We start from the raw sequence: 57,278 nt of genomic DNA, 5'->3' as shown, positions 1-57,278 counted from the left end.
GCTGCTTCAATTGTTAAAGGCGCACTTAACCGGTACACCCGCACATTTTTAAACCACATAACAACTTAACTTCCGTTTCATTAAAGACGCTGCAGTATAACCTGCCTTAGCGAGGCAATCTTGGTTTTTTCGGGAAGTTGACATGATAATGCAAGCCCTTGCCCGGGCTGCTGTTGGCCTCAATACTGCCGCCCAGCGTCTGCCGTACCAGGTTGTAAGCGATATGAGTGCCAAGGCCACTGCCGCCCTGATCGCGTTTGGTGGTAAAGAAAGGATGGAACAGTTTCTCCAGTTGCGCCTCTGATAAACCGATACCGTTATCACTGTAATGGATATCAATATTATCGGCGTCGTCCGTAACGGTGATCCGGATCAATCCTTGCTCAATCCCCTCAAAACCGTGAATTAACGAGTTCATCAGGAAATTGGTAAAGATTTGTGAGATAGCGCCAGCCGGGCAATCCAGAATAATATTCTCGGCACAGTTAACTTCGAGCTGGTGTTTGGTTTTTTTGAAGTGTGGCTGCAGCGAGCGAATAATTTCGTGAATATAGTGGCACAGATTTATGGTGCGGATCGCTTCACTCGCCTGGTCGACCGCAATTTGCTTAAAGCTGGCAATCAGCTCTGACGCCCGGCTCAGATTGGATTGCAGCAAGTCGGTACTTTGACCGGCTTCAGATAAAAAATCTTCCAGCATTTTCGGGGTAAGGGTTTTTTCACGAAAGGCCTGCTCCAGTTGACGCAAGCGCTCTGCCAGAAAACTGGTGGCCGTTACGCCAATACCGACCGGAGTATTTACCTCGTGGGTTATGCCGGCAACCAAACCACCCAAGGCGGCCATTTTTTCTGATTGTACCAGCCGGTCCTGCGCCTGATTCAGGTTATCAATGGTGTCCTGCAGTTCCCGTTGTTTTTGCCGCAGGTCGAGTTCGGTCTGGCGACGCTGTTCGATTTCCTCGCGCAGCGCCTGCTTCTTCTGCAGCAGTTCTTGCTTCTGTTGCTGAAGATCCATCATCGCCTGACTTAAGCCGGAGGTTTTACGGGCGACTTCCTGCTCCAGCAGTAAATTTTGCTGATCCAGTTTGTTGTTGGATAACATCAGTTGCTGCTGCGTCTGCTTTAACTGCTGCTGATTGTCCTGCAAGCGGTCGATTAATTTATTGTAGGCATTCGCCATTACTGTCAGTTCGGCACCTTCATCTGGCGTAATACGTACTTTAGAGCCGTCCAACTGGTCCAAATCCAGACTTTCAATCTGCTGGCTCAGATCTGCCAGCGGCTCGGTCAGATAACGCCGGAAAGCCATTAAAAACAAAATAATCAAAAAAGTGGTTTTTAGCATCGCATTACCAATCAGGAAATAGATGCCCATTTCAATCCGTTCAATGACGACTTTGCGACTAGAGAACAGAGTAACATCACCAACCTGGCTGGTACGGCCGGAAAATTCGAAGATCAATGGGAAGGTATAACCAAAGATGCCGCTTTGCTGGTCGCTCAGACTGAGTTCCTGCTGTACCAGTTGGTTGCTAAAGCGTTGCTGAATGTCGATATAGCGGCCGGACTGGGTTATAACAGTACCGTTATCATCCCGGACAATGACCCCTTCAATGGCAGGTACCGCCAGCAGACCGTCGGCGATATTCAGCGTTTGTGGGGTATTAAGCTCCCAGATAGCCCGGGTAAGACTACCGGCGAAGGTTTGTTGTAAGGTCGTCAGTTCGTTACGGATAAAGCTTTTCGCATTGTAGTACTCGGCCACGATCTGACCCAGGGTGACAATCAGCGTCAAAATAAAATAAACCGATAAAACCTTGGTCAGCAGCTTTTTAGACAGGCTGGTTTGCGGCATGGCGTCACCCTGATTGGCATTCGGAGCAAAAAGCGATTCACTCCTGCTACCATAGCGAATATAGTTGTTATTTAAAATAATTATTTCACAAAATAGAAGAGTTTTGGCAATAGACTTTCGCCTCAGGAGTGATAACGGCATGAATCTTAATCTGCAACGACTGGTTAATCAGTTACCTGGTGCTGTATTGGTGCTGAATAGCCGTTATCAGCTGAGCTATGTTAACTCCTTTTTATGCCAGCAGTTAGAGTTACCCGAAGCCCAGATTCTGGGGCAGGATTTTTTCAGCCTGTTCCCGGAAGTACCTAAGAGCTGGTTCTGCCGTAAAATGGCTGAGGTGTTGCAGCAGCAACAAACTCAGCAGCTGAGCTGGCAACAACGTTTGTATTTGCTGAAGCTGCCGCGCCAGGCAAAGGCTGAGCAAAATGAGTTCCAGATGGCGCAGAATGTCAGCTTTATCCCGCTGAGTAATCCACAGGAGGAGGCACAATTGGCACTGTGGCTGGAGGATGCCAGCGAGGCCGCCCGTTACCACGCTGAGGTGTTATTTAAAACGCAACAACTGAAACAGCTGGATCGTTTCGATACGCTAACGGCCTTACCAAATTGGCAATACCTGCAACAGCAATTGCAACTGGAACTGACCCGGGCTGAGCGCTACCAGCGGCCTTTAGCGTTACTGCGTTTCGAACTGGACCGTTTCAAACTGCTCAACGATCAATACGGCCATCAACATGGCGACCAGATGTTACAGGGGCTGGCTCGCCAGTTTAGCGCCTTGTTGCGCGATAATGATTTGTTGGCGCGCTTGGCCGGAGCAGAGTTTGCCGTGATCTTGCCCGATACTGAGCTGGCTGGAGCTATTGAGGTTGCCCAGCGGTTGCGTCAGCAAATGGAGCAATTCTGTGCTGTGCAAAGCGCGGCAGTAAAGTTGACGATTAGCTGCGGTATCAGCACCGGCGCAGCAGGCTGCAGTGTGGAAACTATGCTGCAACAAGCGGATCAGGCCTTGTATCAGGCCAAGCGGGCCGGGCGTAACCAGATCAGTATCTGGAGCGAGGCTGCGCTGGCCTAGCGTCGTGGCTGTCCACAATAACAACTTAGAAAAGGTTTGACAGACGTCTAAAAGTCTGTGCATAGTGTAGTCTATGAATATAAAAGCAGCAGTACTCACCACCATTATTACCACCACCAACCCCGCGGGGTAGGAGGTCGGCGGTGTGCTGTCTGTAAAAAGGCCCGTGACCTCAAAGGTTCCGGGCCTTTTTTTTGGCCACTTGGCCCAGGTGAACCAGCATTGATCACGCAACATAGCGTGACAGCAGGTTGACTAACAAAGGTCTGCGATAACAAAACGACTTAAGACTTGGATGCGCGAGGAGAAATTATGAGGGTGCTAAAATTTGGCGGGTCATCGCTGGCGTCGGTGGCCAGATTTTCTGAAGTGGCGCAAATTGTGTTGCAGCAGGCAACAACAGAACAAGTCTGTCTGGTGTTATCGGCCCCGCAGGGCGTAACCAATACGCTGGTCGAATTAACTGATCTGGCCTATCTGGGAGCCGACTTTCAGTCGCCGCTAAGCCAGCTTGAACAGCGCTACCAGCAACTGTTAGCCGAGGTACCAGGCGTCAGTGAAGCACGCCGGCAGCAGGTGCAGGCGCTGATCAACAGCCAGATCCAGCAGTTGGGCTGGCAGTTACAGGGCATGAGTTTATTAAAGTTTTGCCCGGATCATATTAAAGCGCAGATCCTGGGCCTGGGCGAGCAGTTCAGCGTGGCACTGATGACGGCCTTGTTAGAGGGGAAAGGTGCGGATGTGCAGGCGCTGGACTCGGTAAAGCTGGTGAAAAGTCAGGGTGATTTTTTAAATGCCACTGCCGATGTGGCGGCGACAGCAACCGTGATTGATGCCGCTATGGCGGCGACACCAGCCAGCATCTATGTGATGGCAGGCTTTGTTTCCAGTAACGCCCAGGGCGAGACGGCCTTATTGGGACGCAATGGTTCGGATTATTCCGCCGCCGTCATTGCTGCGGCGATCAAAGCCAGTGCCTGTGAGATCTGGACCGATGTCGATGGCGTCTACAGTGCCGATCCACGGCAGGTGAAACAAACCCGCTTAATCGATCGTCTGTCTTACGATGAGGCGATGGAGTTATCTTATTTCGGTGCTAAGGTGCTGCATCCGAAAACAATCGGCCCGCTGGCGCGGGTGCAAATTCCCTGTTATATCAAAAATACCCTTAACCCCAGTGCGCCGGGCACCTGTATCGATGTGGAAGGCGATGGTGAAGCGCTGGTGAAGGGCATTTCCAGCCTTGAGCATCTGGCGCTGATTACGGTATCTGGCCCGGGTTTAAAGGGCGTGGTGGGCATGGCCAGCCGGGTATTTGCCGCCATGGCGCGCGCACAGATTTCGGTAAGCTTAATTACCCAGTCCTCGTCGGAATTTAGCATCAGCTTCTGTGTGCCGCAGCTGCATCTGGTGGCGGCGAAAAAGGCGCTGGAAGCCGAGTTCGAATTAGAATTGCAAAACAAACTGCTACGGCCATTAGCCATCCAATCTGATATGGCGATTGTCAGCCTGGTCGGCGATGGCATGCGGCAGCACAGAGGTGTGGCTGCGAAGTTCTTCGCTTCGCTGGCGCAGGCGCGGGTGAACGTAGTAGCCATTGCGCAGGATAGCAGTGAGCGCTCGATCTCTGCGGTAGTCGAGCAGCGCAGCTGTCAGAATGCAGTTAAGGTCTGCCATGAGAACTTCTTCAGCCATATCCCCAGCATTGATGTGTTTCTGGTCGGTTGCGGGGTGGTCGGCAGTGAATTACTGGCCCAGATCGAACGGCAACAAGCCTTTTTACAGCAGCGCCAGGTTAAGCTTACCGTTTACGGTATCGCCAATAGTAAGCAGCTGTTATTGGCGAAAGACGGTGTGGATCTGAAAAACTGGCAGCCGGCATTGGCAGAGGCCAATGCACAGTTTTCGCTGGCGGAGTTAAACCGCTTTGTCCAGGAACAGCATTTAACCAATCCGGTACTGGTCGATTGCACCAGTGCTCAGGCAGTGGCGGACCAGTACGCAGATTTCCTGGCAGCCGGCTTCCATGTCGTTACGCCAAACAAAAAAGCCAATACCAGCAGCCTGGAGTATTACCATCGCTTGCGTGCTGTTGCCCAGCAGCAACGGCGACGCTTTTTATATGAAACCACGGTCGGTGCCGGTTTACCGGTAATCGATACCCTGCAAGGGCTGCTAAATGCCGGCGATCAGTTGCTGGCCTTTGAAGGCATTCTATCCGGCTCCTTATCCTATATCTTTGGCGAGCTGGAAGCCGGGGTGCCGCTGTCGGTGGTGACCGCCAAAGCCCGCGCTATGGGCTTTACTGAGCCTGATCCGCGCGATGACTTATCCGGTATGGATGTGGCACGCAAGCTACTGATTATGGCGCGCGAAGCCGGTTTAATGCTGGATCTGAGTGAGGTCGAAGTGGACTCGGTGTTGCCGGCCGGTTTTGCTGCCGGTGCTAACGTCGAAGATTTTATGGCGCAGCTGCCGCAATTAGACCAGGCCTTTGCTGAGCGGCTGGCTGCTGCCAAAGCGGAGGGTAAGGTGCTGCGCTATATCGGCGAGATCCGCGATGGCAAATGTAAGGTCGCGATTAAAGCGCTGGCCGCTGATCATCCGCTGGCCAAAGTAAAAGACGGTGAGAATGCGCTATCGATCTTAAGCCGCTATTATCAGCCTATCCCCTTTGTGCTGCGCGGTTATGGTGCCGGTGCTGCTGTGACCTCTGCCGGGGTCTTTAGCGATATTCTGCGCACCCTGAGCTGGCAGCAGCAGGTATAGTCTATGCAATCACATTCAACTAAGCGTTATTATGCGCCGGCCTCGACCGGCAATCTCAGCGTCGGTTTTGACTTGTTGGGCGCCGCCTTTGAACCGGTAGACGGCAGCCTGCTTGGTGATGAGCTGCTGATCCTGGGCGAGGCGGCAGAGCTCAGTTTGCAGCTAAGCGGCCGCTATCTGCATCAGCTACCGGCGGCAACCGAAGATAATCTGGTGTTTAAAGCCTTTTATGCCTTTGAACAGGCACTGGGTAAGCCCTTGCCCCGGCTGCGCTTGCAGCTTAATAAACAGCTGCCGGTCGGCAGTGGTTTAGGCTCCAGCGCCTGTTCAATCGTCGTTGCTTTTTATGCCTTTAATGACTATTTCGGCCAGCCGTTTAGCCAGAGTGAGCTGCTACAGTTAATGGCGGTGGCGGAGGGCGGGGTCAGTGGCAGTGTGCATTATGACAATGTGGCGCCATCTTATTATGGTGGCTTACAGCTGATGTTACCGGATAGTGCGCAGATTTGCCGCAGCTTGCCCTGGTTCGAGCATTGGCGGGTGGTGCTCTGTTATCCGGGTACTGTACTCTCGACCAAGGCCGCGCGTGCTGTTTTGCCACAGCAGTTAAGTTTAACCGACAGTATCGCCTTTGCCGGTATGCTCAGCCGCTTTGTCAGTGCGCTCTACGCCGGTGATGAACAGGATGCCGCGGCGGCGTTGCAGGATCGGGTGGCAGAACCAGCCCGGGAGAGTCTGATGCCGGAATTATTGCCCTTGCGTAACGCCCTAAGTGAGCAAGGGGTGCTGCACCTGGGGATTTCCGGTGCCGGCCCGACTGTATTTGCGCTTTGCCGGGATGATGCGCAGGCTGCCGCGACGGCGGCTTACCTTAATGCCCATTATGCCAAGAATCAGGACGCGCTGACCGCCATCTGCCGGTTAGCGCCACAGGGCGCCAGAGCGCTCGCGGAGTAATAAAGATGATTTTAACCAATTTAAAAGTCCCAACCGAACAAGTCAGTTTTTTACAGGCGGTCCGACAGGGCCTGGGCCAGCAACAAGGCTTATTTTTCCCAACCAGCTGGCCAAAGCTGAATATTGACGCTTTACTCGCTTTACCGCTGGTAGCACGCAGTACCAAGATTTTATCTGCCTTGATTGGCGATGAGCTAACCGAGGCTGAAGTCGCTCAGATGGTGAGCGCCGCCTTTACCTTTGCCGCGCCACTGGTGCCAGTTACGGCGCAGACGTTTTGTCTGGAGCTGTTTCATGGCCCGACGCTGGCGTTTAAAGACTTTGGTGGCCGCTTTATGGCGCAGGCGCTGGCCAAAGCCCAGGGCGGGCGCAAAACCACTATTGTTACGGCCACCTCCGGCGATACCGGTGCGGCCGTGGCGCATGCGTTTTATCAGCAGCCTGGGGTAGAGGTGGTGATCCTGTATCCGAAAGGCAAGATCAGTCTGCTGCAGGAAAAGCTGTTTACCACTCTAGGGCAGAATATTACCACGCTGGCGGTGGATGGTGACTTTGACCAGTGTCAGGCGCTGGTTAAGCAAGTTTTTGATCAGCAGGAGCTGGTAAAAACCTACAATATTAACTCGGCCAACTCGATTAATATCAGTCGTTTATTTGCGCAAATCTGTTATTACTTTGAAGCTATTGCCCAACTGCCGGCCGAGCAACGCTCAGAAGCGGTGATAGCGGTACCCAGCGGTAACTTTGGTAACCTGACTGCCGGTCTGATTGCCAAGGCGCTGGGGCTGCCGATTAAGCGGATGGTTGCTGCGACGAACCTGAATGATACCGTGCCGCGTTACTGGCAGAGCGGCCAGTGGCAACCCAACAAAACCATCGCCACCTTATCGAATGCGATGGACGTCAGTGCACCGAATAACTGGCCCAGGGTAGAAGCGCTGTTGGCGCAGGGGGTAGTGAGCCGGACTGATATCGAGGCGGTTAAGGTCGATGAAGATGACACCCAGCTTGGTATGCGCTTACTGGCGCAAGAGGGTTATCTGAGTGAGCCGCACGCGGCTGTTGCCTATAAGGCGTTAAAACGTAGCCTGCAGCCGGGTGAGGTGGGGATCTTCCTCGGTACAGCGCATCCGGCTAAGTTTAAAGAACAGGTAGAGAATATTTTAGGAACACCTATCGCTTTACCGGCGGCTTTGGCAAAATGTGCCGCTGAGCAAAGTTATAGCCGGGATATTCCGGCCGATTTTGCCACCCTCGAGCAGGTATTACGACAACTGGATAATCGCTGATGCAATGGCAGGACCTTCTTGGCAGTGAAAAGCAACAACCCTACTTTCAGCAAACGCTGACGGCGATCCAGCAGGCACGTGCCGGTGGCCAGGTGATCTATCCGCCGGACAGTGAAATCTTTAATGCGTTTAAGCTGACGCCGTTATCTGAGCTGAAGGTGGTGGTGCTGGGGCAGGATCCGTATCATGGCCCAAACCAGGCGCATGGGCTGGCGTTTTCGGTCAGGCCGGGCGTACGGGTGCCGCCTTCGTTGCTGAATATCTACAAGGAGCTGGCGCTGGAATATGCAGACTTTCAAGTGCCGTCACATGGCTACCTGCAAAGCTGGGCCGAGCAGGGCGTGTTATTGCTGAATACCGTGTTGACGGTGGTGGCAAATGAGCCGAACTCGCATCGCGCCCTGGGCTGGGAGCAATTTACTGATCAGGTGATCCGACAGATCAGCCAGCACTGTGAGCAATTGGTGTTTTTACTCTGGGGCTCTCATGCGCAGAAGAAAGCGCGGCTAATTGACGCCAGCCGGCATCATATTCTGCAGGCTCCCCACCCGTCGCCGTTATCAGCGCATCGCGGCTTTCTGGGCTGTGGCCATTTTTTACAGACCAATAGCCTACTGCGTGCCGCCGGCAAAACGCCGATAAACTGGCACTCAGTGTTGTAACTGACGCTTGTGCCGTATTGACGGTATCGAATAACGAAAAGGGCCTGCAGTTAGCTGCAGGCCCTTTTGTTTATAATTCGATATCAATCAGTTCCGGTTCAATGGTCCAATCAATGTCACAAAGCTCTTTTTTGAGCCTTTGGCGTTCTTTCAATTCCTCAATTTCCCGCCATTTGCGCTTAACGGTGCGGGTTTTCGCCGCCGGACGTTCCAACATGTTCAGTAAGTCTTCGAAGCTTTCCATAATTACGGCCTCATCTGATTGTTGTTTCTTGTTGTTATTTTCAACAAGTTTCTACCACACTTTGTGTAAAAATAAAACTAAAAAGTGACAGTACGATGACGGCGCAAAAAATAAAGGCTGCCCGCGGGCAGCCTTGCTGATGCTAAACAGGGTTTAGCGGTTTTGTTGGCGGAACAGGGCAATCAACTGCGCTGTTGAACTGTCGAACTGAGCGTCACCCTGCGCCTTAAGTGCTTGATAAATAGGTGTAGAAAGCTGCTTGCCCAGCTCAACGCCCCATTGGTCAAAGCTATTCAGTTGCCAGATCGCACCCTGACAGAACACCTTATGTTCATAGAGTGCGATCAAGGCGCCCAGATGATAGGGTGATAACTCATCCAGTAATAAAGTATTACTGGGTTTATTACCAGGTGACGCCTTATGCGGGGCTAATTCTGCTGCCGCCTGCGCCGTCATGCCCTGTGCCAGACATTCCTGATAAGCTTCCTGCTCGGTCTTACCCTGCATCAGCGCCTGGGTTTGCGCAAAGCAATGCGCGGCCAGCCGCTGGTGATGGTCCTGTAGCGGATGCGCGACCTTTAGCGGTAGCAGGAAGTCGGCTGGGATTTTCAGCTGGCTTTGATGCAATAACTGATGATAAGCATGCTGGCCATTGGTGCCGGCATCACCCCAGATCACCGGGGCGGTGACATCGCTCAATGGCTGGCCGCGGCGATCGACCGCCTTGCCATTACTTTCCATATCCAGTTGTTGCACATAAGACGGCAGTAAACGCAGATAATGACTATAAGGCAGCAGCGCCTGCGCCTGACAGCCGAAACCGTTGATATACCAGATGCCCAGTAATGCCAGGATCACTGGCAGGTTTTCGCTAAAGGGCGCGTTAAAGAAATGTTGGTCCATGGCGGCGGCACCGGCTAACAGCTGATTAAAACCGTCATTACCAATCATCAGCGCAACCGGTAAGCCAATCGCTGACCAGAGGGAATAACGGCCACCCACCCAGTCCCACATCGGCAGGATATGCTGTGGCACAATGCCAAATTCGGCGGCCGCCTGTACATTGGCAGAGGTGGCCCAGAAGTGTCGCGCGATAGCGGCTTTGTCTGCGCCCTGAGCACTAAACCAGGCGCGCAGCGCTAACGCATTTTGTTTGGTTTCTTCGGTGCCAAAGGATTTTGAAGCAACCACCACCAGTGTCGTCTCAGGCTGCAGTTGTTTGGTCAGATCGCTGACAATAGCGCCATCGATATTGCCGGCAAAGTGCAGTCGCACCGGACTACAATGATAGGGCGTCAGGGCTTCCACCGCCATTTGCGGGCCCAGCAGCGAGCCACCAATGCCGACCCAAATCAGATCGGTAATTGGCTTGCCGCTATAACCAAGGTAAGTCCCTTGGTGGAGCTGGTCGATTAGTGTCGCCATTTGTGCGCGACAGGCGCTAATCGCCGCACCGATATCCTCGCCATTTAGCCGCAGGTCTTGCAAATCTTGCTGCCGCAGCCGCGTATGCCAGACCGCACGCTGCTCGGTATTATTGATAGCGGCACCGGCTTGCATTTGCTGACACAGCTGGCGGATGCTGCTTTGGGCGGCCAGTTGCTGCAGGGTTTGCCAGCTGCTGTCGTCCAACAGATTTTTGGAGAAATCCAGCGTGATACCACAAGCTTTGGCACTAAAACGCGCAGCGCGATTTGGCTCAGCAGCAAATAACTGACGCAGCGGCTGTTGCCGCTCGGCCAATGGCTTTAATAAGGCAGTTAAACTGGCAGTCATGCGGTGCTCCCGTTACAGCTGGCTTTGGATCAGGCTTTCCAGCTTACGCTGGTCAATGGCAAATTTACGGATCCCGTCTGCCAGTTTTTCGGTCGCCATCGCATCTTCATTCAGTGCCCAGCGGAACTGTTGTTCGGTTAACGCCGCCGGTTTGGCCGACGTGACGCCTTGATCTTGCAGTTTCACTGCCAGCTCGCCCTGTTGCTGGCTCAGTTCATCCAGCAGTGCCGGGCTGATCGTCAGGCGATCGCAACCGGCCAGTGCTAATACTTCGCCAATATTGCGGAAACTAGCGCCCATCACAATAGTACTGTAGCCATGCTGTTTAAAGAACTGATAGATTTCGCGTACCGACAACACACCCGGATCGGTCTCGGCGGTATAGTCTTGCTTGGTATTGGCTTTGTACCAGTCCAGGATCCGGCCAACAAAGGGCGAAATCAGATAGACGCCGGCCTCGGCGCAAGCCCGCGCCTGTGCCAGATGGAACAGTAAGGTCAGGTTACACTGAATACCTTCCTGCTCCAGTACTTTGGCGGCCTGAATGCCTTCCCAGGTCGAGGCGATTTTGATCAGGATCCGGTCGGTGCCAATACCATTTTGTTGATACAGGGCCACCAACTGGCGCGCCTTGGCGATAGTGGCGGCAGTATCAAAGGATAAACGGGCGTCGACTTCAGTAGACACCCGGCCCGGCACCAGCTTACTGATGGCGGTGCCGACATCGACGGCGAATTTATCACTGGCTAAGGCCAGTTGCTGCGCCGGGTCCTGACTTTGTGTTTTGGCGTAAGCGATAGCCGCAGTCAGCATCGGTTTAGCAAAATCTAACTGGCTGGCATTTAACAACAAAGACGGGTTAGTGGTGGCATCCACTGGCCGGAATTGCTCGATGGCATTCAGGTCGCCACTGTCAACCACCACGGTGGTGACCGCTTTTAACTGAGTTAATAAATCTTTCATGTTATTCACTTACCATTTTGTTGGTTAATTGAGACTGATTATACGGCTAAACGGCTAAAAGTGTAGTAATAAAACAACAAATATCGTACTAAGTTCAGCCGATAAGCGGAGTGTTAGCCGGTCAACCTGCAGTATAGGTCGAGCGGCTGAACAAAAGATGACAAGCGGCCGCGCTCAGGCGGCAGTTCGCGGCAGGATCCTTTGCATTCGCGCCTGGAACAAGCATAATGGCGCCCTGCGTGATCTGCAAGGGCTGCCGCGCCAGTATAAAGGTTAGCCCTAATTATTGATGTTTTATTTTGGCATATCTGATTTTCTGACCGCTGATTTTTTGAAGAAAAGGAGCCCCGCTTATGTTGTTGCTGGTATCACCGGCTAAAGATCTCGACCTGACTCCGTCTGCCACACCCTTAGCGGTGACTCAGCCAGCGCTGTTAGCCGAGGCCACAGCGCTGGCCGCGATTTGTAAAACCCTGACGCCGGCTGATTTAAGCTCGCTGATGCATATCAGTGACAAGCTGGCCGGCTTAAATGCCGCTCGTTTTGCCCAGTGGCAACCGCCTTTTACCCCTGACAATGCTAAAGCCGCGCTCTTTATGTTTAACGGCGATGTGTATCAGGGACTGGACGCAGCGAGCTTAACTGCGGCAGACCTTAGCTTTGCGCAGCAGCAACTGCGGATTTTAAGCGGCCTCTATGGCGTGCTCAGGCCTCTGGATCTGATGCAGGCCTACCGGCTGGAAATGGGTACCAGCCTGGCGAATCCGGCCGGTAAAGATTTATATGCGTTCTGGAAAAGCCGCTTAACCGCCCATCTGAATAGCGAGCTGGCAGCGCTGAATACCGACACGGTGTTAAATCTGGCGTCGCAGGAATATTTTAAGGCGGTCGATACCAAAGCCCTGCAGGCGCGGGTGATTAGCCCGGAGTTTAAAGATCTGAAAAATGGTCAGTACAAGATCATCAGCTTTTACGCCAAGAAAGCCCGCGGTTTAATGGCCCGTTATGTGATTCAGCAACGGCTAACGGCTCTGGAGGGTATCCTGGGCTTTAATCTGGCCGGCTATTACTACAGTGCTGAACATTCCCGCCCTGATAAGCCGGTGTTTTTGCGTGATCTGCCGCAATAACCGCTGATTGCGCTACTTTTCGTCGCTATTAGTAACCATTCGCAACTGTTTGCGACTATTCGCGACTAAGTCGCCATTATGTTGCCACTAAGCGAAAATTCGCCGCGCGTTGCGGCGTTTTTTTCGCTAAAATAACGCTTTGTTTGTCACCGAGCGTCAGCTAATGAAATTTCCCGGTCTGCGTAAAATCAAGCATTACTTTCCGGTCTCTCAGCCCAAACCGCAATTACCCAGTCTGGATGTGCGTCCGGCGTTGGATACCTATATTGTCGGTTTAGATCAAACCATTGTTGATGTGGTTGCCAGTGTTACCGACGAATTTTTGGCAAAGTATGAGATCCCGAAGGGGTTATCGAACCTGGTTGAGCATGACAAAGCGAACCGGATTTATCATGAGCTGGTGGTCAATAACGCTATCTCCGATCATTTTGCCGGCGGCACCATCGGCAATACGATCCATAATTACTCGGTGCTGGCGGATGATAAATCGGTATTGCTGGGTGTGATGTCGGCCAATATTGCACTGGGTTCGCCTGCTTATCATTATGTTTGTCATACCAGCTCGAAAGTCGATATGAATCATCTGCAAGGGGTGGCGGGCGATATCGGGCGTGGTATAACCATGATCACGCCGGATGGCGAGCGCACCTTTGTGATTGACCCCAGTGATATGGATCAGCTGGCGCCGGACTATATTCCAACCCCCATTATTGCCGGTGCGGCTGCCTTTGTGGTCAGCGCTTATCCGCTTCGGGCAACAGGGCAACCGATCCAGCAGGCGATGTTAAAGGCGCTGGCCGATGCCAAAGCCCATCAGGTGCCGGTGGTAATGAGCCTGGGTACCCGCCATCTGGTAGAAGAAAACCGCGCCCAGATCCTGCAAACCATTCATGATTACGTAAATGTGCTGGCGATGAACGAGCAGGAAGCCGAAGCCCTGACCGGGTTCCGCGATCCGCTGCTGGCAGCCGAGGCCGCACTGGAAATTACCGATATGGTGTTGATCACCGCCGGGGCAGAGGGCTTGTATCTGTGTGGCTATACTGACGAGCGTACTAAACGCGAGAGTTCAAATCCGATTAAGTCTGCCAGTCTGGCCGATTTTAACCGCTTTGAATTTAGCCGGCCAATGCTGCGCCGGCATTGCCAGCAGCCGCTGAAAGTCTATTCGCATATTGACCCTTACCTGGGCGGGCCGGAGCGGATTAAGAATACCAATGGTGCCGGAGATGGCGCCTTGTCGGCCATCCTGCACGATATGGCGGCGAACAGCTATCATAAGCAGGTACAGCCGCTGTCGAGCAAGCATGAGTTGCCTTATCTGGCCTATTCGTCGTTTGCCCAGCTGTGTAAATATGCCAACCGGGTCAGTTATGAGATCCTGGTGCAAAATGCCCCCAGGCTGTCTAAAGGCCTGCCAGAGCGCGAAGACAGCCTGGAAGAAGCCTACTGGGAGCGTTAAGCAGCGGTGCTACCGATCACGGCTGATATTTATCTTGACGAAGAACTGCTGAATTGGCAGTTTGTCCGCGCTTCTGGCCCGGGTGGTCAGCATGTCAATAAGGTGTCGACGGCGGTGCTGTTGCAGCTGGATATTCGCCAGTCGGGTTTGCCAGATTGGCTGCAGCAGCGCTTGTTAAAACTTGCCGATCATCGCATCAGCCAAAGCGGTAAGATTACCATTAAATGTCAGCAGAGCCGCAGTCAGGAGCAAAACCGTGAACTGGCGCTGGCACAGCTGCTGGCGCTGTTGCAAAGTGCCACTAAAACGCCGAAAAAACGGCTGGCGACTAAGCCCAGCTACAGCAGCCAGCAAAAGCGGCTGCAAAGCAAAAAGCAGCAAGGGCAAACCAAGGCGTTACGCCAGCAAAAGCGTTTTGATTAAGGCGGGCTTGAGTTTCCAACCTCTGTCACCTGTGCTGAAGATTTTTTCAGGTAACGTAAAATGTTATCCAGACTCATGCTGAAATACATAAACGAGAATAAAAAGGCAAACAGCTGATCGGTTAGATGACAGATAACTAACCCACAAATAAAAATCGTAATTTGCCGGAACAGTCCCAGCTTATTATCCTGATAAACTTCGTCAATAATATTTTTCATCGCACGCTCTCCTAAAAGTCTAAACTATAGGCAGTTTTTCTGGAAAAACTACCTTAAGTTCAGATTTTTAAGGCGCTTTTACTGGTTGGTTAGTAACCAGGCGCGAAAGCTGCGGCCTTTCATCTTACTGTGATTAAGCTGTTGTAACGCGGCTTTATAGGCATTGCGGCTGACCGCGACATAGGCCCGGAAATCCTGCAGCTGAATTTTACCAATTTCGGCAAACGCCAGTTTATTATCGCGGGTCAGGGCGCCGACAATATCCGCCGGGCGTAATTTTTGTTTTTTACCGCCACCAATTTCCAGCGTCACCATGGCCGGCTGCCGCGGCTGATTGCTATTGGCGGCAGGCAACGGCAGCGGTTCAATTTCAATGGCAAAGGCTTGCTCCAGCGCGGCCAATTTGTGGCTGTCGTCGACGGTATACAGCGAGCAGGCCAAACCTTCGCTACCGGCACGACCGGTACGGCCGATACGGTGAGTATGGGTTTCGACATCACGCGCCAGCTGATAATTGATCACCAGATCCAGCTTTTCGATATCCAGACCGCGGGCGGCGACATCGGTCGCCACTAACAGCTGCAAACTGCCATTGGCAAATTGCAGCAGTTGCTGTTCGCGCTCGCGTTGCTCCAGATCGCCATGCAGGGCGGCGACACTAAAGCCCTGTTGCTGTAATTCGCTATACAGCTGCTGTACTTCTTTGCGGGTATTGGCAAAGATCACGCAGCTATCGGGCTGCAGCGTAAGTAATAGGCGCTTAACCGCTTCACTGCGGCTATGTTGCTCCAGCAGATAAAATTGTTGCGCAATGCGTGCTGCCTGCGCCGGGCTATCGATAATGATCACCTCGGGCTGATGTAGCTGCGCCTGCGCCAGTTTTTTTACCTCCGGCGCAAAGGTCGCACTGAACAGTAGCTGTTGTTTAGTTGGCGGCAGTGCCGCCAGAATTTGCTCCAGTTCAGTGGCAAAGCCCATTTCCAGCATGCGATCTGCTTCATCCAGTACCAGTTGGGAAACTTCAGCAAGGTCCAGCCGCTGTTGCTGCAAATGATCAAGCACCCGTCCCGGTGTACCGACGATAATATGGGCACCATGTTCCAATGACAGGATCTGGCCTTTGGCTGGCACGCCGCCACACAATGTCAGCACCTTAATATTGTGAATACCGCGCGCCAGCAGACGGATTTCGCTGGCCACCTGTTCGGCCAGCTCGCGGGTTGGACACAGCACCAGACTTTGAATGCGAAACCGGCCGACATTCAGTTTACTGAGTAAACCCAGCGCAAAGGCTGCCGTTTTACCTGAGCCGGTCGCCGCCTGAGCAAAGACATCTTTACCCGCCAGGATGGCCGGTAAGCTGGCGCTTTGTACCGCTGTGGCCTGGGCAAAGTTAAGCTCTTGCAGGGTTTTTAATAAGGCTGGGGATAGGGCGAAATCGGAAAAGGGGCGGCACTCAGTCACAGGTTTTACTCAGCTAAGGTTACGCTGACCCGGTGTCTGCGTACAGCGGCGCATTATAACACAAATTACAGAGCACAAATGGCGTTGGAAATTTTGCCGCTTCAGCGCCGGGAATGACAGCGCCAGCGGCGGCTTATTCTGCCACCTGAGTAACAGGCTGCTCTTTGAAGGTCGCCAGTTGTAACTGGGTGCTGGCTTTGGTTTGCAGCATCGAGACCAGCGAGTCCCAGCGCACATTGCGCTCTTTTTCGAAGATCAGATCAAAGTTACCGGAATCCCAGTCGACAAAGTGCTGTGGGTTTAGTGAGCGATCCAAAAAATGGATCTCATAGTGCAGATGTGGTGCGGTAGAACTGCCGGTATTGCCCGAGGTGGCAATTAATTGCCCCTTGTGTACGAAGGTACCAGCAGTGACTTTAAAATCCTGTAGATGGGCGTAAAGCGTGGAGAAACCAAAGGCATGGCGGATTTTTAGCAGATTACCGTAACCACTATTACTTTTACGTACCAGTTCTACTACACCATCAGCCGGGGCATAAATCGGGGTACCACGCGGCGCAGTCAGGTCGATGCCATTATGATGCTGGCGCTTGCCCAGAATCGGGTGGGTGCGGACACCAAAGCGCGACGTTCTTTTATCAAAATCCAGCGGTGAACCATTAGGTACCAGTTGCAGCATCGCCATCCGGGCGCTGGAAGTCACGGTTGCCAGATCCAGCCGGCTCTCCAGCCCCTGATCATGGTTATGCTCTAACCCCAGGCTTAGTTCAATTTCTTCCAGACGCTGACTGACTAAGGCCATCTCGTCCTGCTTTAACGTCAGCTCCTGCTCCAGTGTATCGCGGGTTTCCGTTAATTGCGCCAGTTGCTGCTGCAATGCCGAGGTTTGCTCAGCCAGCAGTTGTTGCTCAGCTTTAGCCGAGTCGACGGTATACATCAGATAATGAATCACCGCTGCGGTAATTAACACCGAAAACAGCAGTACCCACAAGCCAATAACGGCATTGCGTTTCACGATATTACTGATATTGAAGTGTCGGGTACCATGTACGCTTGAGACGGAAATTATTATACGATCTTTCATCAGCGCGAATTGTTTACTCTGTAACCAGTTGTTGACCAGCAGCAAAAATAGGGGGCTTTACCGGTACTGTCAAGCACTTTGTCAGTTGCGAACAGCAGGCGCCAACGCAGATTGTTGCTGGCGCCTTGATTTATTTCACATATCAGAAACTATTAATGTCCGGCGTGACCGTCGATGCCATGGGCATGACCATGTGCCAGTTCTTCCTCAGTGGCATCGCGTACCGCGATCACTTCCACATCAAACTGCAGTTCAAAGCCGGCCAGCGGGTGGTTGCCATCGACAACGACTTCTTCCTCTGACACATCAATAATGATGACCGGCTGTTCGCGACCATCCGGGCCTGAGGCACGAAAGCGCATACCCACAGCAACGTCCATCCCTTCAAACATGGAACGCGGCACGGCTTGTACCAGCTGGTCGTGGCGCTCGCCATAAGCGTCTGCTGCTGCAATGGTGCTGCTAAATTTGTCGCCGGCGGCTTTACCGGCCAGGGCTTGTTCCAGACCCGGGATCAGCGCGCCCTGACCGAACATAAATACCAGAGGCTCGCCACCGGCAGAAGAATCGAGTTGGTTACCCTTGCTATCGGTAACGGTGTAATGAATGGCGACAACTTTGTCTTGCGAAATGGTCATGCGAACCTCTTAATTGAGTGAATAAGGTAGAGCGTGCTGGCTGAGTAGCAATGGCTGCTCGCCGGCCAGCCGTAACGAATCTGCCGGTGTTATGTCATTCGGCAATAAGGCCAGCAGCCACAGCTGCTGATTAATATTGACCGCATTAATTACCTGGCCAATCCGGCGCCAGTTAGTATCCAGTTGTAGTTCAATGTCGGCACCGGCTACCGGTGTTTCATCGGTGTTAGCACTAAGAATATAGGCCGCTCTTTTATTGCCACCACGGTATTTCAAGCGCGCGACGGTCTCCTGACCAATATAACAGCCTTTGGTAAAGCTAATGCCCTCTACCGCTTGTAAGTTAAGCATTTGTGGCACCAGTTCGCCAATCAGGGGCTGCTCTAAATAGGCCAGGCCATGGCGGATATGCTGCTTAAGCCAGAGCGTTGGCGCGGCCAGCGGCAGCTGCGCCTGTTGCAGGCTGGCCAGTTCAGTTTGCGGCAATACCAGCAAATAATGATCCATAGCCAGGCAAAGCAGGCTGAGTGCACCGTTACGCACCAGCTGGCCGGCGGCTTGCGGCACCACAAAACCCAGTTGTTGGATTAAACTCTGGCTCTCAGGGCCAGCTAAACCGAACACGGCATAGGGTTGCTCGCTTTGGTCAAAGCTGACTTTAGAAAACACACCAAACTTTTTCCACTGCACTAATGAGGCCTGCAATTCATCCCGAAAAGCCACGACCAGCAGATCCTCACCTTGTGCAAACAAGTGAAAAACCGACCACATCTTGCCCTTGGCGTCGCAATGGGCGCCGCGCAGGAAATTGTCTGCTGTCAGTTGATTGAGATCGCAGGTGGTTTGTCCTTGCAAATATTTACGGTTATCAGGGCCGCTGATCTTCAGCACCTGAAAGCCAGGAAGTGGACTTAGGAAAGCCGGTTGAACTTCTGTTGATAAAGCTGCGTATTGTTCTGCGCTGAGCCAGGATGTCTGCATAATATGTAACGCTTAAGCTGATAATAAAAGGTAGATTGGGGCGAGGCACAAAAGCTCAACCCTGGATCCGGAATTTTGTTAAGATACCGCCAAAACGCCTAAATTGCGAGGAATCCCGATGTCTCAATTAATGAGTAAACCGAAATTACGCTGGGCCTGCCGCCGCGGCATGCTGGAACTGGATGTGTTACTGGCTCCCTTTGTCGAAGAGGGCTATGACGCCCTGACTGAGCAGCAGAAAGCGGATTTCGAGCGTTTACTGGCCTGTGATGATCCAGACCTGTTCGCCTGGTTTATGGGGCACGCCCGTTCGACCGATAGCGCCATCCAGGCATTAATTGAGTTGATTGTGAATCGTGTCCGGGTATAGCCTGGCGCTTAACACTTCGTTATTACGGCGCAGGCTGTTGCTGGCCGCCGGCGCTGCGCTGGCGCTGCTGTATTTGCTGCTGCCGTTGCAGGGCAGCAGTTATCTGCTGGCGTGGTTAAGCCTGACTGCCTGGTTTTATCTGTTATGGTCCAGCAAGGCTGCGTCCGCCTCTGCCTTATTGCTGGATGCTGAGGGTGGGCTGCGTTGGTTAGATTCAACGCTCTCTGCCGGCAGTTGGCGGCCAGGCAGTGTTATCAGTCGCTATGCTACGCTGCTGTGCTGGACAGATACCCAAGGCCGGCGGCAGCAGCAATGGCTGTTCGCCGACCAGTTTTCTGCCGCCGATTACCGTAGTCTGGCGCGCTGGCTACATACCCAGCGCTGGCGACATAACCCGGATCCGGTTAAAAATTAGCGGGTTGTAAAATGCTGGGTTGGCTGTTAGCCAGTTGCTGTGGGTAATCCAGGTTGTAATGTAAGCCACGGCTTTCTTTACGCTGCATTGCGCAGCGGATAATCAGCTCCGCCACCTGTACCAGATTTCGCAGCTCCAGTAGATTGTGGCTCACGCGGAAGTGGCTATAGTAATCCTGAATTTCCTGTTGTAACAACTCCACCCGATGCAGGGCGCGTTCCAGCCGTTTGTTGGTACGAACAATACCAACGTAATCCCACATAAAGAGCCTGAGTTCATGCCAGTTATGGGTGATCACCACCTCTTCATCTGAGTTGCTGACCCGACTTTCATCCCAGGCCGGAATACTCAGGTTTTGCAGGTTGTTGACCGGCTGCTGCAGGATATGCCGGGCCGCAGCCTGTGCAAACACAATACATTCAAGCAAGGAGTTCGAGGCCATCCGGTTGGCGCCATGCAGGCCGGTATAGGCCACCTCACCGATAGCATACAGATTATCCAGATCGGTTTGACCATGCAGATTGGTCATCACACCGCCACAGGTATAGTGCGCCGCCGGCACTACCGGGATCGGCTCTTTGGTAATATCAATACCGACGCTTAAACATTTGGCATAAATGGTAGGGAAGTGCTCGATAATAAAATCTTTTGGTTGATGGCTGATATCCAGCAATACTGATTTGGCACCCAAACGTTTCATCTCAAAGTCGATGGCGCGGGCGACGATATCCCGCGGTGCCAGTTCGGCTCTTTCGTCAAAATCCGGCATAAAACGGCTGCCATCCGGCCGTTTCAGATAAGCGCCTTCGCCGCGCATCGCCTCGGTGATCAGAAAATTGGGCGCTGCCGGATGATACAGACTGGTGGGGTGGAATTGGTTAAACTCCATATTGGCTACCCGGCAGCCGGCGCGCCAGGCCATTGCAATACCGTCGCCACTGGCCACATCCGGATTGCTGGTGTAAAGATAAACCTTGCTGGCGCCGCCGGTCGCTAACGCCACCGCCTGGGCCCGGATGGTTTCTACCCGGCTGGCCGCTTTATTCCAGACATAGGCACCATAGCAACGTTTTGGATCCAGCCCGAGCTTTTTACCGGTGATCAGGTCAACTGCGTTATAGTTTTCCAGTAACACGATATTCGGATGCTGTCGCACCTGATCGACCAGGGTGATCTGCACCGCACGGCCGGTCGCATCGGCCGCATGCAGAATGCGTCTATGGCTATGGCCGCCTTCACGGGTCAGATGATACTTCATGCTGCCATCGCTATCCTGATACTGATCGAAGGGCACGCCCTGAGCAATCAGCCATTGCATCGCGGCCTTGGCGTGCTCGGCAGTAAATTGTACGGCGGCGGGATCACAGAGTCCGGCGCCTGCTACCAGTGTATCGTTAACATGGGACGCAATACTGTCATTTTCGTCAAACACAGCGGCAATGCCGCCCTGGGCATACAGGGTGGAGCCCTCACGCAGTGGGCCCTTGCTCAGCACCAGCACCCGCCGCTGATCGGCTAATTGCAGCGCCAGCGACAAGCCGGCGGCGCCACTGCCGATAATTAAAACGTCACAAAGATGTTCATTTGCCTGTGTCATACGATACACTTAACTCTATTAATGGCTCTGAAAAATGCGCAGAAACAGCCGGTTTTACCGGCAGTGCTGGATTTAAGATCAGGTTATTCTAGCCTTTTTGTGACAGTTAGCAGAACTATTTATTCAGCTTGCAGTCATAATCAGTACGCTTGACTGGCGCCACTCAGAAACAACACCTATTGCATTACAGGGGCAGGCTCAAAGAATGAGCGAGCAAGAATTAGATTGGCAAATCGTCCAGCGGGTACAACAAGGGGATAAAGCAGCGTTTAACGTGCTGGTAAAAAAATATCAGCACCGGATCGCGAACTTAATTTCCCGCTATGTCTCTAATCACGGAGATGTTGCAGATGTGGTACAGGAAGCCTTTATTAAAGCCTATCGGGCGATACCGGGCTTCCGTGGTGAAAGTGCGTTTTATACCTGGCTATATCGGATAGCGGTTAACAGCGCGAAGAACTATCTGGTCGCGAATAACCGTAAGCCACCGGCCAGCGATGTGGACGCGGAAGATGCGGAGTATTTTGAAGGTAGCGATGCCCTGAAAGAGCAGGACTCCCCGGAACGCTTGTTGTTGTCCGAGGAAATCCGGCAAGTGGTATTCGGTACCATTGATAAATTGCCTGATGAACTGCGCACGGCTATCACCCTGCGTGAGTTAGAAGGGCTAAGTTATGAAGAAATCGCTGAAGTAATGGAATGCCCGATCGGGACAGTACGCAGTCGGATCTTCCGGGCCCGTGAAGCGATAGATGCTCAGCTGAAACCTTTGATAGGTTAGGCTAAACCCAGCAAGTACCTTGACAGGAAACTTTATGTTGTCAGAGAAGCAGGAATGGCTGTCAGAAGCCGCAGATAATCAGCCGCTAACGGCCGCGCAACTGGATGCCTTGTTGCAGCAGCGCGAGCAGCAACAGACGCTGGAGCGCTATCAGTTGATGGGTGCTGTATTGCGTAATGAAGACGCCAGTGTGCTGCCGGCGGATTTCAGTGAACGCTTTGCTGCCCGTCTGGAGCAGGAAGCAACCTATCAGTTGCAACCGCAGCACAGCCTGCTAAGCCGGTTGCGCGGTACCCTGCAACAGGCTGCAAATGCGCAGTGGTTTAAGCCGGCAGCGCAGGGTGCTATCGCGGCAGGTGTGGCGCTGGTGGCGGTCTTTGGCGTCCAGCAATATCAGCAGCCACTGGAGCAGGAGCTGATGTTACCGACTCCGGTGCTGCAAACCCGGCCGGTAGCTGGTTTTGCGACGCCGGTCAGTTTAAGCCAGACTTCGGTTGAAAGCCGCTTCGCTGAGCAGGAGCAGCAGGCGATGCTGGAACAGCAACGACGGTTACAAGCGTTGTTGCAGGCCCACCGCCAGCAGGTGCGTTTAATGGAGCAACCACAAGCGCAGCAGGAACCGGAACAGCAAGAGCCGCGTTAACATGAACAAAGTGCTGTTATGGCTAGGCGCAGTGCTGATTCTCAGCAGCACTGTCGCCAAGGCCGATGAAGAAGGGTGGGCCTTGCTGGAGCGGGTGCAGCAAAGCGTCAGGCAGCACAATTTTGATACCTCCTTTGTGATCCTCAAAGGCAATCAGGTTGAGTCCTACCGTTGGTTACATGGTCGGCAGCAGCAAGCTGAGATTGAGCATCTGGTGCCGATGTTTGCCGAAGGTGTCGACATTCTGCGACGTGACAGCCAGGTGTATTATCTGCTCAGTGAACGCCCGGCGTTAATTACGCACAGCCGCTTTATTAAAGAGCTGCCAGCTTTATTTTATCAGGAACCGTCCCGTTTAAAGTCGCTGTACAATGCGGTGTTGGGTAGTGCGTCCATGGTGGATGGCCGCAGTGCACAGTTACTGCGCTTATCTGCCCATTCGGCCGCCCGCTACCACTATTGGTTGTGGGTTGACGTTGAAACTGCTTTCCCGCTGCGACTGGATACCTTAATTACCTCTGCCGATATGCAACAGGCGGCACTTGAGATCTGGCAGGTTACGCATTTGAGTATCAGCAGCGAAATGTCAGATAACCTGAAGCAGCTGCTGGAAATTGAATTACCGGATGCGACGGCCTTGACCCTGAGCCAACCGCCACAACGACACCTGCTACACTGGTTACCTGATGGCTATCAGGTGGTCGCCGAGCCACTGGCTATCCCGCAGCTGCAACCGGAAATTCAGAGTTACTGGTTGCTGTCGGACGGACTGCACCAGATCTCGGTGTTTGTACAGCCTGGTCAGCGTTTACCGGCGCAAGCCTATCGCGATGGTGCCCTGACGATTTTTGTTAAATCCGATCCGCAGCAGGACGTTACGGTAATAGGTCCAGTCAGTCTGGAAATTGCCCAGCGTCTGGCGGCAGCCGTGACGCAAAAATAATGCAGGTCGATGAAATTGCGACCGTGGTCGCCACCGAACAGCACGGGGTCTGGCTTACCACCACACCCGCCGGCAGTTGTAACAGCTGTCAGGTAAGTGGCGATTGCGGCACCGGCATTGTTGCCAAAACCTTTACCCCGCGTCAGCAACGGTTTTTTGTCAGCACTGAGCTTAGGCTGTTACCTGGCGAGCAGGTGCGGATTGGCATTGCGCAGCAGGGGTTGTTGCTGGCGGCGTTACTGGTCTATCTGTTGCCGTTGGCACTGATGTTACTGAGCGTCACGGTGTTAAATGTCTTTTGGCAAGTGGCCGAAATCTGGTCGCTGCTGCTGGCCGTAATAGCTATGGCGGTTGGGTTTTATCTAGCCCGGCGTTATGATCAGCGGCCGGGGCAGTCAGAGCAGGTGCAGATCCTGGAAGTGTTACCGCAGCTGGCCTTACATCGCGTGCAACCAGACTAAGCCGCGAAACACTCAGCCAACAAACATAGCAAGCTTAAGCCGGATAGAGTACAATTCGCGCTAATTTCAATACTAACCCGCATTGTCCACCCACTATGCCGCCGCTGTGGCTGCATTCAGGTGACAGTGCACTCAGTTTTTTGCGGATAAGATGCCAAAACTCGACCATATCAGAAACTTTTCAATTATCGCCCACATTGACCACGGTAAGTCGACCTTATCAGATCGTTTGATCCAGTTTTGTGGCGGTTTAAGTGACCGGGAAATGCAACAGCAGGTACTGGATTCGATGGATCTGGAACGTGAGCGTGGTATTACCATCAAAGCTCAAAGCGTGACCTTGCATTATCAGGCTGATGATAGCAACACCTATCAGCTGAACTTTATCGACACCCCAGGCCATGTTGACTTTACCTATGAGGTAAGCCGCTCACTGGCCGCCTGTGAAGGGGCACTGCTGGTAGTGGATGCCGGTCAGGGTGTCGAGGCACAAACTGTGGCTAACTGTTACACCGCACTGGAGATGAATCTCGAAGTGCTGCCGGTACTGAATAAGATCGATTTGCCGCAGGCAGATCCGGATCGGGTATCGGAAGAAATCGAAGATATTATCGGTATCGAAGCGGTCGGCGCTGTGCAGTGCTCAGCGAAAACCGGCTTGGGTATCAAAGATGTGCTGGAAACTATCGTTAAGAAAATCCCGGCACCGGAAGGCGAGCCTGAGGGCCCAACCCAGGCATTAATTATTGATTCCTGGTTCGACTCTTATCAGGGCGTAGTGTCACTGGTGCGGGTTAAGCACGGTAGTATCAAAGCCAAAGATAAAATTAAAGTTATGTCGACCGGCCAGGTTTATGAAGTGGATAAAGTCGGGGTCTTTAGCCCGAAAGCCACTAACACCGGCGAATTAAAAACCGGCGAAGTTGGCTTTGTGATTGCCGGTATTAAAGAAATTAAAGGCGCGCCGGTCGGTGATACGCTGACGCTGGCTAAAAATAGTGCTGATAAGCCACTGCCTGGTTTTAAGCGGATCAAGCCACAGGTTTATGCCGGGGTGTTCCCGGTGTCCAGTGACGATTACGAAGATTTCCGCGACGCCCTGGCCAAACTGAGTCTGAACGACTCCTCGTTATTCTATGAACCGGAGAACTCCGGAGCCTTGGGCTTTGGCTTCCGCATTGGTTTCCTCGGTATGCTGCATATGGAAATCATTCAGGAACGCTTAGAGCGCGAATATGATCTGGACCTGATCACCACGGCACCGACGGTAGTCTATGAGGTGCTGAAAAAGAACGGCGAAACGATTATGGTCGACAACCCCAGTGATCTGCCGGCGACCAATGATATTGATGAAATCCGCGAGCCGATCGTGGAAGCGCATATTCTGGTACCGCAGGAATATCTGGGTAACGTTATTACGCTCTGTATTGAGAAACGTGGTACTCAGATCAATATGAGCTATCACGGCCGTCAGGTGGCAGTGGTGTATGAACTGCCTATGGCAGAAGTGGTGATGGATTTCTTTGATCGCCTGAAGTCGACCAGTCGTGGTTATGCCTCACTGGACTATAGCTTTAAACGCTTCCAGACCTCGAACATGCAGCGGGTGGATATACTGATTAACGGTGAGCGGGTCGATGCGCTGGCCATTATCAGCCACATTGATTTTGCGCAAAGCCGTGGCCGTGAACTGGCAGAAAAGTTAAAAGAGCTGATCCCACGCCAGATGTTTGATATCGCGATCCAGGCGGCGATCGGTAACCATGTGATTGCCCGGACCACGGTAAAACAATTACGGAAAAACGTTCTAGCCAAGTGTTATGGCGGTGACGTTAGCCGGAAGAAAAAGCTGCTGCAAAAGCAGAAAGAAGGTAAAAAGCGGATGAAGCAGGTCGGTAATGTGGAAGTACCACAGGAAGCCTTCCTGGCCATTCTGAAAGTCGGAAAATAATAAGGACAGCTAATGGCAGGCTATTTTTCAATTCTACTGGTGCTGTTAACGCTAAGTTTTGGTGTTATCTGGTTGCTGGATAAGTTTTATCTGGCACCACAGCGGCAACTGCGTCTGGCCGGTGCCCGGGCGCAGGCAAAAACTGCGCTGCCGCTGCAGGCCGAAGAGGAAATTCTGAAAGAGTCTGCTGTAGTGGAAACGGCCAAGTCGCTGTTTCCGCTGGTGGCTGCGATCACAATTTTACGCTCCTTTTTATTTGAACCGTTTCAAATCCCTTCCGGTTCGATGATGCCCACCCTATTGGTCGGTGATTTTATTCTGGTGCAAAAATTTGCCTATGATGTCAAAGATCCGGTCTGGCGCACGACGCTGTGGAGCAACAAGACGCCACAACGCGGCGATGTTGCAGTCTTTAAATACCCGCTTAATACCAAAATTGATTACATCAAAAGGGTGGTCGGGGTGCCGGGAGATCGCATCGTCTATCAGAATAAACAGCTGTTTATCGCGAAAAACTGCGCGACTCCTGTGGTCAGTGGTTGCGGTGAGCTGCAAGCGGTACCGATGACTTTTCAGGATGAGGGCGAGTTTTATCTGGGGCCTATGCCACAAAGCCGCTTCCTGGAGCAGTTGGGCGAGGTGGAGCATCAGGTGCTGACCACGCCAATGAAACCGGAAGATTTCCGTAACTATTTCCGGCAGCGCGGTACCGATATCGAAGAGTTTATTGTGCCGGAAGGCCATTATTTTGTGCTGGGCGATAATCGCGATAATAGCGTCGACAGTCGGTTCTGGGGCTTTGTGCCGGCCGATAATCTGGTTGGTAAAGCCGTCTTTATCTGGATGAGTTTCGAATTTAGTGAAGATCCGAATAGCTGGTTACCACGCTGGGTGCCGGTTGGTGTTCGTTTTGAGCGCTTAGGCCGGATCCAATAGCGATGCCGATGCAAAAATCTTTAAGCCCCCTGATGCGTAAGCTGGGCTATCAATTTAATCAGCTGAGTTTATTGGAACAGGCGCTGACGCACCGCAGCTGCAAAGGTCAACATAACGAGCGGCTGGAATTTCTCGGTGATGCCCTGCTGGGGCTGATTATCGCAGAAGCCTTGTTTGCCCGCTTCCCGCAAACCCGCGAGGGTGATCTGACGCGGATGCGCTCTGCTCTGGTCAAAGGCGTGACCCTGGCTTCTATTGCTCAGGAGTTGGGGCTGTCGGATTTTTTACGACTGGGGCCGGGCGAATTGAAGAGCGGTGGCTTTCGTCGGGAATCCATTCTGGCTGATGCGCTGGAAGCGATCTTAGGGGCTATCTATTTAGATAGCGGTATGGAAGCCTGTAAAGGCCGGATCCTTGAGTGGTTTGGTCCAAGATTAGAAGAAATTGCGCCGGGCCAGCAGAAAGACTCGAAAACCCAGTTGCAGGAATATCTGCAGGGGCTACGCTTACCGCTACCGACCTATGAAGTGATTGCCACTATCGGGGAAGCGCACCAACAAACCTTTACCGTGCGCTGTACTGTGCTGGGAAGGACTCCTATTACCGCGACCGGTTCATCCCGGCGCAAGGCGGAGCAGGATGCTGCTGCGCTGGCTTTGGAACAATTAAAGCATGACCGTTAGTCCCTCTACTTTTGCCGGCCTGGTGGCCATCGTTGGCCGCCCGAATGTAGGTAAATCTACGCTACTGAACAAACTGGTTGGTCAGAAAGTGAGTATTACCTCGAAAAAACCGCAAACCACCCGGCACCGTATTGTTGGTATTGATACTGAAGGTGACTACCAGGCGGTGTTTGTCGATACCCCCGGCCTGCATATCGATGAGAAGCGGGCGATTAACCGTTTGATGAATAAGGCGGCAGCCACCTCCATTCTGGACGTCGAATTTGTGCTCTTTGTAGTAGAAGGCACCCGTTGGCATGATGACGATCAGATGGTACTGAACAAACTGATTGCTGCGAAAAAGCCGGTGATCCTGGTCGTCAACAAGGTCGACTTGTATAAAGACAAAGCGGAATTACTGCCACATTTACAGTGGCTGGGTAGCCAGTTAGATTTTCTGGATGTGGTGCCGTTATCGGCCGAGAGCGGTGACAATGTCGCCACTTTGCGCAAGGTGGTGCAACAGCATTTACCCCCTTGTGAATTCCTGTTTCCGGAAGATTATGTTACCGATCGCTCGCAGCGGTTTATGGCGGCGGAGATTGTGCGCGAGAAGCTGATGCGCTTCCTCGGTGATGAGTTGCCCTATGCAGTGACCGTCGAGATTGAGCGCTTTAAGTGGGAAGAAAAACATTTTCATATCGCTGCGCTGGTGCTGGTGGAGCGCGATAGCCAAAAGAGAATGGTGATCGGCAACAAAGGCGAGCGGATTAAGCAAATTGCTACCGAAGCCCGGCTGGATATGGCCGCCATGCTGGAAGCGCCGGTGTTTCTGCAAGTATGGGTTAAAGTAAAATCGGGCTGGGCCGACGATGAGCGCGCCCTGCGCAGTCTGGGCTACGGCGAAGATTAACCAGGCGATGGACGGAAGATTGTGGCCAGCTTACATCCTGCACAGCCGTCCCTATCAGGAAAACAAACTCTTGCTGCAACTGCTGTTGCCGGAGCAAGGCCGGATCAGCGCTGTCGTAAGACGGCGTAGCGGTAAACAACACCGGGCACTGCAACCCTTCCAACCCTATTTATTGAGTCTCGGCGGCCGTAGCGCGCTAAAAACCGTATTGCAGCTGGAAGAGCAGGCGGCGGCCTATCCTTATCGCGGCCGGGTGTTATACAGTGCCCTGTATTTAAATGAGCTGCTGTGCCGGCTCTGGCCTGCTGATCTTGGTTCGGATACTCTGTTTGCCGATTACCAGCAAAGTTTAGTGGCGCTGGCACAAAGCAGCAGCGATGGCATGCTGGAGCAAGCGTTGCGGCAGTTTGAATTTGCCTTGCTCGCTGAGCTCGGGCAATTACCGGCGTTGGAGCTGGATGCAGCAGCACAGCCAGTTCAGGCTGAGCAATACTATCAATTCGCTGCCGAGCAAGGGCTTGTGCTCAGTCCTCAGGGCTGGCGCGGTGCCGCTTTATTGGCGATCGCTGCTGGCGACTGGCAACAGCCGGACGCCCTGCGGGTTGCTAAACAATTAAGCCGGCAGCTGCTCGCGCCGTTGCTCGGCGATAAACCTTTAACCAGCCGTGCTCTGTTTCAGCAACGGAGCAGCGGGCCGGCCTAATTACGGAGTTTGTTATGTCTGCAATTTATTTAGGCGTGAATATCGATCATATTGCAACGGTGCGTAATGCCCGTGGCACAGCCTATCCGGAGCCGGTGCATGCCGCTTTGCTGGCCGAGCAATATGGTGCGGATGGGATCACTGTGCATCTGCGGGAAGACCGCCGCCATATTATTGATCGCGATGTCTTTATTTTGCGCGAAACCATTGGCACCCGGCTTAATTTTGAGATGGCGGTGACCGAAGAGATGTTGGCCATTGCCGGTAAACTGAAGCCGCATTTTAGCTGTCTGGTTCCTGAAAAGCGCGAAGAGTTAACCACTGAGGGGGGCTTAGAGGTTGCCGGCCAGCTTAGTAAAATTCGTGCAGCAGTACAGCAGCTGCAGGCTGATAATATTCTGGTGTCGTTGTTTATTGATGCCGATAAAAAGCAAATTGACGCCGCAGCCGAAGTGGGCGCTCCCTTTATCGAGATCCATACCGGCCATTATGCAGAAACCAGTGGTGCTGTGCAGCAAGCTGAGTTAGCACGGATTGCCGACGCGGCTGCTTATGCTGCGTCACTGGGCATTACGGTAAATGCCGGTCATGGTCTGCATTATCATAATGTACAGCCGATTGCCGCTATTCCGCAAATGTACGAGCTGAATATTGGCCATGCCATTATCGCCCGCGCCTTGTTCAGTGGCCTGGGGCCGGCCGTGGCAGAAATGAAACGCTTAATGGTTGAGGCCAGAGGCTAATGGCGATCCGCGGCCTGGGTACCGATATTGTGGCGATCGACCGTATCGCCGCCAGCTTACAAAAAAGTCCGCGTTTGGTCAGCCGGGTGTTGACCCCGTATGAGCAAGAGTGCTTCGCTGCGCATAGCCAGCGCGAGCGCTATTTTGCCAAGCGTTTTGCGGCCAAGGAAGCCGCTGCCAAGGCGCTTGGCACCGGTATTGGCCGTGGCATTTCCTTTCAGCATTTTGAAATTCGTAATGATGCTTTGGGTAAGCCGGAGTTACAGTTAAGCGGTCATGCCGCTGAGAGGGCGAACCAGCTTGGAGTAACAGCGGTATGGCTCAGTATCAGTGATGAACAGGCTTATGCCTGTGCTACTGTAGTGCTGGAAGGCTGACTCAGTTCGGGTGGCAGCCGGGTGTCAGCCTGCAGTAACAGCGCTAACACATCCTCCAGCTCCGACAGCTCCGGCTCCAGCGATTTGATACTGGCGCCTTTTTTCAGCTGGGTTTCCAGTCCTTCCAACAGATTCTTCAGGCGTGGCACACCGCTGTAGCAACAGGCTCCATGCAGCTTGTGTAACGCATGCAGTAGCAGTTGCTGTTCGTTATCAGTGATGGCTTGCTGAATTTGCCGGCTGGCCTGCGGTAAAGATTGGATCAGCAGCTGCAGCATCTCCTGCGCCAATTCCGCTTTACCAGCGGCCCGTTGTAAGGCCTGAGTCCAGTCAATCAGCGGTACAGCCTGTAAGGTCACGGGTGAGGCACTGGGTTGCGTTTTTTGCAGCGCACAGAACTCCTGTAGGGTGCAATGCAGCATCTGTTCGTCCAGCGGCTTAGTCAGAAACTCATTAAACCCCAGTGCTAATAATCTTTCGCGTTCGCCTTCCAACGCGTGAGCGGTGACGGCAATAATCGGTGTATGTTCGTTCAGCGAGCTTTGCCGGATTCGTTGGCAGGCGGTGATGCCATCCATCACCGGCATGTTAATATCCATAAAAATAATATCGTACACATGCTGGGTGGTTTTCTGCCAGGCAGCCGCGCCGTCATGGGCTGACTCCAGCTCCTGTACCCGGTCGCTGAGCAGGGTGTTGATCAGTTTCAGATTGGCTTCATTGTCATCTACGGTCAGCACCCGCAATGCTGCCCGCTGTTGTTTCTCTTCGTCCGGTGCCGGTAATGCGGGTTGCGAGTAGGGTTGTGCCAGGGCTAACGCCAGTTTACGTGAGTGAGCCGGCTTGGGTAAGCAGGCGGTAGCGCCAGAGCCCAGTAGCACTTCACGTAAATTCGGCGACAGTGTATTGACCAGCAGATAAACAAAGTGACAACTGAGGCGCAGTTGCTGCACCAGCGCAATAATATCATTCACCTGATTGATGGCAACGGCACGGCCTACCAGGCCAATATCATAATGTTGCCGCGAGCTGAGTGCTTGCTGTAATTGCCCTTTGGTGGCGCAGGTCGTGACCTGCATTCCCCAGCTATTTAACAGCTGCAGGGTGGCCTCGCGCGAATATTGTTGTGGCTCGAAATACAGTACCCGCTTGTTTTCCAGCTGCGTCAGCGGCAGCGGCTCGGCAACGGTTAACTGATGCTTCTGACACTTGATGGTAAACCAGAAGGTTGAACCTTCACCGAGTTTACTATCAAAGCCGATATTGCCCTGCATCGCCAGCACCAGCCGCTTACAAATTAATAATCCCAAGCCGGAGCCCGTTTGCTGATCCTGTTGCTCTGAGATGCTGGTACCATCAAATAACCGGCTTTGCTTTTCATCGCTGATACCACGACCGGTATCCTTAACCGAGATATGTAAATTCAATTGTTCTTCAGACAGCGCGGTGGCACTGACCCGGATCACCACACTGCCATGTTCGGTAAATTTAATCGCATTACCGGCAATATTCATCAGGATCTGGGTTAAGCGAGCCGGATCGGCGACCACATCATCCGGACAGCCAGTTTCAAATAGCAGCACCAGCTCCAGCTGCTTGTCAAAAGCATTGGCAGCCAGCAATTCAACCGCATCGTTCAGCAGATCGCGCAGCGATACCGGCTCTGGGTTAATCGCCATCCGCCCTTCCTCCAGCCGGGAAAAGTCCAGCACATCATTAACCAGATGCAGCAGGCTGTTGGCCGATTTTTGAATGGTATGCAGATAATCACTTTGATGAGGATTCAGTGGTGTTTTCAGCAATTGCCGGGTAAAACCAATTACCGCATTCAGGGGCGTGCGTAACTCATGGCTCATTTTCGCCAGAAAGTCAGATTTCTGCCGGTTTTCTTCCACCGCTTTGCGACGCGAGAACTCCAGCTGAATGTTCTGGATTTCCAGCTGTTCCATACTTTGCTGCAGATCGCCGGTCACCTGTTCAATATTTTGCTGCATTTCCTGCTCAAGGGTGTTGAGCTGACCGGCCAGCTGCAGTAAACCCTGTTGCAGTTGCTCCAGTTCGTTGATGCCAAGCGCGTAGGGCTTTAAGCGATACTGGCCATCTAATAGCTGTTGTAACTGCCGCTTTAGGCGGCGTTGTGCAGTTAGCTGCTTTTGTACCAATAATAGTCCGAACAGTAATGCCAGCAGCACAACGGCACTGACCAGTAACGCAGTATTGAGCAGATGGACTTGCTGCTGCAGCGCCAGAGGTTGCTGTTGCATCGCCAGTAATAAATAGCCAGGGCGTTCATCGATCAGTGGATTGGTCTTGAGCAGAGGTTGGTAAACCAACAGCATATCATCCTGCGGTTGATAGCTAAGCCGGGCGGGCTTTTGCTGGTGGATTGTCTGGTTGCTCAGATCGCGCTGACTGTTGCTGGTAAACAGCAGCTGACCATCAGCATCAAACAACGAGATACTGATGACTAAGGGTGAGTTAAGCCGGTGCGCATGCTCCAGTAATGCCTGCACACCTTTGCTTTGTTGTAATAGCAATTGCTGACTACTAATAGCCAGGGGCAGGGCAATATTGGCTGCCTGCTCGTGTAAATTGCGCTGCAGATCCTGTTGCTGCTGATAGTTAAAATAGCCCCCCAGCAGAATACCCACCAGCAGGGTGGGTAACACAGCAGATAAGATTAACCAGAGGCGTAAACCTATTTTCGGCATCGGGGGTCCGCATTTATCACAATTTGGCTCAGCCGTGTCATAATGACATATCGAACGCGAAAAACCTATAAGACCCCACAAGATGGTAAGCCTGTATAAAGCCAAAGCCAAACCAAGCCGCCTTGGCCAGCAACTGAAATTACAGATTGATAGTCTGGACTACGAAGTGAACGGCATCAGCCGTTATCAGCAAAAAATCGCCTTTGTCAGTGGTGCCTTGCCGGGTGAACAGGTACTGGCGGCGGTGACAGAAGATAAAGCCGATTATTTAAAAGCCCGGACTCTGCAGGTGCTAAGCCCCAGTGCCGAGCGGGTCATGCCCTTTTGCCCCAGTTTCGGCCACTGTGGCGGCTGTCAGTTGCAGTATTTGGACGCGCAGCAGCAAGGTCAGTATAAACAACAGGGCGTCGATGCGTTGTTGCGACATCAGTTGGGGTTGGCATCTTTGCCCTGGCAGCCACTACTCAGTGCCGCTGACCGGCAGTATCGCCGTAAAGCGCGGATTGGGGTCTGGTTTGATAAAAAGCAGCGCCAACTGACAGTCGGCTTTCGCCAGGCCGGCAGCAAGCAGCTGGCTGCGGTAAGTCAGTGTGATGTGCTGGCCGCACCCTTGCAGCCGGTGTTTGCGGTATTACAACAGCAGGTGCCCCGCTTAAACCGGCCGGAAAGCGTAACCCATGCTGAAGTGATTCTGGCCGGGGAGCAGCCGGTGGTGGTGCTGCGTCATATTGCAGCGCTGTCAGCGGCCGAGCAACAGAGTTTTGTTGCGGCCTGGCCACAAGCCCGCTGGTTCGGCGAGCCAGAGGCCGGTGTCTTTATCAGTTGGGATGGCAATAGCGCGCCGCTAAGCTATCAGCTGGAACCGCAGCAGATAACATTACAGTTTGCCGCCGATGATTTTATTCAGGTTAATGCCAGGGTGAATCAACTGATGGTCAGTCAGGCAGTAAGTTGGTTGGCACCGACTGCGGCAGATACGATTTTGGATCTGTATGCCGGGATGGGGAATTTCAGTCTGGCGCTGGCCCGGCAGGCTAAACTGGTGCATGGGGTAGAAGGTCTGTCCAAAATGGTGCAGCAGGCAGCAGACAATGCTGCGCTGAATCAACTGGATAACGTGAAGTTCTGGCAGGCGGATTTACATTTACCCTGGGGCAAAACCGCCTGGAATCAGCCGATCTATCAAAAAGTGCTGTTAGATCCGGCCCGCGCCGGTGCTGAGGGGGCGGTAAAACAACTGTTAGCACTCAAGCCGGCACAGATATTGTACGTCTCCTGTAACCCGGCCACCTTCGCCCGCGATGCGAAAGCGATGCTGGCAGCAGGCTATCAGTTGCAAAAACTGGCCGGGGTCGATATGTTTCCGCATACCGCGCATTTGGAACTTATGGCGTTGTTCAGTCGTCAATAGCCTGAGACTCGCCGGGGCACTAGCAGAGGAAAAAACATGGTCAGGGTACGTCAGTCACACAGTCATGGTTATCACGGTGGCGAAACCTTTGAATGGTTGTGTTCACTGGGGTTGACTGAGAAAAAGATTGAATCCTTGTTAGAAACCGCAACCTGGCTAAAACAGTTGCAGCTGGATGACGATAATCCACAAGTCCGTACCGGCTGGGATATGGTGGAAATTCTGGCTGAACTGCGAATGGATCAGGACTCGCTGGTCGCGGCGCTGCTCTTTCCGGTATTTGAAGCCAACCTGCTGGCCCTGCCAACCATTGAAGATCATGTCAGTCCGGCCGTGTCCGGTTTACTGACCTCAGTACAGCAAATGGCGGCGATCCGCACTATTCCGGTTAGCGTGCGTCAGAATAACGATGGTCAGCAAGCGGATACGCTGCGCCGGATGTTATTGGCGATGGTGGAGGATGTGCGGGCCGTAGTGATTAAACTGGCAGCCCAGATCTGTACTCTGCGTGAGGTCAAAAACGCCGATGAAGAAACCCGGGTACTGGCGGCAAAAGAAACCAATGCCATCTTTGCCCCTCTGGCGAACCGGCTGGGGATTGGCCAGTTAAAGTGGGAGCTGGAAGATCTGGCGTTCCGTTATCTGCATCCGCAAACCTATAAACAAATCGCCAGCCTGCTGGAAGAGCGCCGCCTGGACCGTGAACAGTATATGCAGGACTTTGTGAGCAGCGTTCGGCAAAAAATGCTGGAGGCAAACCTGCAGGCCGAGGTCTATGGCCGGCCAAAACATATTTTCAGTATCTGGAAAAAGATGCAGAAGAAGCAGCTGTCCTTTGATCAGCTGTACGATATCCGGGCAGTGCGGATTGTTACCGAGCGGGTACAGGATTGTTATGCTGCACTGGGTTTAGTACATACCAGCTGGCGTCATCTGCCAAAGGAGTTTGACGACTATATTGCCACGCCAAAACAAAATGGCTATCAGTCGATCCATACGGTGGTATTAGGACCACAGGGCCGGCCGATTGAAATTCAGATCCGCACCCGGCAGATGCACGAAGATGCTGAGCTGGGCGTCGCGGCACACTGGCGTTATAAAGAGGGCGGCCCGGCCAGTAAAACCGCCGCTAATGATGAGAAAATTGGCTGGTTACGTAAGCTGTTGCAATGGCAGGAAGATTTGGCTGAAGGCACCGATCTGATTGAAGAGTTGCGTAATCAGGTGATTGAAGATCGGGTCTATGTGTTTACCCCCAAGGGTGACATTGTTGATTTGCCGATGGGGTCAACGCCGTTGGATTTTGCTTACTATATCCATTCCAATGTCGGGCATCGCTGTATTGGCGCCAAAATCTCCGGCCGTATCGTGCCCTTTACCTATCAGCTGAAAACCGGCGATCAGGTCGAAATTCTCACTGGCCGCGAACCGAATCCAAGCCGTGACTGGTTAAATCCGAATTTGGGCTATCTGAAATCCAGTCGTGCCCGCTCTAAGGTGCAATACTGGTTCCGGTTGCAGGATCGCGATAAAAATCTGGCGGCCGGCCGCGAACTGCTGGACGCCGAGTTATCACGGCTAAATCTGGTACTTGATCACCCAACCAAAGTAATTAATCGCTTTAATGTCAATAGCATGGACGAGTTACTGGTGGGCATTGGTGGCGGTGAGATCAAGGTTACTCAGGTGGTGCACTTTATTCAAAGCCAGCAACCCAAGCATGAGTTGCCGGAGATTGATCCGCGCTTAAAAACCAAGCCGCTGTCACAAAACAAAGCCAAGAGTGATGTGATAGTGCAGGGCGTCGGTAACTTGCTGAGCCATATGGCCGGTTGCTGTCATCCGCTACCGGGCGATGCCATTATCGGCTATATCACTCAGGGCCGCGGTATCGCCATTCACCGCGATGACTGTGAACAGTTTAAACTGCTGCAGGACGCCCAGCCTGAGCGGGTGGTTGAAGCCACCTGGGGCGATAAATATGCCTCCGGCTATGAGGTGGATATCCGGATCGTCGCGCATGACCGTAACGGCTTGTTGCGAGACATCACCAGCATCCTGGCGAATGAAAAAGCCAACGTCACCAAGATGAGCAGCAGCTCGGATATCAAAGAGCAAACGGCCGTCATCAATATGACGATGGAGCTGTATAATCTGGACTCGCTGAATAAACTGCTGAGTAAAATCAGTCAGATTGACGATGTTATTGAAGCCAAACGCTTTCATCATTAGGAATTTTTGTGGCAGCACCGATACAACGCTTACTGGATATTATGAGCACCCTGCGCGACCCTGAACGGGGCTGTCCGTGGGATCTAAAGCAAAACTACGCCAGCATTGTGCCCTACACTCTGGAAGAGGCCTACGAAGTCGCCGATGCCATTAACCGGCAAAGCTTTGCTGAGCTAAAAGATGAACTCGGTGATTTGCTGTTTCAGGTGGTGTTTTATGCCCAGCTGGCCAAAGAAGATGGCCATTTTCAGTTTAATGATGTAGTAGACAGTATCAGCACTAAGCTGGAGCGGCGGCATCCGCATGTATTTGCTGATGCTGCAGGCGCTGTGAATGCCAATAGCGCTGAGCAGGTATTGCAGAATTGGGAAGCACTGAAAAGTGCCGAGCGCCAGCAGCAGGGCCAACACAGTGTACTGGATAATATTCCGCAGAATTTGCCGGCATTAAGCCGGGCCAATAAGCTACAAAAACGCTGCGCCAATGTTGGTTTTGACTGGCCGGACGTGCAGGGCTGCTGGGATAAAGTTAAAGAAGAGATCCTCGAAGTGGAGCAAGCTGCCAGCGATAGCCCCGAACTGGCAGAAGAGTTGGGTGATCTCATGTTTGCGCTGGTCAATGTGGTGCGCAAACACAAGCTGGATCCGGAAGCCGTATTGCGTGCGGCCAATAGCAAATTTGAACGGCGCTTTCGCGCGGTAGAACAGGCGCTGGCAGCCGCGGGGAAAACGCCGGCCGACAGTGATCTGGCAGAGATGGACGCGCTATGGCAACAGGTCAAACAAGGTCCCCGCTAATACGGTTCTTGGCGGCCGGCTTAGAATAAACCGCAAACTACAGCGCTTTTGATTGAGCGCTGCCTTGCCCTTTGCTATACTTTCCTCCCGTCCTGATACCAAACTCTCTTTACCCTAGCTGTACTGTTGCCAGTATTGGCATTACCGCTTTTGGCATGGTGATTTGGTCTAATTTTTCTTACTGTGTGTCTGGGGTCTTATGGCGACAAGATATATCTTCGTGACGGGTGGGGTAGTCTCATCTTTGGGTAAAGGCATAGCAGCAGCGTCGCTGGCGGCAATCTTAGAGGCCCGCGGCCTGAAGGTGACCATCCTGAAGCTGGACCCTTATATCAACGTTGACCCGGGCACCATGAGTCCTATTCAACACGGCGAAGTGTTCGTGACTGAAGATGGCGCCGAAACCGATCTGGATTTAGGCCACTACGAGCGCTTTATCCGTACCAAGATGAGTAAACTGAACAACTTTACTCAAGGCCGCATCTACGCCGATGTGCTGCGCCGTGAGCGTCGCGGTGACTATCTGGGTGCCACCATTCAGGTCATTCCACATATCACCAACGAAATTAAACACCGTGTGGTACAGGGAGCGGAAGGCTTTGATATTGCCATTGTCGAAATTGGTGGCACTGTCGGCGATATTGAATCCTTACCTTTCCTGGAAGCCATCCGGCAACTTGGCACCGAAGTCGGACGTGAGCGCACACTCTATATGCATCTGACGCTGGTGCCTTATCTGGGCACGGCCGGTGAGATCAAAACCAAGCCAACCCAACACTCGGTAAAAGAGCTGCGTTCAATTGGGATCCAGCCCGATATTCTGGTCTGCCGCTCTGACCGTGCTATTCCCAACAATGAAAAGGCCAAAATTGCGCTCTTTACCAATGTTGAAGAAAAAGCCGTTATTTCATTAAAAGACGTCTCCAGTATTTACCAGATCCCGGCGTTATTAAAGTCACAGAGCCTGGACGATCTGGTCTGCCGTCGCTTCCATATCGACGCCCCACAGGCTGATTTAGCCGAGTGGGAGCAGGTGCTGTATCAGGAGTCGAATCCAACCGGCGAAGTGACCATTGGTATGGTCGGTAAATACGTCGAGTTGCCGGATGCTTATAAGTCAGTAAATGAAGCCCTGGGCCACGCTGGTCTGAAAAACCGTTTAACGGTGAATATCAAATATATCGACTCGCAGGATGTCGAAAGCAAAGGCACCGCAGTGCTGGCGGGCCTGGACGGGATTCTGGTGCCGGGCGGTTTTGGTGAGCGCGGTGTGGAAGGTAAGATTTTAGCGGCGAAATACGCCCGCGAACAAAAGGTACCTTACCTGGGGATTTGTCTGGGCATGCAGGTCGCGCTGATTGAATATGCGCGCAATGTTGCCGGTATGCCGGGTGCACACTCGACCGAATTTAACAAAGCTACGCCTTATCCGGTGGTCGGTTTGATCACGGAATGGCGTGATGCCGATGGTTCAGTGGAAGTGCGCACAGATGAATCTGATCTGGGTGGGACTATGCGCCTGGGCAGTCAGAACTGTAATCTGAAAGACAAGACCAAGGCGCGTGAGATCTACGGTAAAGCTGTGATCCAGGAGCGGCACCGCCACCGCTACGAAGTGAATAACCATTTACGACCAAAATTAGAAGAAGCCGGGCTGGTGGTTTCGGGCTTATCAGCGGATAACCAGCTGGTTGAGATGATCGAAATTCCTACTCACCCCTGGTTTGTCGCCGGGCAATTCCACCCGGAATTTAACTCGACACCACGGGATGGCCACCCGCTGTTTCAGAGCTTTGTCGCTGCGGCGCATCAGTATCAGAAACAGCAACGCGTATAACGGATCTGAAGCCGTGCGGTAAGGCACGGCTTTTTAGTTTTTAACAGGGGACTTAAGACTATGTCAGCAATTGTCAAAATTATCGCCCGCGAGATTATGGATTCACGCGGCAATCCAACCGTTGAGGCCGATGTGTATCTGGCCAGTGGTGCTATGGGCCGCGGCTGCGCGCCTTCAGGTGCCTCGACCGGCTCACGTGAAGCGCTGGAGCTACGTGATGGCGATAAAAGCCGTTATTTGGGTAAAGGTGTGACCAAAGCCGTTGCCAATATCAATGGTCCTATCCAGGCGGCGTTAATCGGCAAAGATGCTTATCAGCAAGCGGCTATTGATCAGCTGATGATCGACCTGGACGGTACCGAAAGCAAATCTAAGCTGGGTGCCAACGCTATTCTGGCAGTATCGCTGGCAGTTGCCCGTGCGGCAGCTGCGGATAAAAAGATCCCGTTGTATCAGCACATTGCCGATCTGAACGGTACTCCTGGTGTCTACAGCATGCCAGTGCCGATGATGAATATTATCAATGGCGGCGAGCACGCCGATAACAACGTGGATATTCAGGAGTTTATGGTGCAGCCGGTTGGTGCCAAAACGTTCGCTGAAGCCCTGCGAATGGGGGCGGAGATCTTCCACAGCCTGAAGAAAGAATTGCAAAAACGTGGCCTGAACACTGCTGTGGGTGATGAAGGTGGTTTTGCCCCGGATCTGAAATCAAACGAAGAAGCCCTGACCGTGATCGTGGAAGCGGTTAAAGCTGCAGGCTACGAAATGGATAAAGACGTGACGCTGGCGCTGGACTGTGCGGCCTCTGAATTCTACAAAGACGGTAAGTATGTGCTGGGTGGCGAAGGGAAGAGTTTTGATTCCTATGGTTTTAACGACTTCCTGGCCGGTTTGACACAACGCTTCCCGATCGTCTCAATTGAAGATGGTCTGGACGAGTCAGATTGGGATGGCTGGAAAGATCTGACTAACAAAATTGGTAGCAAGGTACAGCTGGTCGGCGATGACTTGTTTGTCACCAACACCAAGATCCTGACCCGCGGTATTGAGCAGGGTATTGGTAACTCCATTCTGATCAAGTTTAACCAAATCGGCTCACTAACCGAAACGCTGGCAGCCATCAAGATGGCAAAAGATGCCGGCTTTACCGCGGTGATTTCACACCGTAGCGGTGAAACCGAGGATGCCTTTATCGCTGACCTAGCAGTGGGTACCGCCGCCGGTCAAATTAAAACCGGTTCACTGTGCCGCTCGGATCGGGTTGCTAAGTACAATCAGTTACTGCGGATTGAGCAGGAACTGGGTGCCAAAGCACCATATAAAGGCCGTAGCGAAATTAAAGGCCAGTAAGGCAAAAAGGGCTGTCGATTGACAGCCCTTTTTTTATCACTGCTATGCCGACTATGCTAAGCCTGTGCTAGGCTAACGGAAGCTGAAATTCGAATCACCGCTGTCGTGGCGTAAGGGTTAGATTATGGATTTTGTGTTTTTGCACAGGTCTGCGCTTGTTTTTATCAGCAGTTTTGCATTATCGGTGTTCACGATACCTGTATTTGCGGTTCAGATCAGTGAAATAGACTTGTATCAGGTTAAGTTGCAGGGCGTGACCCTGGGGATGTCTACCCTGGAAGTCCAGAGCGTGCTGGCTCATCGTTACGGCGATCAGGCTGAAGCGGCCGCGGATGTCAGGTTAGGTCTGCAATGCAGTAACAAAGTCTGCACGGCACGGCTGGCTTCAGCGACGCAGCAGGATATGCTGCAGGTACAGTTTAATCAGGCCGGTAAAGCCAATTGGATCCGGCTGGAAAGCCGCTATCAGGGCGGTAGTTCGCCTGAACAGTGTTTGCAACAAGCCGAGCAACAGCTCACAGCGTTGCGGGCGCAATATACCGAGGAGCCGCAACAACGGCGCTTCCGGCCCAATACCGTCAGCATGCTGCTAAATAAACGCGGCCATCCGGATCCGGCGGATAACAGTCGCTATGGTTTCAGGGCGCAAATTAAGTGCGATCCGCTGGCCAAGGGCGAAGCGCAGAGTGAATTTGAGCTGCGCGATAGCAGCCTCTGAGCTGGCTGTCGCGCTAGCGGCGTTGATAAATTTGTGCCAGATGACTATCCAGGTGCAGATAATGCACGCTGTAATACTGGGCTTTGCTTAAACTGCCGTAAGCGAAGTGTGGCGCCATCTCACCCTGCCAGTTAATAAATTGCTGAATCTCATACATTAATTCGCGGATGGCCAGATCATTAGGTAACCCGGGCACCAGCTCAGGTGCGCCGGGTATCACCTCGTCCAGCGGGTGATGCATTCGGCCTGACGCGGCGAATAAGTTTAACGCTAACTTGCCCGCGGTGTTTTGAAAAACCGCTGAGTAATGCTGTGGATAGCCTCTAATGGAGTAGCGGATACTTTGTGCACAATGCTGCAAGATCTGGCTGGCATTCCAGCTGCCGACACTGGCTAACTGCTCCGGGTTAAACGCGCGTAGCCGGGTTAGCATGTCCTGCAGTGAATAGGGGCGCAGGGTCGCAATAAATTTTGCCCCCAATACCAGCACTACCGGTGACCAGGCCGCAGTCGTTAAAAATTGACGTCTATTCATGCAAAGAGTGGTAAAAGCTATTCAGAACGCTAAACTAGCCTTTTCTGGTAACTGAGTCCAGTCTTAAGGCCGTTGATGTCTGGTGATCTTGTCAAGCTGAATACGGCGTCAGCCGCATTATATCGAAGTTATTTGCGGGCTCTGCTGCCGAAAAAGGCCCGGCCGGAGCAGGCGTTGCTGATGCCATCTTTACAGCTTAACGCGCCGCCGCTCGCCAGCTCGCTGCGGCAACTGCAGCAGTACCGGCAGCTCTGTGGTATCGCGGATGACGGCTTATTGCCGTTGTGCTGGCCAAATATTTTAAGTTTCCCATTACAGCTGGCACTGCTTAGCGCGCGGCAACTGCCGCTACCGGTGATGGGCTTACTACATCTGAGCAATCAGATCCGGCAGTTACAACCGATCCCAGAGCGCGCCGCACTCGCGTTTGAGGTGTGCCTGCTGCCACCACGTCAGGATCGCAAAGGCTTAATACTGCAGCTGCAAACCTCGGCTTATCTGGACGGGGTGTTATGCTGGCAACAACAGGCCGAGCATCTGTACCGGCTGGGGTCAACGCCGGCAACATCCGCGCCGCGAGCCGGGGCGCAGCCTGTTGTTCCTGTGGCGGCAGAGCCGTTGCCGCTGGCGCCGTTAACCCTGACGACGGCCGATAGCCGGCGTTATGCCAGGCTATCGGGCGATCTGAATCCTATCCACCTAAGCGGCTGGACAGGTCGTTGCTTCGGCTTACCGGCAGCCATCGCGCACGGTATGCATCTTAAAGCTGCCTGTCTGGCCCGACTCAGATCAGCGCAGTCACCCTGTCAGGTGCAGGTACGTTTTCACAAACCGTTGTTGTTGCCCGGACAAGCGAGCATCCTGCAGTTGCCAGTAAGCGAGCACGGACAGCATTTTCAGCTACTGCAAAGGCAGCAGGATAAAGTTCTGCTCAGCGCTAGTATTTTACCGATTTAGGCTTTTACAAAAATTGAGCGATTGGCTAACATCGCAGGCATGAGTATGACACCTGAAGCTCAGCCGCATTTTTGGCAGGTAAGTCCGGATAACCAGACTTACACTGAACTTTGTAACGCTTTATATGAGCGTGAATTACTTCGCCTGTCACAAATTCCGGCCGCAGAACTGCCCAGCTTACCGAAAAGGTTAGCCAGCCTGCCTTTTTACATTCGTCGTGCGGCCAGTGCCATAGTACGCTACCAGCATGAACTGCAGCTGGATAGTCAGAATGCGTCCTGGTATGGCCGTCAGCTGAGTCAATGTCCGGCTAATAAACAACAGGCGGAGCCGATTGCCCGTTTTTATCAGAAAGCGGCCAAGCCAGGTTTAATAGTGCCAGTCTATGTTGAAGAGAAAACGCTGGAACATATTATGCTGGACAGTGTCGATGAGGTAGATGTGCAGCAGCAGCGCTTGCATTGTAATCAACACGGCTGGTTCAGTTTTAGTGGCATGCCACTGGAAGTGAGGAACAGTGACCGCTTTTTACTGAAGCCTGACAAAACGATGATGGCGGCAGCCTGCTGTGGCCATCAGTGGTTAAACCGGCGGAAAACGGAACCACGACTGCTCAGTTTGCGTGAGCTGTTACTTGCCAGCCGTTTAAACTGGCGCAACTTTGCCCGGCCACACACGGCACAGAGCAACTGAGATATCGCTTTGCACGCAAGCCGGCAGTCGGCATAATAGTGAAGGATTAAGCGAAGAACAAACGCATGCGAATTTTAATAGGTTTTTTATTGCTGGTGCTTGCCGCCTTACAATACCGACTCTGGTTCGGCCAGCTGAGTATTACTGACTATTTACGCCAGCAAGAGGAAATCGCTACCCAACAAGCCAGTAACCAGGAGCTGATCAAACGCAACCGGATGTTGCTGGCAGATGTAAACGACTTGCGGCAGGGGCTGGAGGCGATTGAAGAGCGGGCCCGCAACGAATTGGGACTGATCGCTGCTGACGAAGTCTTCTTCCGGATAATCCCACAGGATCCTTAATGGCAGTACAGGCTTTTCCGGCGATTGCCGCAGTGATCCCGGCCGCTGGCGTCGGGCAGCGCATGCAGGCCGACAAACCGAAACAATATCTGCGCCTGCATGGCAAAACAGTGTTAGAACACAGCGTTCGGCCTTTGCTGGCGCTGGAGGCAGTAACCGCCTGTTATCTGGCACTAAGTGAGCAAGACCCCTATTTTGCCGCCACCGGTTTAACTGATCCGCGCATCGTGCGGGTCAATGGCGGCAGCGAACGGGTGCATTCGGTGTTCAATGCGTTGCAACAGATTGATGCTGCACGTTACCCCTGGGTGCTGGTGCATGACGCTGCCAGGCCTTTGGTCAGAGTCAGTGATATTCAACTGTTAATTGAGCGTTGTCTGGCAGCCGGGCATGGCGGCATTCTGGCGACGCCGGTACGAGATACCATGAAACGCGGCCGGCAGCTCGTTGACTGCACGGTAGATCGGACCGATCTCTGGCATGCCCTGACACCGCAATTTTTCCCTACCACCGCGCTGAGACAAGCTATTGCAGGCGCCCTGGCGGCCGGGGTAGCAGTGACCGATGAAGCCTCGGCGATGGAATGGGCGCAGCAGCCGGTATTACTGGTGGAAGGCCATAGTGATAATCTGAAAATTACCCGGCCGGCAGATCTGCAACTGGCGGCCTTTTATCTGGAGCAACCTCGATAATGACAATCCGCATTGGCCACGGCTTTGATGTACATGCTTTTGGTGGGGAAGGCCCGGTCACCCTCGGGGGCGTACAAATTGACTATCCGCAAGGCCTGATTGCACACTCGGACGGCGATGTTGTGTTACATGCCTTGTCCGATGCGCTGCTGGGCGCACTGGCGCTTGGCGATATTGGGCACCATTTTCCGGATACCGATGCCGCTTTTAAAGGTATCGATAGCCGGATCTTATTACGGCGGGTGTTTGCCGAGGTGCAACAACGTGGCTATCAGATCGGCAATCTCGATCTGACCGTGATGGCGCAGGCCCCGAAGCTGGCACCGCATGTGCACAGCATGCGTGCTTGTATTGCCGCCGATCTGCAGTGTGATATCAGTCAGGTCAATGTAAAGGCGACGACCACCGAAAAGTTAGGCTTTGTTGGCCGCAAAGAGGGGATCGCAGCGGAAGCGGTGGTGTTGTTGTGTCGTCAATAATGCTTACCAGCAACGAGCAGCCCTATCTGTATGCCAAACCAGCAGTGCAGGCGGTGATCCGCACTGAGCCGGCTGACTTTCAGGTGGTAGAAGAGCTGAATTTCGAGCCCAGTGGCAGCGGCGAGCATCTGTTGCTGCAAATTGAGAAAACCGGCCAGAATACTCAGTTTATTGCCCGTGAGCTGGCACGGCTAACCGGTTTGCGGGTGCGGGATATCAGCTATGCCGGTTTAAAAGATCGCCATGCGGTGACCACGCAGTGGTTCTGTTTTAAGTGGCCGATCAAACAAGAGTTGGCCTGGCAAAACTGGCAGCTGGAAGGCTCGCGGATCCTGCAGGTCGTGCGCCACTACCGGAAATTGCGGCTGGGTGCGTTAAAGCGGAACCATTTTAGCCTTAGATTACGGCAGGTGAGCGATAGCGCTGGCCTGCTGGCACGATTGCCACTACTGGCAGAGGGCGTGCCGAACTATTATGGTGAGCAGCGCTTTGGTATTAACGGCGGTAACCTGGCCTTAGCCGAGCGTTTATTTGGCGGCGAGAGTATTCCGGATCGGCAACTGCGAGGTCTGGCCTTGTCAGCCAGCCGGTCTTTTTTGTTTAACCAGGTGATTGCCGGGCGGATCCGGCGCGGTCACTTTGCCCGCTTACTACCGGGTGATGTGGTCCAGCTGGCGGGTTCGGGTTCAATCTTTGTGGTGGATCAGGTTACGCCAGAGCTGGAGCAGCGGCTGAGCGCACAGGATATTCATCTGACCGCGCCTTTAGTCGGCCTGGGTAAAGCCATGGTGACGGCAGAGGCCGCACTATTAGAGCAACAGCTGTTAGCGCCCTGGCAGGCCTGGCAGCAGGCGCTGGAACTGCTCAGGGTTCAGGCTGGCCGGCGCAGTATGCGAGTTATCCCCGAGCAGTTGCAGGCTAGCGTGGAACAGGATGCAGTGGTGCTGCAATTTGCGCTGCCCGCCGGTTGCTTTGCTACCAGTGTACTCAGAGAGTTGGTGGAGTACCGGGATGCGGCACGCGATATCGCACAAATGGAGTCTTAAATGCGAATTTTACTAAGTAACGATGACGGCGTTTATGCCAAAGGGATCCAGGTGCTGCAACAGGCATTAATGCAAATCGCAGAGGTCACAACTGTTGGTCCGGATCGCAATTGTAGCGGCGCTTCCAACTCCCTGACCTTACTTAATCCACTGCGAACCCAGCTGTTGGAAAACGGTTTTATCGCCGTCAATGGCACGCCAACGGATTGCGTGCATCTGGCTATCAGTCAGCTGCTGGATTTTACGCCGGATTTAGTGGTGGCGGGTATTAACCATGGTGCTAATCTCGGCGATGACGTGCTCTACTCCGGTACGGTGGCTGCAGCGACCGAAGGGCGGCACCTGGGCTTACCAGCGATTGCGGTGTCACTGGCCGGACGCGATGAACAGCATTTCGCTACCGCCGCTCATGTTACTGTGCAGGTGATTCAAAAACTAAAGTCGCATCCACTACCTGCAGATCAGATCTTAAATATTAATGTGCCGGCTATTCCGTTAAGTGAACTGAAAGGTATTCAGGTGACCCGGCTGGGACGACGTCATAAAGCTGAAACCATGACCAGCACTACTGATCCCTGGGGACGGAAGATTTACTGGTACGGGTCCCTGGGCCCGGAGCTGGATGCCGGTGAGGGTACGGATTTTTATGCCATTGCCAATGGTTATGCCTCGATTACGCCGCTGCATGTTGATATGTCGGCGTATAAGAGTATGGAAACTCTGGCCAATTGGCTTAATGGGATCAGACTGTAAGATGGCGGTGGTAACGATGCGTAGCGCTCAGGTACTGGCGCAAAAGCTGCAACTGGAAGGCATCAGCGATGCCAGTGTACTGGCTGCTCTGGCGCAAACGCCGCGGCATTTATTCGTTGAGCCGGTGCTGGCGCATAAAGCCTATGAGAATACCGCTTTGCCTATCGGCCAGGGGCAAACGATTTCGCAGCCTTATATTGTTGCCCGGATGACGGAGTTGTTGTTGCAAGGCGGCAGTTCTGGCAAGGTGCTGGAAATTGGTACCGGCTCTGGTTATCAAACTGCCATTCTGGCCAGATTATTCACTCATGTCTGCTCGGTAGAGCGTATTAAAGCGCTGCAGTTTCAGGCTAAGCGGCGTTTACAACAACTTGATTTGCATAATGTGTCGATGAAACATGGCGATGGCTGGCAAGGTTGGCCAAGCAAGGGGCCGTTTGACAGTATTATCGTTACCGCGGCACCGGTGGAAGTACCGCAGGCTTTGCTACAACAGTTGACCGACGGCGGCCGTTTGGTGATTCCGGTCGGTAGTGAGCAGCAAGTGTTGCGAGTCTACCAGCGGCATGGTGATGAGTTTCAAAGCCAGGATATTGAAACAGTGCGCTTTGTACCTTTAGTACCAGGCGAATTAGCATAAAACGAGGTTAGGGCTAACATGCAGTATTTACAATGGATTATTAAAGGGATGGCGATGGGGGCTGCGGATGTGGTGCCCGGCGTTTCCGGCGGCACTCTGGCATTTATCCTCGGTATCTATGAACGTTTACTGGGGGCGATCAGTTCGGTAAACCTGACAGCATTACAATTGTTACTGCGTGGTCAGTGGCGGGCATGCTGGCGACACATAGATGGCACTTTTTTACTTTGCTTATTCGGTGGGGTGCTGGTCAGTATTTTTTCATTAGCGACCGTGATTAGCTGGTTGCTCGAGCACCGTCCTGTCCCCTTATGGGCCTTTTTTAATGGCTTGATTCTTGCCGCTTTGCCCTTACTGCTGCGGGCAGTGCGCTGGTCTGCGTTACGCGCACTGTTATTTGGCGTTGGCATTGTGCTGGCACTGCTGGTTGGGATGTTGGCACCCGTGAGTTTTACTCCGGCAACCTGGATGTTTTTTGTCGCTGGCGCGGTCGCCATTTGTGCCATGATCCTGCCGGGTATTTCGGGTAGCTTTATTCTGCTGATTTCCGGCATGTATGCCCCGGTGCTACTGGCGGTGCGGGAGTTGCAACTGGCTATACTATTGCTGTTTTTGCTGGGTTGTATCAGTGGCTTACTTGGCTTCTCCCGCTTTTTAAACTGGTTACTGAAACATTATCATGACGCCACCCTGGCACTGTTAACCGGTGTGGTAGTCGGGGCCATGTACCGGTTGTGGCCCTGGCAAAGTGCGACTAGCATGTATACGCCTGGCGGTTATGCCGCGACCTTCGGCCAGCATGACTTGCTATTGGCAACGGCTTGTTTTCTGGTAGCTATTCTCGTTATGCTGTTACTGCTTAACCTGGAAAAATTGCTGACGGGTGCTAAAACGGTCAGCACGGGCAACGCTGTTGAGCGCAGCAAGGAGTAACTTATCGTTGTCAGCAGCCTGGGAATCGTAATGCCCTCTCATCTGGCAGATAGTGCTATTTGCCGGGTGTTGCTGCTTTTACTCTGCATTTTACTCACCGGCTGCGCCGGCAAGTCCGCACCGGCGCCTGTGACTACGCTGGAGATCCGTCAGCAATCGGCGGCACAACAGCAACGTACCCAGCTTAGCGGTAACCAGTATGTGGTGCAGCGTGGTGATACGTTATTTTCCATCGCCTTTCGCGCCGGCCAGGATTACCGGACCCTGGCCAGCCGCAATGGTATAGCTGCACCTTACACCATTTATCCCGGGCAAATACTCCGTTTACAAGGTACTGGCGGCCAAGCTGTTGCCGCTAGCGGAACAAATACCCCAGCCAGCCGCCCAGCCACTACGACCAGTGCTAAATCAGTTGCAGCTAATCAGCAAACGGGTTATGGTCAAGCAAGTACGCCTCTTCGCACGCCGCCGCCGGCGGTTGGTCGGGTTAGCTGGCAGTGGCCGATCCGCGGGCCAATTTTAGCGCGCTTCTCGACCGCGGAGAGTGGGATTAAAGGGATCCAAATCGGTGGTCGTGATGGCAGCCGGATCAATGCTGCCGCGGATGGGCAAGTGGTATACGCCGGTAATGCGTTACGTGGCTATGGTAACTTAATTATCATCAAACATAACGACGATTACCTGAGCGCCTATGCGCACAACAAGCGGATCCTGGTGAAGGAGCGGCAGGAAGTGAAAGCGGGTCAACAAATTGCGGAGATGGGAGAAACCGACGCAGCATCTACCCGTTTGCATTTTGAAATTCGTTTTCGTGGAAAATCAGTTGACCCGTTACGTTATTTGCCTAAATAATACACAAAAAATTAAAATAATAATAATGGTAACAGCAGGCTGGGATGCGCCCATGCTCGGTTAGAGCGCCTTAGGTACGGGGAGAATGGATATGACGACAAAAGACAATGATCTGACAGACTTCAAAGAAGACGAGTTAGCAGACGATGCGCTGCTGGTTGATGAGGATCTGGACCCGGAATTGCTGGAGCTCTCGGCCGATGAGACGGTAAGTGATGAAATCTTCGTGCGGGATGATAGTCAAAAAACGCTGGATGCCACGCAAATTTACCTCGGTGAAATCGGCTTCTCGCCACTGTTAAGTGCCGAAGAAGAAGTCTACTTTGCCCGCTTGGCCTTAAAGGGCGATCAGGCCGCCAGAAAGCGGATGATTGAAAGTAACCTGCGGCTGGTGGTGAAAATTGCCCGTCGCTATATCAACCGTGGTTTAGCCTTGTTGGATCTGATTGAAGAGGGCAACCTTGGCTTAATCCGCGCGGTAGAAAAATTCGACCCCGAGCGCGGTTTTCGGTTTTCGACTTACGCCACCTGGTGGATCCGCCAGACCATCGAACGCGCGATAATGAACCAAACGCGAACCATCCGCTTACCTATTCATGTAGTGAAAGAGCTCAATATTTATCTGCGCGCGGCCCGCGAATTATCACAAAAACTGGATCACGAACCGACGCCGGAAGAAATCGCTGCTGCGCTGGATAAGCCGGTAGAAGAAGTACGGAAGATGCTAAAGTTAAATGAAAAAATCACTTCAGTCGATTCGCCGGTGGCTGGTGCCTCTGAAAAACAGCTATTGGATGTACTGGCCGATGAAAAGGAACTGGGGCCCGAGCTGGAATTACAGGACCAGGATATCCGCCAGCATCTGGTGATCTGGTTGCAGGAGTTAAACCCAAAACAGCGCGAAGTACTGGCGCGGCGCTTCGGTTTGCTGGGCTATGAACCCTCAACACTGGAAGACGTGGGGCATGAAATTGGCCTGACCCGGGAGCGGGTGCGGCAAATTCAGGTTGAGGCCCTGCGTCGGTTACGGGAAATCGTCACCCACCAGGGGTTAAATATCGAGACGCTGTTTCAGGAATAAGCGGTTATTCCACGAATAACAAAACGCCCCTGGTAGGGGCGTTTCCGTTTACTAACACATCCCGCAGGACCGCGCTACTATTGACGTTTTGCGGCAACCTGCTCGGCCTGACGTAAGATCCGCAGCACATTGCCACCCCAGAGCGCTTCGATTTGTGCTTTGGTATAGCCGCGACGCATCAGCTCCCAGGTCACATTCAGTGTTTCGCTGGCATCTTCCCAGCCCTGTACACCGCCACCGCCATCAAAATCAGAAGCAATGCCGACATGCTCAATGCCGAGACGTTGCACACTGTAGTCAATATGATCGACAAACTGCGCGACAGTGACATCCGGGAACTGCTTACGCAGGCGAGCCAGTTCGGTATCGTAGCTGTTGCGGTCCTGTTCGTTGGCATTAGCCCAACCGTTTGGCAGGTATTTCACGCGCAGTTTGCCAATTTCAGCACTGAGCCCCGGATCGAGCTCGGCTACATAGCTGCGAAAGGCGACCATTTGCGCGACACCGCCATTGGCTTTAATCGCATCAAGTTGTTCGTCATCCAGATTACGCAGATTGGCATGCACCGTCATGGCGCCGGAATGGGAGGCAATGACCGGTGCCTTTGACAGCTTAATGGCTTCGAGCATCGACTTTTTACCGACGTGCGACACGTCAATCAGAATGCCATAGCGGTTTAGTTCAGCGACTAATTGCCGGCCCAAGACGGATAAGCCCGGATCTTCAGCTGCATCATTCAGATCTGCGCGTGGGTTAGAGCTGCCGGAAAATTGGTTATGACCGATATGGGTAAAGCTAACGTAGCGGATGCCACGCTCGGCCCATTTCGCGACGTCTTTGACACTGTCGCCGAGCGGATAAGCATTCTCCATCCCCAGCAGCACAATGCGTTTACCTGCAGCATGCAGGGCTTCAACTTCGGCAGCCGTTTTCGCCAGCCCAACCTGCTCCGGATAGGCACGGATCATCCGCATTATGGCCTGATAGCTATTCTCGGCAGTGGCGGCAGCTTGCTGATAAGCCTCCGGGGTCAGGGCTCCCTGACCCACATAAACGATCAGAAACACCGCATCCAGGCCGCCGGCACGCATCTTGGGCAGATCGACCTGGGCTTTGGTAAAGCCACCCGGATCGAGCAGGTGCGTCGCATAGCCACGGCCGATATCGACATGGGTATCAATAGTCAGAATTTGCTGATGTAAAGCCCGGGCTTCCGCTTCGGTCACGACTTTGCTTTGTGCCAGGGCAGTACCACTGAGAGTACCACTGAGCAAGAGGGCGGAGACCAGAGAGGCCAGTTTCGCTAAGCGCATGCTGCATCCTTTTTGTTGTTATTGATAAGATCAGAGAGGCAGGAGCTTAGCGCGGAATCCGCTCTGACAGCAAGCCTTAGCCGCCGTCAGTTCGCCGTGTCAGGCGTTGGATTAAGACCGTGACGGCCCCGGCCACTAAGCCCCAGAACGCCGAGGCAATGCCAAACAAACTGGCGCCAGATGCGGTGACCAGCAGGGTAATTACGGCGGCTTCCCGATACTCAGCATCGGCAGTACAGCTTTGCAGGTTAGCGGCTATGGTACCCAGCAGCGCCAGCCCGGCCAGCGCGGCTACCATCTCAGTAGGGAAGGCTGCAAACAGCGCGACCACAGTGGCGCCGGCCAGGCCAAACAGCAGATAAAAGAGCCCGGCAGCGATGCCGGCAATATAGCGTTTGCTGCTGTCTGGATGCGCTTCATTACCACTACAGATCGCTGCAGTTATGGCCGCCAGGTTAATCGAAAACGCGCCCAGCGGCGCCAGCAGCAGCGTGCTTAGCGCCGTGCTGCTAATCAGTGGCGATACCGGTGTCTGATAACCACTGGCACGTAACACTGCGACACCGGGAATATTTTGTGACGCCATGGTTACCAGCAGCAGCGGTAAACCCATCCCCAGCAACGCCGATAGCGAAAACGCCGGCGTAACCCATACCGGTGTTGCCAGTGTCAGCTTGACGGCGGAGAGGTCGAGCTCACCGCCGAGCCAAACCAGCAGTAAACCACAGCCTAATACTGCCAGGATGGCGTACCGTGGCAGCAGGGCTTTGGCAAGCAGGTAGGTTAAACACATGGCGCCGACCAACAACAGTTGCTGTTGCAGACTGCTAAAGATGGCAAAGCCAAATTGCAGCAGTATGCCGGCCAGCATGGCGCTGGCCAGTGGCAGTGGGATCAGCCGGGTCAGGCGTTCAAACATGCCGCTTAAGCCAATGAGTAGCCCAAGTAATGCAGTAAAGATAAAGACCCCGGTCGCTTCCGCCAGCGTCAGACCTTGCAGGCTGGTGGCCAGCAGCGCGGCGCCTGGCGTTGACCAGGCGGTAATCACCGGGGCCTTGTAATACCAGGACAGACCAATACAGGTCAGCGCCATCCCTATACCCAATGCCAACAGCCAGGACGCCATTACGGCGTTGTCGGCACCGGCCGCTGCTGCTGCCTGAAACACAATCGCCACTGAACTGGCAAAGCCAACCAGCACCGCAACAAAACCGGCCACCACGGCCGACAGGCTCCAATCATTAAGACGCATTCTGCTGCCCATCAAATGTCCAGCTGTTGTTTCAGTTGATACAGATAATCCAACGCCTGGCGGGCACTCAGTTCATCCGGATTTAGCTGACGTAGCTGAGCCAGCAGCGGATGCTCCGGCGCCAGTAATTCCAGTTGGGTCACAGGTTCAGGCGTCGTCGCTGGCCCGTTTTGTTCTAACTGCCGCAGTTTCTGTCGTGCCAGTTGAATCACCGGTCTTGGCACCCCGGCCAGCTGGGCGACCTGCAGGCCAAAACTCTTGCTGGCGGCGCCTTCCTGCACATGATGCATAAATACAATGCCATCACCGTGCTCAACCGCATCCAGATGGACATTAGCGACGGCAGGTAATTGCTGCGCCAGACTGGTCAGTTCAAAATAATGGGTAGCAAACAGGGTTAACGCCTGCAGTTGATTGGCCAGATAGTCGGCACAGGCCCAGGCCAGACTCAGGCCATCATAGGTACTGGTGCCACGGCCAATTTCATCCATCAATACCAGACTTTGTGCCGTAGCATGATGCAGAATGGTCGCGGTTTCCGTCATCTCCACCATAAAGGTCGAGCGGCCGGACGCCAGATCATCAGAGGCACCAATCCGGGTGAAAATCCGATCAATAGGGCCAATTACTGCCTGCTTTGCCGGCACAAAGCTGCCGATGGCGGCCATTAGAGCAATCAGGGCGGTTTGCCGCATATAGGTTGATTTACCGCCCATATTGGGGCCGGTGATCATCAGCATCCGCCGTGAGGCGTCTAATTGCAACGGATTGGCAATAAAGGGCGCCTTTAGCACCCGCTCCACCACCGGATGCCGTGCCTGGGTCAGTTGAATACCGATCTGCTCAGTTAACAGCGGCCGGCAATACTGATACAGCACCGCACACTCGGCAAAGCTGCAGAGCACATCCAGCTCAGATAAGGCTTGAGCCAGCTGTTGCAGCTGCGCCAGATAGGGGCTCACGGCGTCAAACAGCGCGTCATAAAGCTGTTTTTCCAGCGTCAGCGCCTTACTCTGGCTACCCAGTACCTTATCTTCGTATTCTTTTAGCTCCGGAATAATATAGCGTTCATTATTTTTCAGCGTTTGCCGGCGCACATATTCCGGCGGCACCCTGGTATCAGCACTGCGACCGGTTTCGATATAAAAACCATGGATCTTGTTAAAGCCGACTTTTAACGAACTAATACCGGTACGCTCACGCTCGCGCAGCTCCAGTTGCTGTAAGTAGTCGGTGGCACCTTCAGCCAGCGCCCGCCATTCATCCAGTTCGGCATGATAGCCCGGAGCAATGACGCCGCCATCACGGATCAGCACTGGTGGTGACTCGACGATAGCGCGTTGTAATAATTCAGCCAGCTCCGGCACCGGCAGGGTGGCCTGCTGATGCTGCTGTAGCAACTGACTGTTGGCATGCAGTAACTGCTGCTGTAGCTCTGGCAGCTCGGTTAGCGCCTGGCGCAGCCGGGCAAAATCGCGGGGCCGGGCGCTGCGCAGGGCCAGCCGGGCCAGGATCCGCTCGATATCGCCGATTTGCTTTAGTGAGGGCTGCAGCGCCTGAAAATCCTCTGTCAGTTCCTGTACCGCATCCAGCCGCTGATTAAGCTGAGTGTGGTTACGCAGCGGCGCATGGATCCAGCGCTTTAGTAAGCGGGAGCCCATGGCAGTCTGGGTTTTATCCAGTACAGCCGCCAGCGTATGCTCAGTTTGCCCACTTAAGGTATGGGTTAATTCCAGATTGCGGCGGGTGGCGGCATCCAGCACGATAAAATCATCCGGCCGCTCCAGTGCGATACTGCGTAAATGCGGTAACTGAGCGCGCTGGGTATCTTTGACATATTGCATCAAACAGCCGGCGGCCATCAGCGCAACCGGCGCTTCCAACACGCCAAAGCTCTGTAAATCGCGGGTGCCAAATTGCTGGCACAGTAAGCGCTCGGCACTGGCCAGTTCAAACTCCCATACCGGACGGCGGCGGGCGCCTTTGCGTTCGGTCAGGTGCGGTAGACTAAAGTTTTCCGGATAGAGCAATTCGGCCGGATTCAGCCGTTGCAGCAAGGCGGCCAAATCATCGGCATGACTGACCTGATTCAGCAAAAAACGGCCGCTGGTCAGATCCAGTTGCGCCAGACCAAAGTGGCTGCGACTCTCACTGATGGCACAGAGTAAATTATCCTGCCGCTCATTCAGCAACGCCTCGTCGGTCACGGTGCCCGGGGTAACAATCCGCACCACCTTGCGCTCTACCGGCCCCTTGCTGGTCGCCGGATCGCCGATCTGTTCGCAAATGGCGACCGACTCACCCAATTGCACCAGACGCGCCAGATAACCTTCAACGGCATGATAGGGCACACCGGCCATCGGGATTGGTTCACCGGCGCTTTGACCGCGTTTGGTCAGCGAAATATCTAACAGGGCGGCAGCCTTTTTCGCATCTTCATAAAAAAGTTCGTAAAAATCACCCATCCGGTAAAACAATAAGATCTGCGGATGCTGGCTTTTCAGTGCCAGATATTGCTGCATCATCGGGGTATGATTGCTTAACGCTTGCTCCGGTTTCTGGTCTGACGGCATAATGGTGCTAACACTTCCTGTTGGATCAAATATGACAGCGGAAACAACAAGCTTAGCGCTTGCCACTGAACTAGGGCAGCTATTATTACGGAAAAAAGCCAGTATCACCACTGCAGAATCCTGCACCGGTGGTGGGGTTGCCTACTGGCTGACCGCAGTAGCCGGCAGCTCAGCCTATGTTGACCGCAGCTTTGTTACCTACAGCAATAAAGCCAAGCAGCAATTGTTAGGGGTGCGCAGCGCAACGCTATTACAATATGGCGCTGTCAGTGAGCAAACGGTAGCCGAGATGGCCAGTGGCGCAGCCCAGGCGGCGGGCGCCAGCATTGCGCTTGCCATCTCCGGCATTGCCGGCCCTACCGGTGGCACGGCAAAGAAGCCGGTCGGTACCGTCTGTTTCGGTTTTAGTATCGACGGGACTGTCAGCACTCAGCAATTGCATTTTGCTGGCGACCGGCAGCAGATCCGCCAGCAGGCGATTGAACATGCGCTCAGACAATGCATCTTGTTATTGACAGCCCCAACAAACTAGACTACTGTATGCTCATACAGTTGTTAAAGGCTTAACCTAATTTCTCCGGAGCGACCAATGGACGACAACAAACAAAAGGCATTAAGTGCGGCACTAAGCCAGATTGAACGCCAGTTCGGTAAAGGTTCTATTATGCGGCTGGGCGACAGCACTGCCCTGGATATTGAAGCGGTATCCACCGGCTCACTGGGGCTGGATATTGCACTGGGCATTGGCGGTTTACCTTATGGCCGGATTGTGGAAATTTATGGTCCTGAGTCCTCCGGTAAAACCACCTTAACGCTGCAGGTGATTGCCGAAGCACAGCGTAGCGGTAAAACCTGTGCTTTTATCGATGCCGAACATGCGTTGGATCCGGTGTATGCGAAGAAATTAGGCGTGGATGTCGATAAGCTGTTAGTTTCTCAGCCAGATACCGGTGAGCAGGCACTGGAAATCTGCGACATGCTGGTGCGTTCTGCCGCCGTAGACGTGGTGATCGTGGACTCGGTCGCCGCCTTAACGCCGAAAGCAGAAATTGAAGGTGACATGGGTGACAGCCATATGGGTTTACAGGCCCGCTTAATGTCACAGGCACTGCGTAAACTGACTGCCAATATCAAACGCTCCAATACCCTGTGTATCTTTATCAACCAGATCCGGATGAAGATCGGTGTAATGTTTGGTAACCCGGAAACCACCACCGGCGGTAATGCGCTGAAATTCTATGCCTCAGTACGTTTAGATATCCGTCGTATTGGCTCGGTAAAAGAAGGCGATGAAATTACCGGTAACGAAACCCGGGTTAAGGTAGTAAAAAACAAAGTAGCTCCGCCATTCAAACAAGCTGAATTTATTATTCAGTATGGCGCCGGTATCAACAAACTGGGTGAGCTGATTGACCTGGGCGTACAGCAAGGCTTAGTTGATAAGTCTGGCGCCTGGTACGCTTATCAGGGCAATAAGATTGGTCAGGGTAAAGCTAATGCCATGAAGTTCTTGCAGGATAACCCTGCGGTGGCAGATGAAATTGAAAAAGAGCTGCGGGCGCGGCTGTTATTAAAGCCGGGCGAAGCCGTC

56 protein-coding genes (2 of these 56 cut by a window edge) are annotated in these 57,278 nt (G+C 53.2%); 40 read left to right on the top strand and 16 right to left on the bottom strand.

The window, feature by feature from the left end:
- Both A9165_RS00555 and A9165_RS00550 read right to left on the bottom strand, forming a co-directional pair.
- On the bottom strand, positions 1-59 hold the 5' end (the start) of the coding sequence (locus tag A9165_RS00555; protein WP_065954563.1) for a recombination-associated protein RdgC. Its footprint begins 841 nt before the window's first position; the window shows 59 of its 900 coding nt (coding positions 1-59); it begins with the start codon at positions 57-59; its stop codon lies off the left edge, out of view.
- A gap of 47 nt (positions 60-106) precedes the next feature.
- A complete protein-coding gene (locus A9165_RS00550) occupies positions 107-1,855 on the bottom strand; it encodes an ATP-binding protein (RefSeq protein WP_065954562.1) in 1,749 nt (582 codons plus the stop codon).
- 139 nt (positions 1,856-1,994) lie between these two features.
- Here A9165_RS00550 and A9165_RS00545 point away from each other — a divergent pair, with 139 nt between their 5' ends.
- The 5 genes from A9165_RS00545 to ung all read left to right on the top strand — a co-directional run bounded on the left by A9165_RS00545 (position 1,995) and on the right by ung (position 8,607).
- On the top strand, positions 1,995-2,930 hold the full coding sequence (locus A9165_RS00545; protein ID WP_065954561.1) for a sensor domain-containing diguanylate cyclase: 936 nt from the start codon (positions 1,995-1,997) through the stop codon (positions 2,928-2,930).
- A 312-nt stretch (positions 2,931-3,242) separates the two neighbouring features.
- Positions 3,243-5,699, top strand: coding sequence for a bifunctional aspartate kinase/homoserine dehydrogenase I (thrA, locus tag A9165_RS00540; protein ID WP_065954560.1), 2,457 nt, complete (start codon positions 3,243-3,245; stop codon positions 5,697-5,699).
- Positions 5,700-5,702: 3 nt separating this feature from the next.
- Entirely contained in the window at positions 5,703-6,656 is a 954-nt protein-coding gene (thrB, locus tag A9165_RS00535) for a homoserine kinase (RefSeq protein ID WP_065954559.1), read from the top strand.
- A 5-nt stretch (positions 6,657-6,661) separates the two neighbouring features.
- Positions 6,662-7,945, top strand: a complete 1,284-nt coding sequence (thrC, locus tag A9165_RS00530) for a threonine synthase (protein ID WP_065954558.1) — start codon at positions 6,662-6,664, stop codon at positions 7,943-7,945.
- Positions 7,945-8,607, top strand: coding sequence for a uracil-DNA glycosylase (gene ung / locus A9165_RS00525; RefSeq protein WP_065954557.1), 663 nt, complete (start codon positions 7,945-7,947; stop codon positions 8,605-8,607). Before thrC ends, ung begins: the two co-directional genes overlap by 1 nt.
- A gap of 70 nt (positions 8,608-8,677) precedes the next feature.
- On the opposite strand, the gene A9165_RS16540 is transcribed toward ung, so the two are convergent.
- From A9165_RS16540 to tal, 3 genes are all read right to left on the bottom strand, one after another.
- Positions 8,678-8,851 carry a DUF3545 family protein gene (locus A9165_RS16540; protein ID WP_008607219.1) on the bottom strand — a complete coding sequence of 58 codons (174 nt, stop codon included), beginning with the start codon at positions 8,849-8,851 and terminating at the stop codon, positions 8,678-8,680.
- A 153-nt stretch (positions 8,852-9,004) separates the two neighbouring features.
- Positions 9,005-10,627 (bottom strand): glucose-6-phosphate isomerase, encoded by a 1,623-nt coding sequence (gene pgi / locus A9165_RS00520; protein ID WP_008951285.1) that lies wholly within the window; start codon positions 10,625-10,627, stop codon positions 9,005-9,007.
- A gap of 12 nt (positions 10,628-10,639) precedes the next feature.
- The gene (gene tal / locus A9165_RS00515; protein WP_008607222.1) at positions 10,640-11,590 is read right to left on the bottom strand and encodes a transaldolase; all 951 of its coding nucleotides are present in this window, start codon (positions 11,588-11,590) and stop codon (positions 10,640-10,642) included.
- Positions 11,591-11,943: 353 nt separating this feature from the next.
- On the opposite strand from tal, the gene yaaA reads away from it, so the two are divergent.
- From yaaA to arfB, 3 genes are all read left to right on the top strand, one after another.
- Positions 11,944-12,720 (top strand): peroxide stress protein YaaA, encoded by a 777-nt coding sequence (gene yaaA / locus A9165_RS00510; protein WP_065954556.1) that lies wholly within the window; start codon positions 11,944-11,946, stop codon positions 12,718-12,720.
- Positions 12,721-12,883: 163 nt separating this feature from the next.
- Positions 12,884-14,182, top strand: a complete 1,299-nt coding sequence (locus A9165_RS00505; protein WP_065954555.1) for an inosine/guanosine kinase — start codon at positions 12,884-12,886, stop codon at positions 14,180-14,182.
- 6 nt (positions 14,183-14,188) lie between these two features.
- Positions 14,189-14,605 (top strand): alternative ribosome rescue aminoacyl-tRNA hydrolase ArfB, encoded by a 417-nt coding sequence (gene arfB, locus A9165_RS00500; protein ID WP_008607226.1) that lies wholly within the window; start codon positions 14,189-14,191, stop codon positions 14,603-14,605.
- Here arfB and A9165_RS00495 read toward each other — a convergent pair.
- The 5 genes from A9165_RS00495 to ygfZ all read right to left on the bottom strand — a co-directional run bounded on the left by A9165_RS00495 (position 14,602) and on the right by ygfZ (position 18,990).
- Positions 14,602-14,823: a hypothetical protein gene (locus tag A9165_RS00495; protein WP_065954554.1), complete on the bottom strand. Its 222-nt coding sequence runs from the start codon at positions 14,821-14,823 to the stop codon at positions 14,602-14,604. The two genes, arfB and A9165_RS00495, sit on opposite strands and share 4 nt — an antisense overlap.
- A 78-nt stretch (positions 14,824-14,901) precedes the next feature.
- Positions 14,902-16,287, bottom strand: a complete 1,386-nt coding sequence (dbpA, locus tag A9165_RS00490) for an ATP-dependent RNA helicase DbpA (RefSeq protein ID WP_065954553.1) — start codon at positions 16,285-16,287, stop codon at positions 14,902-14,904.
- 133 nt (positions 16,288-16,420) lie between these two features.
- Positions 16,421-17,371, bottom strand: coding sequence for a peptidoglycan DD-metalloendopeptidase family protein (locus A9165_RS00485; RefSeq protein ID WP_065954623.1), 951 nt, complete (start codon positions 17,369-17,371; stop codon positions 16,421-16,423).
- Positions 17,372-17,523: 152 nt separating this feature from the next.
- Entirely contained in the window at positions 17,524-18,009 is a 486-nt protein-coding gene (locus A9165_RS00480) for a peptidylprolyl isomerase (protein WP_008951291.1), read from the bottom strand.
- Between the two features lie 9 nt (positions 18,010-18,018).
- A complete protein-coding gene (ygfZ, locus tag A9165_RS00475; protein WP_065954552.1) occupies positions 18,019-18,990 on the bottom strand; it encodes a tRNA-modifying protein YgfZ in 972 nt (323 codons plus the stop codon).
- Between the two features lie 118 nt (positions 18,991-19,108).
- On the opposite strand from ygfZ, the gene A9165_RS00470 reads away from it, so the two are divergent.
- Positions 19,109-19,360 carry a succinate dehydrogenase assembly factor 2 gene (locus tag A9165_RS00470; RefSeq protein WP_008607232.1) on the top strand — a complete coding sequence of 84 codons (252 nt, stop codon included), beginning with the start codon at positions 19,109-19,111 and terminating at the stop codon, positions 19,358-19,360.
- Positions 19,347-19,775: a protein YgfX gene (locus A9165_RS00465; protein WP_238534554.1), complete on the top strand. Its 429-nt coding sequence runs from the start codon at positions 19,347-19,349 to the stop codon at positions 19,773-19,775. The genes A9165_RS00470 and A9165_RS00465 overlap by 14 nt, the downstream gene beginning before the upstream one ends.
- Here A9165_RS00465 and nadB read toward each other — a convergent pair.
- On the bottom strand, positions 19,765-21,372 hold the full coding sequence (gene nadB / locus A9165_RS00460; protein WP_008607234.1) for an L-aspartate oxidase: 1,608 nt from the start codon (positions 21,370-21,372) through the stop codon (positions 19,765-19,767). The genes A9165_RS00465 and nadB overlap by 11 nt on opposite strands.
- Positions 21,373-21,577: 205 nt before the next feature.
- On the opposite strand from nadB, the gene rpoE reads away from it, so the two are divergent.
- The 11 genes from rpoE to acpS all read left to right on the top strand — a co-directional run bounded on the left by rpoE (position 21,578) and on the right by acpS (position 30,485).
- Entirely contained in the window at positions 21,578-22,153 is a 576-nt protein-coding gene (rpoE, locus tag A9165_RS00455; protein ID WP_065954551.1) for an RNA polymerase sigma factor RpoE, read from the top strand.
- 34 nt (positions 22,154-22,187) lie between these two features.
- The gene (locus A9165_RS00450; protein WP_065954550.1) at positions 22,188-22,796 is read left to right on the top strand and encodes a sigma-E factor negative regulatory protein; all 609 of its coding nucleotides are present in this window, start codon (positions 22,188-22,190) and stop codon (positions 22,794-22,796) included.
- Position 22,797: 1 nt separating this feature from the next.
- Positions 22,798-23,739 (top strand): MucB/RseB C-terminal domain-containing protein, encoded by a 942-nt coding sequence (locus A9165_RS00445; protein WP_065954549.1) that lies wholly within the window; start codon positions 22,798-22,800, stop codon positions 23,737-23,739.
- The gene (locus tag A9165_RS00440; protein ID WP_065954548.1) at positions 23,739-24,200 is read left to right on the top strand and encodes a SoxR reducing system RseC family protein; all 462 of its coding nucleotides are present in this window, start codon (positions 23,739-23,741) and stop codon (positions 24,198-24,200) included. Before A9165_RS00445 ends, A9165_RS00440 begins: the two co-directional genes overlap by 1 nt.
- A gap of 151 nt (positions 24,201-24,351) precedes the next feature.
- Entirely contained in the window at positions 24,352-26,151 is a 1,800-nt protein-coding gene (gene lepA / locus A9165_RS00435) for a translation elongation factor 4 (RefSeq protein ID WP_065954547.1), read from the top strand.
- A 12-nt stretch (positions 26,152-26,163) separates the two neighbouring features.
- The gene (gene lepB / locus A9165_RS00430; protein WP_008607242.1) at positions 26,164-27,087 is read left to right on the top strand and encodes a signal peptidase I; all 924 of its coding nucleotides are present in this window, start codon (positions 26,164-26,166) and stop codon (positions 27,085-27,087) included.
- An 8-nt stretch (positions 27,088-27,095) separates the two neighbouring features.
- A complete protein-coding gene (gene rnc, locus A9165_RS00425) occupies positions 27,096-27,770 on the top strand; it encodes a ribonuclease III (protein ID WP_039925061.1) in 675 nt (224 codons plus the stop codon).
- Positions 27,760-28,662 carry a GTPase Era gene (era, locus tag A9165_RS00420; RefSeq protein ID WP_008607245.1) on the top strand — a complete coding sequence of 301 codons (903 nt, stop codon included), beginning with the start codon at positions 27,760-27,762 and terminating at the stop codon, positions 28,660-28,662. Before rnc ends, era begins: the two co-directional genes overlap by 11 nt.
- Entirely contained in the window at positions 28,622-29,365 is a 744-nt protein-coding gene (recO, locus tag A9165_RS00415) for a DNA repair protein RecO (protein ID WP_238534555.1), read from the top strand. The genes era and recO overlap by 41 nt, the downstream gene beginning before the upstream one ends.
- Before the next feature lie 14 nt (positions 29,366-29,379).
- Positions 29,380-30,108, top strand: coding sequence for a pyridoxine 5'-phosphate synthase (pdxJ, locus tag A9165_RS00410; protein ID WP_008607247.1), 729 nt, complete (start codon positions 29,380-29,382; stop codon positions 30,106-30,108).
- Positions 30,108-30,485 (top strand): holo-ACP synthase, encoded by a 378-nt coding sequence (gene acpS, locus A9165_RS00405; protein ID WP_008607248.1) that lies wholly within the window; start codon positions 30,108-30,110, stop codon positions 30,483-30,485. The genes pdxJ and acpS overlap by 1 nt, the downstream gene beginning before the upstream one ends.
- Here acpS and A9165_RS00400 read toward each other — a convergent pair.
- Positions 30,452-33,196 (bottom strand): response regulator, encoded by a 2,745-nt coding sequence (locus A9165_RS00400; protein ID WP_065954546.1) that lies wholly within the window; start codon positions 33,194-33,196, stop codon positions 30,452-30,454. The genes acpS and A9165_RS00400 overlap by 34 nt on opposite strands.
- Before the next feature lie 82 nt (positions 33,197-33,278).
- On the opposite strand from A9165_RS00400, the gene rlmD reads away from it, so the two are divergent.
- The 6 genes from rlmD to A9165_RS00370 all read left to right on the top strand — a co-directional run bounded on the left by rlmD (position 33,279) and on the right by A9165_RS00370 (position 41,544).
- Positions 33,279-34,607 (top strand): 23S rRNA (uracil(1939)-C(5))-methyltransferase RlmD, encoded by a 1,329-nt coding sequence (rlmD, locus tag A9165_RS00395; RefSeq protein ID WP_065954545.1) that lies wholly within the window; start codon positions 33,279-33,281, stop codon positions 34,605-34,607.
- 36 nt (positions 34,608-34,643) lie between these two features.
- Positions 34,644-36,839: a GTP diphosphokinase gene (gene relA, locus A9165_RS00390; protein WP_065954544.1), complete on the top strand. Its 2,196-nt coding sequence runs from the start codon at positions 34,644-34,646 to the stop codon at positions 36,837-36,839.
- Between the two features lie 8 nt (positions 36,840-36,847).
- Positions 36,848-37,636 carry a nucleoside triphosphate pyrophosphohydrolase gene (gene mazG / locus A9165_RS00385; RefSeq protein WP_065954543.1) on the top strand — a complete coding sequence of 263 codons (789 nt, stop codon included), beginning with the start codon at positions 36,848-36,850 and terminating at the stop codon, positions 37,634-37,636.
- Between the two features lie 199 nt (positions 37,637-37,835).
- Positions 37,836-39,473 carry a CTP synthase gene (locus tag A9165_RS00380; protein WP_008984369.1) on the top strand — a complete coding sequence of 546 codons (1,638 nt, stop codon included), beginning with the start codon at positions 37,836-37,838 and terminating at the stop codon, positions 39,471-39,473.
- Between the two features lie 60 nt (positions 39,474-39,533).
- Positions 39,534-40,826: a phosphopyruvate hydratase gene (gene eno, locus A9165_RS00375; RefSeq protein ID WP_065954542.1), complete on the top strand. Its 1,293-nt coding sequence runs from the start codon at positions 39,534-39,536 to the stop codon at positions 40,824-40,826.
- Positions 40,827-41,010: 184 nt separating this feature from the next.
- On the top strand, positions 41,011-41,544 hold the full coding sequence (locus A9165_RS00370) for a hypothetical protein (RefSeq protein WP_141686126.1): 534 nt from the start codon (positions 41,011-41,013) through the stop codon (positions 41,542-41,544).
- Between the two features lie 13 nt (positions 41,545-41,557).
- On the opposite strand, the gene A9165_RS00365 is transcribed toward A9165_RS00370, so the two are convergent.
- Positions 41,558-42,079 carry a DUF1569 domain-containing protein gene (locus A9165_RS00365; protein WP_065954540.1) on the bottom strand — a complete coding sequence of 174 codons (522 nt, stop codon included), beginning with the start codon at positions 42,077-42,079 and terminating at the stop codon, positions 41,558-41,560.
- Between the two features lie 75 nt (positions 42,080-42,154).
- Between A9165_RS00365 and A9165_RS00360 the strand changes: the two genes are divergently transcribed.
- From A9165_RS00360 to rpoS, 11 genes are all read left to right on the top strand, one after another.
- Positions 42,155-43,036, top strand: a complete 882-nt coding sequence (locus A9165_RS00360) for a MaoC family dehydratase (protein WP_065954539.1) — start codon at positions 42,155-42,157, stop codon at positions 43,034-43,036.
- 45 nt (positions 43,037-43,081) lie between these two features.
- A complete protein-coding gene (locus tag A9165_RS00355; protein ID WP_065954538.1) occupies positions 43,082-43,729 on the top strand; it encodes a hypothetical protein in 648 nt (215 codons plus the stop codon).
- 65 nt (positions 43,730-43,794) lie between these two features.
- Positions 43,795-44,073, top strand: a complete 279-nt coding sequence (gene ftsB, locus A9165_RS00350) for a cell division protein FtsB (protein WP_008607266.1) — start codon at positions 43,795-43,797, stop codon at positions 44,071-44,073.
- Positions 44,073-44,765: a 2-C-methyl-D-erythritol 4-phosphate cytidylyltransferase gene (gene ispD / locus A9165_RS00345; protein WP_065954537.1), complete on the top strand. Its 693-nt coding sequence runs from the start codon at positions 44,073-44,075 to the stop codon at positions 44,763-44,765. Before ftsB ends, ispD begins: the two co-directional genes overlap by 1 nt.
- Positions 44,765-45,244, top strand: coding sequence for a 2-C-methyl-D-erythritol 2,4-cyclodiphosphate synthase (ispF, locus tag A9165_RS00340; protein WP_008607268.1), 480 nt, complete (start codon positions 44,765-44,767; stop codon positions 45,242-45,244). Before ispD ends, ispF begins: the two co-directional genes overlap by 1 nt.
- On the top strand, positions 45,232-46,290 hold the full coding sequence (truD, locus tag A9165_RS00335; protein ID WP_237709361.1) for a tRNA pseudouridine(13) synthase TruD: 1,059 nt from the start codon (positions 45,232-45,234) through the stop codon (positions 46,288-46,290). Before ispF ends, truD begins: the two co-directional genes overlap by 13 nt.
- Complete coding sequence (surE, locus tag A9165_RS00330; protein ID WP_008607270.1) at positions 46,291-47,043, top strand: 5'/3'-nucleotidase SurE; 753 nt, start codon at positions 46,291-46,293, stop codon at positions 47,041-47,043.
- A 1-nt stretch (position 47,044) separates the two neighbouring features.
- Positions 47,045-47,683: a protein-L-isoaspartate(D-aspartate) O-methyltransferase gene (locus tag A9165_RS00325; protein ID WP_008607271.1), complete on the top strand. Its 639-nt coding sequence runs from the start codon at positions 47,045-47,047 to the stop codon at positions 47,681-47,683.
- An 18-nt stretch (positions 47,684-47,701) separates the two neighbouring features.
- Positions 47,702-48,616, top strand: coding sequence for a DUF368 domain-containing protein (locus A9165_RS00320; RefSeq protein WP_008951311.1), 915 nt, complete (start codon positions 47,702-47,704; stop codon positions 48,614-48,616).
- A gap of 30 nt (positions 48,617-48,646) precedes the next feature.
- Complete coding sequence (locus A9165_RS00315) at positions 48,647-49,468, top strand: peptidoglycan DD-metalloendopeptidase family protein (protein ID WP_008607273.1); 822 nt, start codon at positions 48,647-48,649, stop codon at positions 49,466-49,468.
- A 91-nt stretch (positions 49,469-49,559) separates the two neighbouring features.
- Positions 49,560-50,549 (top strand): RNA polymerase sigma factor RpoS, encoded by a 990-nt coding sequence (gene rpoS, locus A9165_RS00310; RefSeq protein ID WP_039925064.1) that lies wholly within the window; start codon positions 49,560-49,562, stop codon positions 50,547-50,549.
- Positions 50,550-50,626: 77 nt separating this feature from the next.
- On the opposite strand, the gene A9165_RS00305 is transcribed toward rpoS, so the two are convergent.
- From A9165_RS00305 to mutS, 3 genes are all read right to left on the bottom strand, one after another.
- The gene (locus tag A9165_RS00305) at positions 50,627-51,862 is read right to left on the bottom strand and encodes a dipeptidase (RefSeq protein WP_065954536.1); all 1,236 of its coding nucleotides are present in this window, start codon (positions 51,860-51,862) and stop codon (positions 50,627-50,629) included.
- A gap of 76 nt (positions 51,863-51,938) precedes the next feature.
- Positions 51,939-53,114: a benzoate/H(+) symporter BenE family transporter gene (locus tag A9165_RS00300; protein ID WP_176714581.1), complete on the bottom strand. Its 1,176-nt coding sequence runs from the start codon at positions 53,112-53,114 to the stop codon at positions 51,939-51,941.
- 11 nt (positions 53,115-53,125) lie between these two features.
- Positions 53,126-55,687, bottom strand: coding sequence for a DNA mismatch repair protein MutS (gene mutS, locus A9165_RS00295; RefSeq protein WP_008607283.1), 2,562 nt, complete (start codon positions 55,685-55,687; stop codon positions 53,126-53,128).
- Positions 55,688-55,718: 31 nt separating this feature from the next.
- On the opposite strand from mutS, the gene A9165_RS00290 reads away from it, so the two are divergent.
- Positions 55,719-56,219: a CinA family protein gene (locus A9165_RS00290; RefSeq protein WP_008607284.1), complete on the top strand. Its 501-nt coding sequence runs from the start codon at positions 55,719-55,721 to the stop codon at positions 56,217-56,219.
- 57 nt (positions 56,220-56,276) lie between these two features.
- Positions 56,277-57,278 carry the 5' portion of a recombinase RecA gene (gene recA, locus A9165_RS00285; RefSeq protein ID WP_008607285.1) on the top strand. Its footprint extends 45 nt past the window's final position, so 1,002 of the gene's 1,047 nt are visible here — the first part of the coding sequence; the start codon lies at positions 56,277-56,279; the stop codon falls past the right edge of the window.

Source organism: Alishewanella sp. HH-ZS (assembly GCF_001704375.1).
Taxonomy (GTDB): Bacteria; Pseudomonadota; Gammaproteobacteria; order Enterobacterales; family Alteromonadaceae; genus Alishewanella; species Alishewanella aestuarii.
This window is presented reverse-complemented; position numbering and strand designations above follow the sequence as displayed.

Excerpts from the sequence above, each read along its gene's own strand:
- rlmD (WP_065954545.1), top strand. The coding sequence starts at position 33,279 with ATGGTAAGCCTGTATAAAGCCAAAGCCAAACCAAGCCGCCTTGGCCAG.
- lepB (WP_008607242.1), top strand. The coding sequence starts at position 26,164 with ATGGCAGGCTATTTTTCAATTCTACTGGTGCTGTTAACGCTAAGTTTT.
- A9165_RS00355 (WP_065954538.1), top strand. The coding sequence starts at position 43,082 with ATGACACCTGAAGCTCAGCCGCATTTTTGGCAGGTAAGTCCGGATAAC.
- A9165_RS00440 (WP_065954548.1), top strand. The coding sequence starts at position 23,739 with ATGCAGGTCGATGAAATTGCGACCGTGGTCGCCACCGAACAGCACGGG.
- A9165_RS00315 (WP_008607273.1), top strand. The coding sequence starts at position 48,647 with ATGCCCTCTCATCTGGCAGATAGTGCTATTTGCCGGGTGTTGCTGCTT.
- A9165_RS00360 (WP_065954539.1), top strand. The coding sequence starts at position 42,155 with ATGTCTGGTGATCTTGTCAAGCTGAATACGGCGTCAGCCGCATTATAT.
- ygfZ (WP_065954552.1), bottom strand. The coding sequence starts at position 18,990 with ATGCAGACATCCTGGCTCAGCGCAGAACAATACGCAGCTTTATCAACA.
- ung (WP_065954557.1), top strand. The coding sequence starts at position 7,945 with ATGCAATGGCAGGACCTTCTTGGCAGTGAAAAGCAACAACCCTACTTT.
- A9165_RS00320 (WP_008951311.1), top strand. The coding sequence starts at position 47,702 with ATGCAGTATTTACAATGGATTATTAAAGGGATGGCGATGGGGGCTGCG.
- A9165_RS00445 (WP_065954549.1), top strand. The coding sequence starts at position 22,798 with ATGAACAAAGTGCTGTTATGGCTAGGCGCAGTGCTGATTCTCAGCAGC.
- eno (WP_065954542.1), top strand. The coding sequence starts at position 39,534 with ATGTCAGCAATTGTCAAAATTATCGCCCGCGAGATTATGGATTCACGC.
- A9165_RS00480 (WP_008951291.1), bottom strand. The coding sequence starts at position 18,009 with ATGACCATTTCGCAAGACAAAGTTGTCGCCATTCATTACACCGTTACC.
- A9165_RS00380 (WP_008984369.1), top strand. The coding sequence starts at position 37,836 with ATGGCGACAAGATATATCTTCGTGACGGGTGGGGTAGTCTCATCTTTG.
- A9165_RS00495 (WP_065954554.1), bottom strand. The coding sequence starts at position 14,823 with ATGAAAAATATTATTGACGAAGTTTATCAGGATAATAAGCTGGGACTG.
- A9165_RS00305 (WP_065954536.1), bottom strand. The coding sequence starts at position 51,862 with ATGCGCTTAGCGAAACTGGCCTCTCTGGTCTCCGCCCTCTTGCTCAGT.
- ftsB (WP_008607266.1), top strand. The coding sequence starts at position 43,795 with ATGCGAATTTTAATAGGTTTTTTATTGCTGGTGCTTGCCGCCTTACAA.
- rpoS (WP_039925064.1), top strand. The coding sequence starts at position 49,560 with ATGACGACAAAAGACAATGATCTGACAGACTTCAAAGAAGACGAGTTA.
- thrA (WP_065954560.1), top strand. The coding sequence starts at position 3,243 with ATGAGGGTGCTAAAATTTGGCGGGTCATCGCTGGCGTCGGTGGCCAGA.
- relA (WP_065954544.1), top strand. The coding sequence starts at position 34,644 with ATGGTCAGGGTACGTCAGTCACACAGTCATGGTTATCACGGTGGCGAA.
- rpoE (WP_065954551.1), top strand. The coding sequence starts at position 21,578 with ATGAGCGAGCAAGAATTAGATTGGCAAATCGTCCAGCGGGTACAACAA.
- rnc (WP_039925061.1), top strand. The coding sequence starts at position 27,096 with ATGCAAAAATCTTTAAGCCCCCTGATGCGTAAGCTGGGCTATCAATTT.
- ispD (WP_065954537.1), top strand. The coding sequence starts at position 44,073 with ATGGCAGTACAGGCTTTTCCGGCGATTGCCGCAGTGATCCCGGCCGCT.
- yaaA (WP_065954556.1), top strand. The coding sequence starts at position 11,944 with ATGTTGTTGCTGGTATCACCGGCTAAAGATCTCGACCTGACTCCGTCT.
- A9165_RS00290 (WP_008607284.1), top strand. The coding sequence starts at position 55,719 with ATGACAGCGGAAACAACAAGCTTAGCGCTTGCCACTGAACTAGGGCAG.
- era (WP_008607245.1), top strand. The coding sequence starts at position 27,760 with ATGACCGTTAGTCCCTCTACTTTTGCCGGCCTGGTGGCCATCGTTGGC.
- A9165_RS00365 (WP_065954540.1), bottom strand. The coding sequence starts at position 42,079 with ATGAATAGACGTCAATTTTTAACGACTGCGGCCTGGTCACCGGTAGTG.
- A9165_RS00505 (WP_065954555.1), top strand. The coding sequence starts at position 12,884 with ATGAAATTTCCCGGTCTGCGTAAAATCAAGCATTACTTTCCGGTCTCT.
- A9165_RS00550 (WP_065954562.1), bottom strand. The coding sequence starts at position 1,855 with ATGCCGCAAACCAGCCTGTCTAAAAAGCTGCTGACCAAGGTTTTATCG.
- pgi (WP_008951285.1), bottom strand. The coding sequence starts at position 10,627 with ATGACTGCCAGTTTAACTGCCTTATTAAAGCCATTGGCCGAGCGGCAA.
- surE (WP_008607270.1), top strand. The coding sequence starts at position 46,291 with ATGCGAATTTTACTAAGTAACGATGACGGCGTTTATGCCAAAGGGATC.
- thrB (WP_065954559.1), top strand. The coding sequence starts at position 5,703 with ATGCAATCACATTCAACTAAGCGTTATTATGCGCCGGCCTCGACCGGC.
- A9165_RS00400 (WP_065954546.1), bottom strand. The coding sequence starts at position 33,196 with ATGCCGAAAATAGGTTTACGCCTCTGGTTAATCTTATCTGCTGTGTTA.
- A9165_RS00470 (WP_008607232.1), top strand. The coding sequence starts at position 19,109 with ATGTCTCAATTAATGAGTAAACCGAAATTACGCTGGGCCTGCCGCCGC.
- nadB (WP_008607234.1), bottom strand. The coding sequence starts at position 21,372 with ATGACACAGGCAAATGAACATCTTTGTGACGTTTTAATTATCGGCAGT.
- acpS (WP_008607248.1), top strand. The coding sequence starts at position 30,108 with ATGGCGATCCGCGGCCTGGGTACCGATATTGTGGCGATCGACCGTATC.
- thrC (WP_065954558.1), top strand. The coding sequence starts at position 6,662 with ATGATTTTAACCAATTTAAAAGTCCCAACCGAACAAGTCAGTTTTTTA.
- ispF (WP_008607268.1), top strand. The coding sequence starts at position 44,765 with ATGACAATCCGCATTGGCCACGGCTTTGATGTACATGCTTTTGGTGGG.
- recO (WP_238534555.1), top strand. The coding sequence starts at position 28,622 with ATGAGCGCGCCCTGCGCAGTCTGGGCTACGGCGAAGATTAACCAGGCG.
- pdxJ (WP_008607247.1), top strand. The coding sequence starts at position 29,380 with ATGTCTGCAATTTATTTAGGCGTGAATATCGATCATATTGCAACGGTG.
- A9165_RS00300 (WP_176714581.1), bottom strand. The coding sequence starts at position 53,114 with ATGCGTCTTAATGATTGGAGCCTGTCGGCCGTGGTGGCCGGTTTTGTT.
- tal (WP_008607222.1), bottom strand. The coding sequence starts at position 11,590 with ATGAAAGATTTATTAACTCAGTTAAAAGCGGTCACCACCGTGGTGGTT.
- A9165_RS00485 (WP_065954623.1), bottom strand. The coding sequence starts at position 17,371 with ATGAAAGATCGTATAATAATTTCCGTCTCAAGCGTACATGGTACCCGA.
- A9165_RS00450 (WP_065954550.1), top strand. The coding sequence starts at position 22,188 with ATGTTGTCAGAGAAGCAGGAATGGCTGTCAGAAGCCGCAGATAATCAG.
- lepA (WP_065954547.1), top strand. The coding sequence starts at position 24,352 with ATGCCAAAACTCGACCATATCAGAAACTTTTCAATTATCGCCCACATT.
- A9165_RS00545 (WP_065954561.1), top strand. The coding sequence starts at position 1,995 with ATGAATCTTAATCTGCAACGACTGGTTAATCAGTTACCTGGTGCTGTA.
- A9165_RS00325 (WP_008607271.1), top strand. The coding sequence starts at position 47,045 with ATGGCGGTGGTAACGATGCGTAGCGCTCAGGTACTGGCGCAAAAGCTG.
- A9165_RS16540 (WP_008607219.1), bottom strand. The coding sequence starts at position 8,851 with ATGGAAAGCTTCGAAGACTTACTGAACATGTTGGAACGTCCGGCGGCG.
- mutS (WP_008607283.1), bottom strand. The coding sequence starts at position 55,687 with ATGCCGTCAGACCAGAAACCGGAGCAAGCGTTAAGCAATCATACCCCG.